This window comes from Streptomyces sp. NPDC001348 (assembly GCF_053597535.1).
On the sequence record NZ_JBSFIK010000006.1, the window covers coordinates 185,658 to 243,328 of the forward strand.

The 57,671-nt window shown below is 71.3% G+C and carries 40 protein-coding genes and 1 pseudogene (1 of these 41 only partly in view); 23 read left to right on the forward strand and 18 right to left on the reverse strand.

Annotated elements, in window-relative coordinates:
- The coding region (locus ACWC21_RS09150; RefSeq protein WP_450879688.1) for a beta strand repeat-containing protein at positions 1 to 4,542 on the reverse strand (4,542 nt) is incomplete at its 3' end.
- Between the two features lie 483 nt (positions 4,543 to 5,025).
- Here ACWC21_RS09150 and ACWC21_RS09155 point away from each other — a divergent pair.
- Both ACWC21_RS09155 and ACWC21_RS09160 read left to right on the forward strand, forming a co-directional pair.
- Complete coding sequence (locus ACWC21_RS09155) at positions 5,026 to 5,664, forward strand: DedA family protein (RefSeq protein WP_450879690.1); 639 nt, start codon at positions 5,026 to 5,028, stop codon at positions 5,662 to 5,664.
- Positions 5,665 to 5,764: 100 nt separating this feature from the next.
- A pseudogene (locus ACWC21_RS09160) lies at positions 5,765 to 6,600 on the forward strand (MBL fold metallo-hydrolase).
- Between the two features lie 50 nt (positions 6,601 to 6,650).
- Here the strand turns inward: ACWC21_RS09160 and ACWC21_RS09165 are convergent.
- On the reverse strand, positions 6,651 to 6,995 hold the full coding sequence (locus tag ACWC21_RS09165; protein ID WP_450879692.1) for a cytochrome C oxidase subunit I: 345 nt from the start codon (positions 6,993 to 6,995) through the stop codon (positions 6,651 to 6,653).
- Between the two features lie 16 nt (positions 6,996 to 7,011).
- Positions 7,012 to 8,703: an aa3-type cytochrome oxidase subunit I gene (ctaD, locus tag ACWC21_RS09170; protein ID WP_450879694.1), complete on the reverse strand. Its 1,692-nt coding sequence runs from the start codon at positions 8,701 to 8,703 to the stop codon at positions 7,012 to 7,014.
- 418 nt (positions 8,704 to 9,121) lie between these two features.
- Here ctaD and ACWC21_RS09175 point away from each other — a divergent pair, with 418 nt between their 5' ends.
- Together ACWC21_RS09175 and ACWC21_RS09180 are read left to right on the forward strand one after the other, a co-directional pair.
- Complete coding sequence (locus tag ACWC21_RS09175) at positions 9,122 to 14,659, forward strand: Ig-like domain repeat protein (RefSeq protein WP_450879696.1); 5,538 nt, start codon at positions 9,122 to 9,124, stop codon at positions 14,657 to 14,659.
- Positions 14,660 to 14,702: 43 nt separating this feature from the next.
- Positions 14,703 to 15,251 (forward strand): YciI family protein, encoded by a 549-nt coding sequence (locus tag ACWC21_RS09180; protein WP_450879698.1) that lies wholly within the window; start codon positions 14,703 to 14,705, stop codon positions 15,249 to 15,251.
- A gap of 28 nt (positions 15,252 to 15,279) precedes the next feature.
- On the opposite strand, the gene ACWC21_RS09185 is transcribed toward ACWC21_RS09180, so the two are convergent.
- Positions 15,280 to 15,867, reverse strand: a complete 588-nt coding sequence (locus tag ACWC21_RS09185) for a TetR/AcrR family transcriptional regulator (RefSeq protein WP_450879700.1) — start codon at positions 15,865 to 15,867, stop codon at positions 15,280 to 15,282.
- A gap of 382 nt (positions 15,868 to 16,249) precedes the next feature.
- On the opposite strand from ACWC21_RS09185, the gene ACWC21_RS09190 reads away from it, so the two are divergent.
- From ACWC21_RS09190 to ACWC21_RS09200, 3 genes are all read left to right on the forward strand, one after another.
- Positions 16,250 to 17,512: an MFS transporter gene (locus tag ACWC21_RS09190; protein ID WP_450879848.1), complete on the forward strand. Its 1,263-nt coding sequence runs from the start codon at positions 16,250 to 16,252 to the stop codon at positions 17,510 to 17,512.
- A gap of 111 nt (positions 17,513 to 17,623) precedes the next feature.
- Positions 17,624 to 18,313: a GAF and ANTAR domain-containing protein gene (locus ACWC21_RS09195; RefSeq protein WP_450879702.1), complete on the forward strand. Its 690-nt coding sequence runs from the start codon at positions 17,624 to 17,626 to the stop codon at positions 18,311 to 18,313.
- Positions 18,314 to 18,530: 217 nt separating this feature from the next.
- Complete coding sequence (locus ACWC21_RS09200) at positions 18,531 to 19,838, forward strand: Ig-like domain repeat protein (protein WP_450879704.1); 1,308 nt, start codon at positions 18,531 to 18,533, stop codon at positions 19,836 to 19,838.
- Between the two features lie 35 nt (positions 19,839 to 19,873).
- Here the strand turns inward: ACWC21_RS09200 and ACWC21_RS09205 are convergent, their stop codons facing one another.
- A complete protein-coding gene (locus ACWC21_RS09205; RefSeq protein ID WP_450879706.1) occupies positions 19,874 to 20,638 on the reverse strand; it encodes a sugar isomerase domain-containing protein in 765 nt (254 codons plus the stop codon).
- 117 nt (positions 20,639 to 20,755) lie between these two features.
- Between ACWC21_RS09205 and ACWC21_RS09210 the strand changes: the two genes are divergently transcribed.
- The 6 genes from ACWC21_RS09210 (at position 20,756) to ACWC21_RS09235 (ending at position 30,095) form a co-directional block, all read left to right on the forward strand.
- Positions 20,756 to 21,640 carry a MurR/RpiR family transcriptional regulator gene (locus tag ACWC21_RS09210; protein ID WP_450879708.1) on the forward strand — a complete coding sequence of 295 codons (885 nt, stop codon included), beginning with the start codon at positions 20,756 to 20,758 and terminating at the stop codon, positions 21,638 to 21,640.
- Positions 21,641 to 21,747: 107 nt separating this feature from the next.
- Positions 21,748 to 26,010, forward strand: coding sequence for a glycoside hydrolase family 38 N-terminal domain-containing protein (locus ACWC21_RS09215; protein WP_450879710.1), 4,263 nt, complete (start codon positions 21,748 to 21,750; stop codon positions 26,008 to 26,010).
- On the forward strand, positions 26,007 to 26,675 hold the full coding sequence (locus ACWC21_RS09220) for a peptidyl-prolyl cis-trans isomerase (RefSeq protein WP_450879712.1): 669 nt from the start codon (positions 26,007 to 26,009) through the stop codon (positions 26,673 to 26,675). Before ACWC21_RS09215 ends, ACWC21_RS09220 begins: the two co-directional genes overlap by 4 nt.
- A 152-nt stretch (positions 26,676 to 26,827) precedes the next feature.
- Positions 26,828 to 28,201 carry an extracellular solute-binding protein gene (locus tag ACWC21_RS09225; protein WP_450879714.1) on the forward strand — a complete coding sequence of 458 codons (1,374 nt, stop codon included), beginning with the start codon at positions 26,828 to 26,830 and terminating at the stop codon, positions 28,199 to 28,201.
- Between the two features lie 17 nt (positions 28,202 to 28,218).
- On the forward strand, positions 28,219 to 29,220 hold the full coding sequence (locus ACWC21_RS09230; RefSeq protein ID WP_450879849.1) for a carbohydrate ABC transporter permease: 1,002 nt from the start codon (positions 28,219 to 28,221) through the stop codon (positions 29,218 to 29,220).
- On the forward strand, positions 29,217 to 30,095 hold the full coding sequence (locus ACWC21_RS09235; RefSeq protein ID WP_450879716.1) for a carbohydrate ABC transporter permease: 879 nt from the start codon (positions 29,217 to 29,219) through the stop codon (positions 30,093 to 30,095). Before ACWC21_RS09230 ends, ACWC21_RS09235 begins: the two co-directional genes overlap by 4 nt.
- Here ACWC21_RS09235 and ACWC21_RS09240 read toward each other — a convergent pair.
- Positions 30,059 to 32,236, reverse strand: coding sequence for a glycoside hydrolase family 3 N-terminal domain-containing protein (locus tag ACWC21_RS09240; RefSeq protein ID WP_450879851.1), 2,178 nt, complete (start codon positions 32,234 to 32,236; stop codon positions 30,059 to 30,061). The two genes, ACWC21_RS09235 and ACWC21_RS09240, sit on opposite strands and share 37 nt — an antisense overlap.
- A gap of 164 nt (positions 32,237 to 32,400) precedes the next feature.
- A complete protein-coding gene (locus ACWC21_RS09245; RefSeq protein ID WP_450879718.1) occupies positions 32,401 to 33,390 on the reverse strand; it encodes an N-acetylglucosamine kinase in 990 nt (329 codons plus the stop codon).
- Positions 33,391 to 33,398: 8 nt separating this feature from the next.
- Between ACWC21_RS09245 and ACWC21_RS09250 the strand changes: the two genes are divergently transcribed.
- Positions 33,399 to 34,721: a glycoside hydrolase 5 family protein gene (locus tag ACWC21_RS09250; RefSeq protein ID WP_450879720.1), complete on the forward strand. Its 1,323-nt coding sequence runs from the start codon at positions 33,399 to 33,401 to the stop codon at positions 34,719 to 34,721.
- Positions 34,722 to 34,734: 13 nt separating this feature from the next.
- On the opposite strand, the gene ACWC21_RS09255 is transcribed toward ACWC21_RS09250, so the two are convergent.
- Positions 34,735 to 36,201 (reverse strand): glycoside hydrolase family 3 protein, encoded by a 1,467-nt coding sequence (locus ACWC21_RS09255; protein WP_450879722.1) that lies wholly within the window; start codon positions 36,199 to 36,201, stop codon positions 34,735 to 34,737.
- 83 nt (positions 36,202 to 36,284) lie between these two features.
- Positions 36,285 to 37,532 carry an SGNH/GDSL hydrolase family protein gene (locus ACWC21_RS09260; protein WP_450879724.1) on the reverse strand — a complete coding sequence of 416 codons (1,248 nt, stop codon included), beginning with the start codon at positions 37,530 to 37,532 and terminating at the stop codon, positions 36,285 to 36,287.
- Between the two features lie 243 nt (positions 37,533 to 37,775).
- Here ACWC21_RS09260 and ACWC21_RS09265 point away from each other — a divergent pair, with 243 nt between their 5' ends.
- Together ACWC21_RS09265 and ACWC21_RS09270 are read left to right on the forward strand one after the other, a co-directional pair.
- On the forward strand, positions 37,776 to 40,097 hold the full coding sequence (locus tag ACWC21_RS09265; RefSeq protein ID WP_450879726.1) for a glycosyl hydrolase family 95 catalytic domain-containing protein: 2,322 nt from the start codon (positions 37,776 to 37,778) through the stop codon (positions 40,095 to 40,097).
- 179 nt (positions 40,098 to 40,276) lie between these two features.
- Positions 40,277 to 41,053, forward strand: a complete 777-nt coding sequence (locus ACWC21_RS09270) for a hypothetical protein (RefSeq protein WP_450879728.1) — start codon at positions 40,277 to 40,279, stop codon at positions 41,051 to 41,053.
- Between the two features lie 81 nt (positions 41,054 to 41,134).
- Here the strand turns inward: ACWC21_RS09270 and ACWC21_RS09275 are convergent, their stop codons facing one another.
- Both ACWC21_RS09275 and ACWC21_RS09280 read right to left on the reverse strand, forming a co-directional pair.
- Positions 41,135 to 42,136: a glycoside hydrolase family 43 protein gene (locus tag ACWC21_RS09275; RefSeq protein WP_450879853.1), complete on the reverse strand. Its 1,002-nt coding sequence runs from the start codon at positions 42,134 to 42,136 to the stop codon at positions 41,135 to 41,137.
- Positions 42,137 to 42,272: 136 nt separating this feature from the next.
- On the reverse strand, positions 42,273 to 44,465 hold the full coding sequence (locus tag ACWC21_RS09280) for an MMPL family transporter (RefSeq protein WP_450879730.1): 2,193 nt from the start codon (positions 44,463 to 44,465) through the stop codon (positions 42,273 to 42,275).
- A gap of 180 nt (positions 44,466 to 44,645) precedes the next feature.
- Between ACWC21_RS09280 and ACWC21_RS09285 the strand changes: the two genes are divergently transcribed.
- On the forward strand, positions 44,646 to 44,933 hold the full coding sequence (locus ACWC21_RS09285) for a DUF1905 domain-containing protein (protein WP_450879732.1): 288 nt from the start codon (positions 44,646 to 44,648) through the stop codon (positions 44,931 to 44,933).
- Between the two features lie 14 nt (positions 44,934 to 44,947).
- On the opposite strand, the gene ACWC21_RS09290 is transcribed toward ACWC21_RS09285, so the two are convergent.
- Complete coding sequence (locus tag ACWC21_RS09290) at positions 44,948 to 45,727, reverse strand: SDR family NAD(P)-dependent oxidoreductase (protein WP_450879734.1); 780 nt, start codon at positions 45,725 to 45,727, stop codon at positions 44,948 to 44,950.
- Between the two features lie 69 nt (positions 45,728 to 45,796).
- Positions 45,797 to 46,609: an SAM-dependent methyltransferase gene (locus tag ACWC21_RS09295; RefSeq protein ID WP_450879736.1), complete on the reverse strand. Its 813-nt coding sequence runs from the start codon at positions 46,607 to 46,609 to the stop codon at positions 45,797 to 45,799.
- Positions 46,610 to 46,880: 271 nt separating this feature from the next.
- Here ACWC21_RS09295 and ACWC21_RS09300 point away from each other — a divergent pair, with 271 nt between their 5' ends.
- The gene (locus tag ACWC21_RS09300) at positions 46,881 to 48,140 is read left to right on the forward strand and encodes a PP2C family protein-serine/threonine phosphatase (protein WP_450879738.1); all 1,260 of its coding nucleotides are present in this window, start codon (positions 46,881 to 46,883) and stop codon (positions 48,138 to 48,140) included.
- Between the two features lie 337 nt (positions 48,141 to 48,477).
- Entirely contained in the window at positions 48,478 to 48,675 is a 198-nt protein-coding gene (locus tag ACWC21_RS09305; RefSeq protein ID WP_450879740.1) for a hypothetical protein, read from the forward strand.
- A gap of 73 nt (positions 48,676 to 48,748) precedes the next feature.
- Here ACWC21_RS09305 and ACWC21_RS09310 read toward each other — a convergent pair whose 3' ends face one another.
- On the reverse strand, positions 48,749 to 51,067 hold the full coding sequence (locus ACWC21_RS09310) for a glycosyl hydrolase family 95 catalytic domain-containing protein (RefSeq protein WP_450879742.1): 2,319 nt from the start codon (positions 51,065 to 51,067) through the stop codon (positions 48,749 to 48,751).
- A gap of 292 nt (positions 51,068 to 51,359) precedes the next feature.
- Between ACWC21_RS09310 and ACWC21_RS09315 the strand changes: the two genes are divergently transcribed.
- Complete coding sequence (locus ACWC21_RS09315) at positions 51,360 to 52,748, forward strand: glycoside hydrolase family 43 protein (protein ID WP_450879744.1); 1,389 nt, start codon at positions 51,360 to 51,362, stop codon at positions 52,746 to 52,748.
- 82 nt (positions 52,749 to 52,830) lie between these two features.
- Complete coding sequence (locus ACWC21_RS09320; protein ID WP_450879746.1) at positions 52,831 to 53,913, forward strand: M23 family metallopeptidase; 1,083 nt, start codon at positions 52,831 to 52,833, stop codon at positions 53,911 to 53,913.
- A 166-nt stretch (positions 53,914 to 54,079) separates the two neighbouring features.
- Here ACWC21_RS09320 and ACWC21_RS09325 read toward each other — a convergent pair whose 3' ends face one another.
- The 4 genes from ACWC21_RS09325 to ACWC21_RS09340 all read right to left on the reverse strand — a co-directional run bounded on the left by ACWC21_RS09325 (position 54,080) and on the right by ACWC21_RS09340 (position 56,715).
- Positions 54,080 to 55,378 carry a lipase gene (locus ACWC21_RS09325; protein ID WP_450879748.1) on the reverse strand — a complete coding sequence of 433 codons (1,299 nt, stop codon included), beginning with the start codon at positions 55,376 to 55,378 and terminating at the stop codon, positions 54,080 to 54,082.
- An 81-nt stretch (positions 55,379 to 55,459) separates the two neighbouring features.
- On the reverse strand, positions 55,460 to 56,212 hold the full coding sequence (locus ACWC21_RS09330; RefSeq protein ID WP_450879750.1) for a YqjF family protein: 753 nt from the start codon (positions 56,210 to 56,212) through the stop codon (positions 55,460 to 55,462).
- Positions 56,213 to 56,243: 31 nt separating this feature from the next.
- Entirely contained in the window at positions 56,244 to 56,471 is a 228-nt protein-coding gene (locus ACWC21_RS09335) for a hypothetical protein (RefSeq protein ID WP_450879752.1), read from the reverse strand.
- Positions 56,458 to 56,715, reverse strand: coding sequence for a DUF6400 family protein (locus tag ACWC21_RS09340; protein ID WP_450879754.1), 258 nt, complete (start codon positions 56,713 to 56,715; stop codon positions 56,458 to 56,460). Before ACWC21_RS09340 ends, ACWC21_RS09335 begins: the two co-directional genes overlap by 14 nt.
- A 180-nt stretch (positions 56,716 to 56,895) precedes the next feature.
- On the opposite strand from ACWC21_RS09340, the gene ACWC21_RS09345 reads away from it, so the two are divergent.
- Together ACWC21_RS09345 and ACWC21_RS09350 are read left to right on the forward strand one after the other, a co-directional pair.
- On the forward strand, positions 56,896 to 57,270 hold the full coding sequence (locus ACWC21_RS09345) for a DUF485 domain-containing protein (RefSeq protein ID WP_450879756.1): 375 nt from the start codon (positions 56,896 to 56,898) through the stop codon (positions 57,268 to 57,270).
- Positions 57,267 to 57,671: the beginning of a sodium/solute symporter gene (locus ACWC21_RS09350; RefSeq protein WP_450879758.1), read on the forward strand. 1,209 nt of this gene lie beyond the right edge of the window; only the first 405 of its 1,614 coding nucleotides appear in the window; its start codon is at positions 57,267 to 57,269; the stop codon falls past the right edge of the window. The genes ACWC21_RS09345 and ACWC21_RS09350 overlap by 4 nt, the downstream gene beginning before the upstream one ends.

The window sequence follows — 57,671 nt, forward strand, 5'->3', positions numbered from 1 at the left end:
CACCGTCCCCGTCGGCGTCCCCGCACCCGGAGCCACCGCTGCCACCGTCACGGTGAACGTCACCGGTTCACCCACCACCGACGGATCGGGCGAGGAGGTCACCGTCGCCGTGGCCGTGGCCTGGTTCACCGTCTGCGTGTCCGTACCCGTGGCACCGGCGAAATCGGTGTCCCCGCCGTAGGCGGCGGTGACCGTGTACGGGCTGCCCGCCACGTCCGTGTAGGCGTGGGTGACCGTCGCCGTTCCTCCGGCGAGGGTCGCGGTGGCGGCCGCCGACCCACCGAAGTCGAGGGTCACCGTCCCCGTCGGCGTCCCCGCACCCGGAGCCACCGCTGCCACCGTCACGGTGAACGTCACCGGTTCACCCACCACCGACGGATCGGGCGAGGACGTCACCGTCGCCGTGGCCGTGGCCTGGTTCACCGTCTGCGTGTCCGTACCCGTGGCACCGGCGAAATCGGTGTCCCCGCCGTAGGCGGCGGTGACGGTGTACGGGCTGCCCGCGGTGGTGGCGTACGCATGCGTGACCGTGGCCACGCCGCCCACCAAGGTCCCCGTCGCGGCCGCCGACCCGTCACCGAAGTCGAAGGTCACCGTCCCCGTCGGCGTCCCCGCACCCGGAGCGGTCGCGGACACCATCGCAGTGACGGTCACCGGCTCGCCCACCACCGACGGATCGGGAGAGGACGTCACCGTCGCCGTGACCGCTGCCTGGCTCACCGTCTGTGTGTCGGTTCCCGTCGACGGGTTGAAGTCGCCGTTCCCGCCGTAGGTGGCGGTGACCGTGTACGGGCTGCCCGCGGTGGTGGCGTACGCATGCGTGACCGTGGCCACGCCCCCCACCAAGGTCCCCGTCGCGGCCGCCGACCCGTCACCGAAGTCGAAGGTCACCGTCCCCGTCGGCGTCCCCACACCCGGAGCGGTCGCGGACACCGTCGCAGTGACGGCCACCGGCTCGCCCACCACCGACGGATCCGGCGAGGACGTCACCGCGGTGGTGGTGTCCGCCACGTCGACCGTGTGGGGGTCGGTGCCCGAGGAGCCGGCGAAGCCGGGGTCTCCGCCGTAGACGGCCGTGATGGTGAACGGGCTGCCGGTCGCCGTGCTGTAGGTGTGGGTGGCCGTGGCCGTGCCGCCCACGACGACTCCCGGGACCGGTGTGGAGCCGTCCCCGAAGTCGAAGGTGACGGTCCCGGACGGCGTTCCCGCGCCCGGAGCCGTCGCTGTCACCGTCGCCGTGGCCGTCACCTGCTCGCCCACCACCGACGGGTCGGGGGATGACGTCACCTGGGTCGTCGTGGCCGACTGGTTCACCGTGTGGGTGTCGGTGCCGACCGACGGGCCGAAGTTGCCGTTGCCGGTGTAGATGGCGGTGATGACGTGTGCGCCGACCGTCAGGGCGGTGGTGGTGACGGTGGCGGTGCCGCCGGTGACGGGCGCGGTGAGGACCGGGCCACCGCTGATGACGAAGAACATCGTCCCGCCGGGCGTACCGGCTCCGGGGGCGTTGGGCGTCACGGTGGCGGTGATCGTCACCTGCTGGCCGAAGACGGACGGGTCGGGGGTCGAGGTGACCGTGGTGGTCGTCTGGGCCGCGATCACGGTCTGGGTGTCGGTGCCCGTGGATGCGGTGAAGTCGGCGTTCCCGCCGTAGGTGGCGGTGACCGTGTACGGGCTGCCGGATGTGGAGGTGTAGGTGTGGGTGACCGTCGCCGTGCCGCCGACCAGCGGCACGGTGTCGGCCGGTGACCCGTCCCCGTAGGTGACGGTCACGTTGCCGGTCGGTGTTCCGGCGCCGGGTGCCGCGGCGGCCACCGTCACGGTGATTCCGACCGGTTGGCCGACCATCGAGGGGTCGGGGCCAGTGGCGACGGTGGTGGTGGTTCCCGTCGCTTCCACCGTCTGGGTGCCGGTGCCCGTCGAGGCGGTGAAGTCGGCGTTCCCGCCGTAGGTGGCGGTGACCGTGTACGGGCTGCCCGACGTGGAGGCGTAGGTGTGGGTGGCGGTGGCCGTACCACCCGTGACGGCCGCGGTCTGGGTGGGGCTGCCGTCACCGAAGTCGAAGGTGACCGTGCCCGTGGGCGACCCGGCACCCGGAACAACGGCCGCGACGGTGGCGGTGAACGTCACCGGCTGCCCCACCACCGACGGATCCGGGCTCGACGACACGGTGGTCGTGGTCCCGGCCGCGGTCACCGTCTGGGTGTCCGTGCCGGTCGAGGCGGCGAAGTCGCTGTCGCCTCCGTACGTCGCCGACACCGGGTACGGGCTGCCCGCGGTGCTGGTGTAGGTGTGGGCGGCCGTGGCCGTGCCGCCGACGACCGGCACCGTCACCGTCGGACTGCCGTCACCGAAGTCGAAGGTGACCGCGCCCGTCGGGGACCCGGCCCCCGGAGGGGTGGGGGCGACCGTGGCGGTGAACGTCACCGGCTGCCCCACCACCGACGGATCCGGGCTCGACGACACGGTGGTCGTGGTCCCGGCCGCGGTCACCGTCTGGGTGTCCGTGCCGGCGGCGGGCAGGAAGGAGGCGTCACCGTTGTAGACGGCGACGACGGTGTACGGGCTGGCCACTGCGGTGGTGTACGCGTGGGTGGCCGTGGCGGTGCCCCCGGCGACCGGCACCGTCACCGGCGCGCTGCCGTCACCGAAGTCGAAGGTGACCGTGCCCGTCGGCGACCCGGCCCCCGGAGGGGTAGGGGCGACCGTGGCGGTGAACGTCACCGGCTGCCCCACCACCGACGGATCCGGGCTCGAGGTGACGGTGACCTGCGTGCCGGCCGCGGTCACCGTCTGAATGTCGGTGCCCGTCGAGGCGGCGAAGTCGCTGTCCCCGCCGTAGGAGGCGGTGATCGTGTACGGGCTGCCGGACGTGGAAGCGTAGGTGTGGGTGACCGTCGCCGTGCCGCCCGTCAGGGTCACCGTCTGGGCCGGGCTGCCGTCGCCGAAGTTGATCGTGACGTTCCCCGTGGGCGTGCCGGTCGCCGGTGCGACCGGTGCCACCGCGGTGGTGATGGTCACCGGCTGGCCGGCCGTCGACGGGTCCGGCGCGGACGTCACCGTGGTGGTCGTGGCCGCGGGGTTGACGGTCTGGGTGTCGGTGCCCGAGGAGCCTGCGAAGTTGCCGCTCCCGCCGTAGGTGGCGGTGATGGTGTACGGGCTGCCGGACGTGGAGGTGTAGGTGTGGGTGACCGTCGCCGTGCCGCCCACCAGCGTGCCGCTCTGGGTCGGTGACCCGTCGCCGAAGTCGAAGGTGACCGTGCCCGTCGGTGTCCCCGCACCCGGCGCCAACGGCGTCACGGTCGCGGTGATGGTCACCGGCTGCCCCACCGTGGACGGATCCGGTGCGGAGGTCACCGTCGTCGTGGTGGCCGCGAGGTTGACGGTCTGGGTGTCCGTGCCCGAGGACGGGACGAAGTTCACGCTGCCGCCGTAGGTGGCCGTCACCGTGAACGGGCTGCCCGCGGTGGTGGTGTAGGCGTGCGTGGTCGTGGCTGTGCCACCGACCAGCGGCACCGTCACCGGCGGCGCCCCGTCCCCGAAGGTGAAGGTGACCGTCCCCGTCGGTGTCCCCGCACCCGGAGCCGTCGGCGTCACGGTCGCGGTGAGGGTCACCGGCTGCCCCACCACCGACGGGTCCGGGCTGGAGGACACCGTCGTGGTCGTGGCTGCCGGCAGTACGGTCTGGGTGTCGGTGCCCGTGGACGGGTTGAAGGCCGCGTTCCCACTGTAGGTGGCGGTGACCGTGTACGGGCTTCCGGCGGTGCTGGTGTAGGTGTGGTTGACCGTGGCCACACCTCCGACGAGGGGGACCGTCAGCGACGACGCGTCGCCGAAGGTGAAGGTCACCGTGCCCGTGGGCGTGCCGGTCCCCGGGGGCACCGGCGCCACGGTGGCCGTGAAGCTCACCTGCTGTCCCACCACGGACGGGTCCGGCGAGGAGGTCACCGTCGTGGTCGTGGCCGCCTTGCCCTGGACGGTCTGGGTGTCCGTCCCGGACGACGGCAGGTAGTTGGCGTCCCCGTTGTAGAGCGCGGTGATCGTGTGGGAGCCGGGGTTCAGCGTGCTCGTGGTGACCGTCGCCTTTCCTCCCACCAGCGGCGCGGTCAGCGTCGGCCCTCCGCTGATGAAGAAGGTGACGGTTCCGGTCGGTGTTCCCGTGCCCGGTGAGACCGGCTGCACCGTCGCCGTGATCGTCACCGGCTGGCCGGAGGCCGACGGATCCGGTGTGGATGTGACCGTCGTCGTGGTGGTCGCCTGGATGACGGCCTGGACCGTGGAACCCGTCGAGGAGGTGAAGTTGGTGTCACCGTGGTAGGTGGCGGTGACCGTGTGGTTTCCGACGGTCAGGTTGGTGACCGTCGCCGTGGCGGTACCGCCCACGACGGGCGCCGTCACGGTCGGCCCGCCGCTGACGGTGAAGGTGACCGTTCCCGTCGGAGTCCCCGCGCCGAGCGGGATGACGGTCGCGGTCAGCGTCACCGGCTGACCGACGACCGATGGATCCGGCGATGTGCTGACCAAGGTTACGGTTGCAGGCATGAACGCGGCCCTCCGATGAGATCGAGGCTGTCGGGGCCGTCTCTCGTCCTCTCACTGCCGGGGGCCGCTGCCGACGGTGACGGATGCAGGGCACCACAGACCGCCGTCCCCCGACAGGGAGATGGGCGGCTCCGTCGGTTCCACCAGTACGCGCCCGGGCGGTTTCGACACGCCAGAGCCATGACCCCCAATCCCCCGAACTGCCGAGCGTGCGGGCCGCGCGAGCCGCGCGCAGACGGCCCACGACACCGGCGCGCAACTGGCGACACGCGCCGGGTGGTTGCACCGCGGTGCGGGCGCGGAAGGCGCGGCGGCGGGCCTGCGAGGTACGCCGTCCGTATGCTCCGGCGTCAGGGGACGACGGCGGTCGCCGCTCGGCCCCGCCGTACGATCCTCCGTTCACGGACGCGGATCCGGGTACCTGAGTGGTGCCCAAGGGACACTTGGGGCAGTGACCGACGAGCGTACCGGGAGGCGAGGGCTGTGATCGCCGTCAACCCGACGGACAGTGCGTCGCTGCTCGCTGCCTTCGGCGCGCTGGGTGTCCTGGCGGTGGTGTTCGCCGAGTCGGGCCTGCTGGTCGTCGGTTTCTTCCTGCCGGGTGACACGCTGCTCCTCCCCGCCGGGGTGCTGTGCGCGGCGAGCGGTGACCAGTCGCCGCGGCTGGAGCTGTGGCAGGTGCTGGTGTGCGCGGGCGTCGGCGCCGTGGCGGGCGGCCAGGTGGGCTATCTGCTCGGCCGCCACGGTGGGCGGCCTCTGCTGGCCCGTACTTCGAAGCGGCGGGTGAAGGAGGGGGCGGCACGGGCCGAGCGGCTGCTGGCCCGCTACGGATACGGCAAGGCGCTCGTGATCGGCCGCTTCGTTCCGATGGTGCGCACGGTGCTGCACCCGGCGGCCGGGGCGCTGGGGGTGCCCGCGCGGACGTTCACCGTCTGGCAGACCGTCGGCGGACTGCTCTGGTCGCAGAGTCTCGTACTGGCCGGATACCTCCTGGGTTCGGCGGTGTCGCACGTCGACGACTATCTGCTGCTGTTCGTCGCCGTGATCGCCGTCCTCTCAATGCTGCCGCTGCTGGCGGAGGCCCGCCGATCACGGCGGGACCGTTCCCGCTCGACGGGGTGACCCGACGTCCGGTACGCATGCGGGTTTCGGGGTACTCCGTTCCCGACGAACCAGCTCCGGGCGACTACGGACGGGCCCGTTCCGTCGGGTGAGGACAGTCATGGCTGCCTTCGAGGACGCGGTCGATCTCCACTTCATAGGCGATGCGACGGTCCTGCTGCTACGGCGAGCTGACCCTGCTGACCGACCCCAACTTCCTCCACCGCGGCGAGCGGGCACACCTGGGGTACGGCCTGGTCAGCCGCCGGCTGACCGAGCCGGCCGTCGACGTGCGGGAACTGCCCCGGATCGACGGCGCCGTCCTGTCCCATCTGCATGGTGATCACTGGGACCGCCGGGCCCGACGGCACCTGGACCGGTCGGTGCCGATCGTCACGACTCCGCACGCCGCACGGCATCTGCACACCTGGCAGGGGTTTCGCCGGGCATGCGGGCTGCGTACATGGGAGAGCTGCACCCTGCGGCAGGGCGGCGCGCAGGTCCGCGTGACCTCCCTGCCCGGACGGCATGCCCCTGCACCCCGTGCTGCGCCGCCTGCTGCCCCCCGTGATGGGCAGCATGCTGGAGTTCGGCCCCCTGAACGGGCCGGTCCGTCTACGGTTGTACATCTCCGGCGACACGCTCGTCTTCGACGGGCTGGAGGAGATCGGACAGCGCTTCCCCACCGCCGATCTGGCCGTGCTCCACCTGGGAGGCACCACGCTTCCCGGTGGTTTCGTCGTCACCATGGACGGTGCCCAGGGCGCCGAACTCGCGCGGCGCCTCGACTGCCGGCGCGTCCTGCCCGTGCACTACGACGACTACACCCGCTTCCGCTCCCCCCTCGACGACTTCCTGGCGAAGGCACGAGAACTCGGGCTCGACGAGCGGCTCGTACACTGCCCTCGGGGACAGCACACCCGGGTACTGCGGGGTGAGCGACCCGCTGTGCGCTGAGGCACCGCCAGGGTCCGACGCAGAGTGGTCGACGGGCAATCGTGTCCGCCTCAGAAGAGCAACCACAGGGCGGCCGCCGCGGTGAAGCCGGCGCAGACAGCCAGGGTCAGACCCACACAGCGCCGTCGCAGCATCCGATAGCGGCTCTCGTACTCGGCACGCAGGGACAGGCACCGGGCCGCGATGCGTTCGAGGTCCTTCCGAGCGCGCTGAAGGGTGTCGGCGACGTAACGCTGCTCGATCTCCGCGCGCTGTGACGTGGTCAGCCATTCCACGGGTCCGGCGAACTCCCGCGCCCGCTGCTCCGCCTCCGCGATCCTGGCGTGCCACAGCAGGTATCCCTCCACCTCGTTGCCCAGGTCGCTGTCGGTTCCCAGCCTCGGCAGTTCGTTCACGTGCGTCCTCGGCCGGTCACTGCCGGGCTCCGTGGGCCTCGGCCTCGGCCAGCGCGATGTCGGGGTGGTGCAGGTCGAACGCCGGGGATTCGCTGCGGATCCGCGGCAGGGTGAGGAAGTTGTGCCGCGGCGGCGGGCAGGAGGTCGCCCACTCCAGTGAACGGCCGTAGCCCCACGGGTCGTCCACGCCGACCGGCTCGCCGTACTTGGCCGTCTTCCACACGTTGTAGAGGAACGGCAGGATCGACAGGCCGAGCACGAAAGAGCCGATCGTCGACACCGTGTTCAGAGTCGTGAAGCCGTCCGCGGCCAGGTAGTCCGCGTAGCGGCGCGGCATACCCTCGGCACCCAGCCAGTGCTGGACCAGGAACGTGGTGTGGAAACCGGTGAACAGCGTCCAGAAGGTGACCTTGCCGAGGCGCTCGTCCAGCATCTTGCCGGTGAACTTCGGCCACCAGAAGTGGAATCCCGCGAACATCGCGAACACGACGGTGCCGAAGACGACGTAGTGGAAGTGCGCCACCACGAAGTACGAGTCCGAGACCTCGAAGTCCAACGGCGGCGAGGCCAGGATGATGCCCGTCAGACCGCCGAAGAGGAACGTGACGAGGAAGCCCGCCGCCCAGAGCATCGGCGTCTCGAAGGACAGCGATCCCTGCCACATGGTGCCGATCCAGTTGAAGAACTTCACACCGGTCGGGACGGCGATCAGGAAGGTCATGAAGGAGAAGAAGGGCAGGAGGACGGCGCCGGTGACGAACATGTGGTGCGCCCACACCGTCGCGGACAGCCCGGCGATCGAGATGGTGGCGGCGACCAGGCCCGCGTAGCCGAAGATCGGCTTGCGGGAGAAGACCGGAATGACCTCGGTGATGATGCCGAAGAACGGCAACGCGATGATGTACACCTCCGGGTGGCCGAAGAACCAGAAGAGGTGTTGCCACAGCAGGGGGCCGCCGTTCGCGGCGTCGTACACGTGGGCGCCGAACTTGCGGTCGGCCTCCAGGGCGAAGAGGGCGGCCGCCAGGACCGGGAAGGCCAGCAGGACCAGGACACCGGTCAGCAGCACGTTCCAGGTGAAGATCGGCATCCGGAACATGGTCATGCCCGGGGCGCGCATGCAGATGATCGTGGTGATGAAGTTGACCGCACCGAGGATCGTGCCGAAGCCGGAGAAGGCCAGGCCCATGATCCACATGTCGGCGCCGATGCCCGGTGTGCGGATGGCGTCGGAGAGCGGGGTGTAGGCGAACCAGCCGAAGTCGGCGGCGCCCTGCGGGGTGAGGAAGCCACCGACGGCGATGAGGGAGCCGAACAGGTAGAACCAGTAGGCGAGCATGTTCAGCCGGGGGAAGGCCACGTCCGGAGCGCCGATCTGCAGCGGCATGATCCAGTTGGTGAAGCCGGCGAACAGCGGCGTCGCGAACATCAGCAGCATGATCGTGCCGTGCATCGTGAACGCCTGGTTGAACTGCTCCTTGGAAATGATCTGCAGGCCCGGGCGGGCCAGTTCGGCACGCATGAGCAGTGCCATCACGCCGCCGATCAGGAAGAAACCGAACGACGTCGACAGATACAGGGTGCCGATCGTCTTGTGATCGGTGGTCGTCATCCACTTGACCACGACGCTGCCGGGCCGCCTGCGCCTGACCGGCAACTCACTGTCGTAGGTCGCGGTCGGATCTTTTGCGTCGTCGAGAATGCTCACAGGTCTTCCGTCTCCCGATGCTCGCGGTTCGCCCACGGCGGTCACCGGTCATCCTGGCGTCACGGAGCACCGGTTGGCGCCCTGAGCGGTCGGGACTGCGCCGATCGCGTGACGGTGACACACGACTGGAGTAATCGGGTTTCCCCGGCAGGAGAACTCCGGGGCGCACAACCCTGCCCATGTGCGCGCGGATTGTGCTCCTTGCGCGCTTACCCGAACAGGCTAATGAGGTCTTGCCGATGCGGCCAGTCGGGTGAGTTAGTGAAGGAGTCCTACCGGTGGGCTGCCCATCCTCTCCGGGAGAGCGGCTCCGTTGTGCGCCTACTTCCGTGGTCGGCAACAACACGGTGGGCTTTCCGGGAGCGGGCGGTCGCCAGCACAGCGTGCGGAGATTCCTCCGCAAGGCGAGGTGATTGTCGTGCCGACCGCCCCCGACATCGATGCCCCCGACGTGTGGGCCCTTTCCGCTCCGTCCCGTATCTCCCCCGATCAGGGCCCTGCCGGTGGTGGAACGCGGGTGACCATCACCGGCTCGCACCTCAGCGGCGCCACGACTGTGCGCTTCGGTTCCCGCAGCGCCCAGGTCTTCACCGTGGTGAACGACGCGACCATCATCGCGGTGAGCCCTGCGGGAAGCGGGGCGGTCGCCGTCACGGTCACCACGCCTGGGGGTACCACCACACTCGGGGAGTTCGTCTACGAACCGCCGCCCGGCCTCCAGTCGGTGCGTCCCGGCGGCGGACCACTGTCGGGCGGCAACACGGTCGTACTGAAGGGGGAGAACCTGCTCACGGCGAGTTCGGTGCGGTTCGGCGCCGGCGTCGCCGTGCCGACGGTGGTGTCGGATCAGCAGCTGACCGTGGTGGTCCCGCCGGCTGCGGCTCCGGGCACCGTGCCGGTGACGGTGAGCACCGCCGGCGGCGTGAGCAACCCGGTACCGTACGTCTACAGTCCCACGCCGACGATCTCCGGGGTCTTCCCTGCCTCCGGAAGCACGGCCGGCGGGAGCGTGGTGGTCATCACCGGTTCCGGGCTCTCCCAGGTCACCGGTGTCACCTTCGGCGGTCTGCCGGCCACGTCGTTCCGCGCCAACTCCGACACCCTGATCATCGCGGTGGTCCCGGCTAGGGTGCCGGGACCGGCGGACGTCACGGTGATCACGCCGGGCGGCAGCACCACCGCGACCGGGGCGTACTCGTACGACATCCCCACGTCCACGACGGTGGGCTCCTCTCCGGATCCCTCGGTGACCGGCCAGCAGGTGACGGTCACCGCGACCGTCGCGGCGGGCACCCAGGAGGCCGGCACCCCGACCGGGACGGTCACGTTCGACTTCGGCGACGGAACCGCCCCCGTGTCCGCCCCGATCAGCGCCGGCACCGCCACCGCCACCCATACCTACGCGTCCGCCTCGGGCAGCCCCTACGGGATCACCGCCACGTACAGCGGGGACACCTCCTTCCTCCCGTCCTCCGGCAGCACGGCGCACACCGTTCACCGCGCCGTCACCGTGACCAGCACGACCTCGACGCCCGCTCCTTCGGCCGTCGGCCAGGCGGTCACCCTCATCGCCCGCGTCGTGGTCGCACCACCCGGAACCGGCAATCCCACCGGCACCGTCACCTTCACCTTCGGCGACGGCAGCCCCCCGGCGACCGCCGCCGTGGTCAACCACGTCGCCACCCTCACCCACACCTACAGCGACACCGCCGGCAGCCCTTACACCCTCACCGCCACCTACGACGGCGACAGCGACTACGCGCCCTCCACCTCCCCTGACGACAACCACGTCGTCACCGCCACGGTGGCGGCGACGACCACCACCCTCACCTCCTCCCCCAATCCTTCGGTCGCCGGACAGCGGGTCACCTTCACCGCCACCGTCGCCCCGGTCCCCCCGGCCACCGGCACCCCCACCGGCACCGTCACCTTCTCCTTCCGGGAGAACGACTCCACCACCGTCCCCCTCAACCCCGACGGCACCGCGACCACCAGCCGCGTCTACCCCACGACCACCGGCAGCCCCTACGCCCCGCTCGCCGTCTACAACGGGGACACCCGGTTCAGCTCCTCCAGCGACGTCATCCTCCAGACCGTCGGTCCCGCCGCCACCGCCACGACCGTCACCACCGACGCCAACCCCTCGGTCACCGGCCAACCCGTCACGGTGACCGCCACCGTCGCCCCCCTGCCTCCCGGAACCGGCACTCCCACCGGCACCGTCACCTTCACCTTCGGCGACGGCAGCCCCGCGGTGACCGCGCCGGTCACCGCAGGCACCGCCCGCACCACCCACACCTGGACCGCGGTGACAGGCAGCCCTTACACCGTCACCGCGACCTACAACAGCGACGTCAACTTCGCGACGTCCAGCGGAACCACCAGCCAGACAGTCACCCGGGCCGACACCACCACGAGCGTCACCACCAGCACCAATCCCTCGGTGGCCGGCCAGCCGATCACCGTTTCCGCCGCCGTCGTACCCGTCACCGGGCCCGACAGCCCCGCCGGCAACGTCGTCTTCACGTTCGGCGACGGCAGCGACGACGTCACGGCCCCCGTCATCGCCGGGGTGGCCACCACGGCCCACACCTACCTGCACACCTCCGGCAGCCCCTACACCATCACGGCCACCTACAGCGGCGACGCGAATTTCACCGGGTCCAGTGGCACCACCGGTCAGACCGTCGGCACAAGCGCCACCGTCACAGCGGTCACCACCGCGCCGAGGCCCTCCGCGGCCGGCCAGCCGGTGACCCTCACCGTCACCGTCGGAGCATCTTCCCCGGGCTCGGGGGCGCCGTCCGGGACCGTGAGCGTCGACTTCGGTGACGGCACACCGCCGGTGGAGGCTTCGTTGACCGGGGCGGCGGCGGTCCTGATCCACACCTACGCCGGCACGATCGGCAGCCCGTACGTCATCACCGCGGCCTACGCCGGCGACAGCGACTTCGCTCCGTCCAGCGGCACCGGCACCCAGACGGTGAGCCGGGCCTCGACCGTCGTGACGGTGGCCGGGGCTCCCGACCCGTCACTGGCCGGCCAACCGGTGACGTTCACCGCGACCGTCGGTCCGTCCGCCGGCACCGGCGCCCCGTCCGGAACCGTGCGGTTCGACTTCGGCGACGGCACGTCGCCCGCCGTGGTTTCCCTCGTCGGGAGTGTGGCCACGGTCCAGCACGCCTACGGCTCGGCCTCCGGCGGGCCGTACACCGTGACCGCCGCCTACTCGGGCGACACCGACTTCACGGCGGCGAGCGGCGTCACCACGCAGACCGTCGCCCCGGCCCTCACCACCACAGCGGTGAGCACCTCGCCGGACCCGTCGACGACCGGCGGACAGGTGACCGTCACCGCAACCGTGACCGCCGTCCCGCCCGGCGCCGGCAGCCCGACGGGAACGGTGACGTTCGACTTCGGCGACGGCACCACCCCCGTCTCCGCCCCGGTCACCTCCGGCACCGCCACCACCACCCACGCCTACGCGTCCACCTCCGGCAGTCCTTTCGCCGTCATCGCCACGTACAGCGGTGACGGTGACTTCACCGGCTCGACCGGCAGCACCATCCAGACGGTGAACAAAGGGGGCTCCACCACGACGGTGAGCGCTTCACCGGACCCGTCGGTGACCGGTCAGCAGGTGACGGTCACCGCGACCGTCACAGCGAACAGCCAGCAGGCCGGTCCCCCGACGGGAACGGTGACGTTCGACTTCGGCGACGGCACCACCCCCGTCTCCGCCCCGGTCACCTCCGGCACCGCCACCACCACCCACGCCTACTCCGACACCGTCAGCAGTCCCTACACCGTCACCGCCGCCTACAACGGGGACAACGCCCTGCTGTCCTCCTCGGGCACCACGACGCACACTGTGCAACGGACCGCCACGGTGACGACCGTGTCCTCGACGCCGGACCCGTCCCCGGTCGGCCAGTCGGTCACCCTGATCGCCCGCGTCGTGGTCGCTCCGCCGGGAACGGGCAACCCCTCGGGCACGGTGACCTTCAGCTTCGGCGACGGCAGTCCCCCGGCCACCGCGACCCTGGTCAACCATGTCGCCAGCGTCACCCACACCTACGCCGACACCGCCGGCAGCCCCTACTCCGTCACCGCCGCCTACAACGGCGACTCCCAGTACGCTCCTTCCACTTCCCCGGTCGGCAGCCACACGGTCTCCGTCACCGCGGCAGCGACCTCGACCAGACTCACCTCCTCTCCCAACCCCTCGGTCACCGGACAGCGGGTCACCTTCACCGCCACCGTCGCCCCGACCCCCCCGGCCACCGGCACCCCCACCGGAACCGTCACCTTCTCCTTCCGCGACAACGACGCGACGACCGTCCCCCTCAACCCCGACGGAACCGCGAGCACCAGCCGCGTCTACCCCACGACCACCGGCAGCCCCTACGCCCCGCTGGCCACGTACAGCGGTGACAGCCGCTTCAGCTCGTCCAGCGACGTCACGGTCCAGACCGTCAACCGGGCAGGGACCACCACGACCGTCTCCACGAACGCCGGCCCCGCCGTCACCGGCCAACCCGTCACCATCACGGCCACCGTCGCCCCCCTCCCGCCCGGAGCCGGGGCTCCCACCGGCACCGTGACCTTCACCTTCGGCGACGGCACGCCGTCCGTCACCGCCCCCGTCAGCGGCGGAACCGCGACCACCACCCACACCTGGACCGCGGTCGCGGGCAGCCCCTACACCATCACCGCCACCTACAGCAGTGACGCCGACTTCGCCACCTCCAGCGGCACCACCAGCCAGACGGTGAACCGGGCAGCCACGACCACCACGGTCACCACCTCGCCCCGCCCGTCCGTGACCGGCCAGCCCGTGACAGTGACCGCGGCCGTCACCGCGAACCCGCCCGGCACGGGCACTCCGACCGGTACCGTCACCTTCTCCTTCGGTGACGGCAGCCAATCCGTGACCGTCCCCGTCAGTGCCGGAACCGCGACCACCAACCACACCTGGACCGGGGCCGCCGGCAGCCCCTACACCGTGACCGCCTCCTACAGCGGTGACAGCGACAGGAGCCCGTCGTCCGGGACCACCGCGCACACGGTGAGCCCGGCTGTCACCAGTACGTCGGTCGCCCTCTCCCCCAACCCCTCGCGGACCGGCCAGACCGTTACCGCGACCGCGACGGTCTCCGCCGTCTCCCCCGGCGCCGGCACGCCGTCCGGCACCGTCACCTTCACTTTCGGTGACGGCTCCAGCGTCACCTCGGCGCTCGGCGCCGGCAGCGCCACCGCCACCCATGCCTACGCCACCCGGGCCGGCAGTCCGTTCACCGTGAAGGCGGCCTACAACGCAAGCTCCGACTTCGCCGCCTCCAGCGGGACGGCCACCCAGACGGTCAACCAGGCCGCTACGACCACCGCTCTCACCACCGGCCCCAATCCCGCGGTGACCGGACAGCCGGTGACCTTCACCGCCACCGTCGCCGTCGTCTCCCCCGGTACCGGCAGCCCCACCGGCACGGTCACCTTCAGCTTCGGCGACGGTACACCCGCGGTCACCGCCCCCGTCTCCTCCAGGACGGCCACCACCACCCATGCCTACACCAGGACCACAGGCAGCCCCTTCACGGTCACCGCCGCCTACAACGGCGACACCGGCTACTCCCCGTCGACCACCAGCAGAACGCAGACGGTCAATCCCGCGGCCACCACGACCGCGATCTCCGTCTCGCCCAGCCCGGCCACCCACACCCAGCCGATCACCGTCACCGTCACCGTGGCACCCGTCTCCCCCGGCGCTGGCACCCCCACCGGAACCGTCACCGTGGCGGTCAGCGGCGAGAAGACCCAGACCGTCCCGCTGGTCTCCGGCACCGCGTCCGTCGGGTACCCACGCCTGACCAAGGGAGTGCACACGGTCGACGTCAGCTACAGCGGCGACACCAACTACAGCTCCTCCACCGCCGGCACCACGGAAACCGTCACCTGAACCCGCTGGCGCCGGTCGCCTCCTTCAAGTGATCCTGGGGCGCATGGAGTTCCTCTGCCATCACCGCGACCGGCCCGGCTCCGTGACGTTGCGCCACGAGTTGGTGGAAGAGCACTGGTCCTACATGGACCGGTACACGAAGGAGATGATCGCCCGAGGTCCGACCCTGGCGGACGACGGGGAAACACCGACCGGAAGCGTGCACATCATCGACCTGCCCGATCCCGCCGCCGCCCGCGCGTTCGCCTTCGACGAGCCGAACTACCAGGCCGGCGTCTACCGGGACGTGCTGCTGCGACGGTGGCGCAACATGCTCGGACGCACCATGTGGGACTTCCCCGGCGGCCGGACCGGCGGCAGCCGGTACCTGGTGATCGGCCTCGGCACCGGGCCGGCCGCCGACCTCGTGCCACCGTCCGACCGGGACGAGCTGATCGCCTACGGGCCCCTGCTGTCGGACGACGGCACCGCCTGGCTCGGTACGGCGGCACTGCTTCGGGCACCGGACCGGCAGACGGCATGCGCCGTCCTGACTCCGGACCGGTACGCCGACATCGAGGTGCACAACTGGCAGTTCGGGGGGCGGTCATGACCTGAAGACACGGGAGCCCGACTCCCGGTCAGTGCGGTGCGCGCAGCCCTGCGACGAGGAGCTCGACCATGCGGCGTGCGTCATAGCGGGGATCATGGTCGGCGCCGATGCAGAGGTTCCCGACGCCGCGCATGAGCGCGTACGCGTCCACGTCGGAGCGGATCTCGCCGGCGGCGGCCGCGGCGTCCAGCAGCTGGGTGCACACGGGCACGAGGCGGTCGAGGAAGTAGGCGTGCAGCGTTTCGAAGCCGGCGTTGTCGGACTGCAGCACGGCGGCGAGTCCGTGCTTGGTGACCAGGAAGCCGACGAACCGGTCGATCCACAGCCCCAGCGCGGCGTGCGGGGTCGGGCTCGTCGCCAGCAGGGCGGGCCCGGCCTCGGCGCACGCCTCGACCTGATGCCGGTAGACGGCGATGATGAGATCCGCGCGGGTGGGGAAGTGACGGTAGATCGTCCCCATCCCGACACCGGCCTTGGCCGCGATGTCCCGCACCGGCGCCTCGACCCCCGACGTGACGAAGACCGCGGCGGCGGCGTCGAGCAGGGTCTCCTTGTTACGCCGGGCGTCCGCCCGCTCGGCCCGCGCTCGCCCCGCGCCCTCGTGGCTGCCGTTCACCGCGACGCTCCCTCCTCCACCGAGCCCGCACTGCTCGGGACATTCTCCCACGGCCGGCTGACCGGATCCTCGTTCCGCATGGTTGCGGAACAACGACGCCGGCTTCCGGCACCTGCGACGTCATCTCCGCGGCCTGGCCTCCGCCGGTGCCCGGCACATCACCGGCCGGACCATCCACGTCGACGGAGGGGCCTGCACGACACGGTGAGCGATCAGTCAGGCCCGGTAACCCGGCGTTCCACGGGCCCGCTGCCCGATCATCGGCCTAACATGCCGGAATGCAGCCACACTTCACCGGTACTCGTCCGGTCACCGACGAGGCTCCGGCCTCAGCCGCCTTCCACGCCGAAGCCCCCGCGCCCCGGGACCAAGGGTGACCCGCATGCCGAGGCCTTCCCGGCTCGGGCTCTTACGCGACCCGGACTTCGGGCGTCTGTTCGCCGCGACCGCCCTCGGCCAGCTCGGTGATCGCATCATCTTTCTGGCGTTGCCTCTGGTCGCCATCGTCGCCTTGCGGGCCGACGAGTTCCAGGTCGGGCTGCTCACCGCGATGACCACGGCGGGCTCGCTCCTGGTCGGGTTACCGGCAGGCGCATGGGTGGACCGTATGCGCAAGAGATCGGTGATGATCAGCACCGATCTCGCGCGGGCGCTGGTCCTGGCGACGATCCCGGTGGCATGGTGGGCGGGCGCTCTGACGATCTGGTGGCTCTACGCGGTCGCGTTGGTCCATGGGGTGCTGACCGTTTTCTTCGACGTCGCGTACGTCAGTTATCTGCCGCACCTGGTGGGCCGCAGCAATCTCGTCGAGGGGAATGCGAAGCTCTCGGCCATCCGATCGGTCACCAGTATCAGTGGGCCGGGGATGGCAGGACCGCTGGTCGGCCTGGTCGGAGCCCCCGCAACACTTCTGGTGAGTTCCGCCGGGATGACCATGTCCGGGCTTCTCGCCCTCGGCATCCGCACACGCGAACAGAAGCCGGAGCCGAGTGAGCACCCCCGCCTCGTGCGGGACATCAGAGAGGGACTGAAATTCGTTCTGAAGCATCCCTCGCTGCGCGCCGTCATAGTGGCGGATGCGATATTCAACCTCTTTCTGGTCGTATACCAGACCATGTTACTGGTGTTCCTGGACAGGGAAATGGGCCTCGAGGCCTTCGGTATCGGCCTCATTCTGTCCGGGATGGGATGCGGCGCCCTGCTGGGCGCACTCCTGGCGACCAGGATCTCGAGACGGGTCGGGCAGGGCCGGGTCATCTGGCTGGCACCGCTCGTCACCTGCCCCTTGACCGTCCTGATGCCGCTGGCACATCCGGGTCCGGGCGTGTACGCGGCCGCGCTCGGACTCGCTTGCCTTTCCCTGGGCGGAGTCGTCCGCGTCGTGGCTCAGTCGAGTTTCCAGCAGGCCCTCACACCGGATCGGCTCCTGGGCCGGATGAGCGCGACGGCCCGGTTCGTGTCCTGGGGCGGCATTCCGCTGGGCGGCCTTCTGGGCGGAGCTTCGGGCTCGGCGTTCGGAGCATCGGCCACATTGTGGATCGGGGCGGCCGGCATGACACTGAGTGTGCTCCCGAACTTCCTGTCACCGCTTCGCGGCATGCGCGAACTACCTGAAACAAAAAATCCCGAGCCGGCCACTCTCTGACAATGCCGGTGCGCCCCACCTGTTTGCGCAATCGTGCAGAGGGACATGGTCCGCGTGCGGCGGGAAAGGCGCAGACGTGGACGGGAGTGAGCTCTGGCAGGGAGGGCCGGGATGGATTGGCGTACGTTCGCGCAGCAGATGGCCTCGATGGCGCGCCTCCTGCTGGCGGAGGAGTCGGTCGCTGCCACACTGGCGCGGATCACTTCCTCGGCCGTCGAACTCGTCGAGGGCTGTGACGCGGCTGGAATCCTCCTCCTGCACAGCAGGCAAGTGGAGACGCTCGCCCCGACGGAGAAGCTGGTCATCGACAGCGACCAGCTCCAGGCGCGGCTCGGTGAGGGGCCGTGTTTCGACGTGGCCTCCCGCTCGGAGGGAGAGCGGGTCTACCGCATCGCCGATCTCACCGAGGCGCAGCCTCGCTGGCCCGCGTACGCTCAGGGCGCCCGGGAGCTGGGGGTGGGCAGCATGATGGGCTTCTTGCTGTTCACCGAGGACGAGGACCTGGGCGCGCTCAACGTGTACTCCCGTAAGCCGGGCGCGTTCACCGAGGCCGGCGAGACCGCGGGCTGGCTGCTGGCATCCCATGCATCGGTCGCCTTCTCGAGCGCCCGCACCCACGCGCAGATGGAGCAGGCCGTCGCCACCCGCCATGTCATCGGCGAGGCGATGGGCATCCTGATGGGCAGCCACCGCCTCACCGAGGACGAGGCGTTCGACGTGCTGCGCCGTTACTCCCAGGAGAACAACGTCAAGCTCCGGGAGGTCGCCGGGCAGGTCTGCGAGAAGGGCGGCCTTCTGTGACGGTCGCGCCCGGTACGACCGGCCCGACGGCCAGGATCCTCGCCGCACGCGATCGCCTCGTCGTCCGACGCGTTCCGGGCGCGGGCGCCGCACCGGTGTTCGCGGACCGGAGCACCGGGCAGCCGGGCAGCTGACGAACCGCTCGGCAGAGGGAGCCCTGCTTCCTCCATGACCGCGGTGTCGCCGTCCGCGGACCCCTCGGTGGGCCGGCCGGCCGGTGACATTCACCGCCGCCGTGACCGCGGAGCCGCCGGGTGCGGGGACCCCGTCGGGGACGGTCACCTTCGACTTCGGTGACGGCACCGCCCCGGTGACGGCCCCGCTGTCCGGTGGGACGGCCGCCGTCTCGCATCCCTACACCGGCACGTCCGGCGCCCCGTACGTCGTCACCGCCGCCTACGACGGTGACGCCGACTTCTCCTCGTCCACCGGCACCGGTACCCACCTGGTCGGCCGCACCGCGACCACCATGACCGTGGCGACGTCACCGGATCCGTCGGTGACCGGTCAGCCGGTGACCGTCACCGCCACGGTCACGCCCGTGGCTCCGGGCGCCGGCAGCCCGACCGGGACGGGGACCCTCGACTTCGGTGACGGCACCGCGCCGACGGCGCTGCCGTTGACCGGCGGCGTGGCCACGGGCACGCACACCTACGCCGCGGCGGGCAGTCCGTACAACACCGTCATCGCCACCTACGGCGGCTCGGCCGACTTCACGGATTCCGCCGGGACCGACTCCCAGACCGTGCTTCCGGCCTCGACCAGCACCACCCCGACCACGTCGCCGGATCCCTCGGTGGCCGGTCAGCCCGTGACCCTCACCGCCACCGTCGCCCCTCTCGATCCCGGCGCCGGCAGCGCCTTCCCCATCACCGCGACCTACAACGGAGACACGAACTTCACCACCTCCACCGGCACCGACACCCAAACCGTCAACCCGGCCGCCACCACCACAACGGTGACTTCATCGCCCGACCCCTCAGCAACCGCCCAGTCGGTCACCATCACCGCAACGGTGGCACCGGTGGCACCCGGTGCGGGCACGCCGACCGGCACGGTCACCTTCACCTTCGGGGACGGCTCACCGTCCGTCACAGCCCCGGTGAGCGGCGGTGGCGCCACCATCACCCACACCTACGCCACGACGCTCGGCAGCCCCTTCACCATCACCGCCGCCTACAGCGGCGACACCGCCTTCACCACGTCCACCGGCACCGACACCCAAACCGTCAACAAGGCTGCCACCACCACGACGATCGTTTCCTCACCCAACCCCTCGTCCCCCGGCGGCAAGGTCACGGTCACCGCGACGGTGACCCCGGTCGCACCCTCGACAGGTACGCCGACCGGGACCGTCACCCTCGTCCTCGGCGACCGCAACCCACAGGTCATCAGCCTCGTCAACGGTGTGGCCACCACGACCTTCAACCCCATCAACCGAGGTTCCTACAGCATGAGCGCCTCCTACAGCGGCGACACCCACTACGCGTCCTCCACCGCGACCGCCACCCACACGGTGACCTGACCCGGAAGGTTCAGGTCAGCCCGCCGCAACCGGCCCTAACTCGCCGTACGGCGGATGCGGCCCTCATACCGCTTCTCCAGCTCCAAGTTGCTCTCGAACCCGCCGGGCACGTTCGCCGACACGTACACCGGCGGGCGTTCCCCGGCGGCGAGGAGGAGCGAGGTCGCCTCGGCCACCGCCAGCTGGACCAGCATCACGCCGGTCAGGGTGGACAGGGCGCAGACGGCGCCGCCTTCGGGGAGGTCGAGGAGGGCGTCGCCGCGCGGGGCCCCGTTGTCCAGGACGACGTCGGCGATGTCGGCGAGCTTCTTGCCGCTGGGATGACCGGCGGGGACCGCCCGGGTGTGCGTGACCGAGGTGATGGCCAGTACGCGGTGGCCGTGCTCCTTGGCGTGCAGGGCCATCTCGACGATCACGTTGTTGACGCCGGAGTTGGAGATCACGACGAAGAGGTCCTGGGGCCGCGGGGCGGCCAGGTCGTAGATCCGGGCGGCCACCCCGGCCTCCCGCTCCAGCAGCGGGTCGTCGAGGCTGCTCGGTGCGGCGCCGCCGTACAGGACGAGGTCGGCCATGCTCAGCCGGTTGGTGGGGACGAACCCGCCCGCGCGCCCCGCGAGTTCGAGGACCACGGCCTGCGAGTGGCCCGTGCCGAAGGCCTGGACGACGCCGTCGGAACGCACGCAGTCGGCGATGAGCCGGGCGGCTCGGGTCACGTCGTCGCGGGAGGATTCGGTGATGTGCTGGAGGATGACCAGACTCTCGGTGGCGAACCGCTGGGCGCTCACGGGATCGACGGACACTCGGACTCCCCACTGATGGATTGAACCACCCTGTATGCGACACTCGATGAATCAATAAATCACAGCCGGTCCTGGTATTCAATCCGTGTCGTCAACGGTGACTGGTACCTTCTCCCCATGCCTCCGACCGATGTCACCGCACTGATCCGCACCGAACTCCCCCGCCTGGCCGGTTCACTGCGGAAGGTCGGCGAGTTGATCCTGGAGGATCCGGCCGCCGTCACCCACTGCTCGGCCGCCGAACTGGGCCGGCGAACCGGTACCTCCCAGGCGACGGTGACCCGCTTCTGCCGCGCCATCGGTCTCGACTCCTACCAGCACCTGCTGATAGAGCTGGCCCAGGAGCGCGGCCGCGGCGAGGTCTCCGACTGGGGCAGCGCCGAGATCGGACCCGAGATCTCCCCCGACGACGGGCTGGAACGGGTCGTACAGGTGGTGGGCAGCGCGGATCTGCGCGCGGTCCAGCAGACCATCGACCGCATCGACCTCGACGCGATCGAGCGCGCCGCCCAGGCCGCCGCCCGCGCACGCCGCATCGACGTGTACGGGGTCGGCGGCAGCGGGGCCGTGGCCCAGGAGACCGAGACCCGTTTGTTCCGCATCGGCTGCGCGGTACGCGGCTGGACCGAGGTGCACGGCGCCGTCACCTCGGCCGCCCTGCTCACCCCGGCCGACGTCGCCATCGGCATCTCCCATTCCGGGGCGACCCGCGAGACGCTCGAACCGTTCGAACTCGCCAAGGAGCGAGGTGCCACCACCGTCGCGATCACCGCCGACCCACGCTCCCCGCTCGCCCGTGCCGCCGACGTACGGCTCGTCTCCTCTTCCTCGGAGACCAGCTTCCGCACCGGCAGCATCGGTGCCCGTCACTCGGTCCTGGTCCTCATCGACTGCCTCTACGTCCGGGTGGCGCAGCTGTCCTACCAGCGGGCGAGCGCCTCCCTGGCCCTGACGGACCACATCGCCGGACAGCACGCGGTCAAGGCGCGCCGCTCACGCTGACCATGGCCGGGACTGCATGAATGAACCACCAAAAAGTAAACACCATGGTTGTTTGAATCATCTCCTCGGTGTCAGGATGGGGCTCCCCCTGAGCACGTAGGAGCCCCATGCGTGTCACCTCTGTCGAGTCGACCGAGCTCTTCGTCGGTCCCGTCGAGCAGCCGCGCCAGGTGGTGGCCGTCGGAATCGGGCACGAACCCGGCCGCACGGTGCGCCTCACCGTCGAGGGCACCGGTGTCCGCGGCACCTGCGCGGCCGTCCCGGGCGCCGACGGAACGCTGCGCGCAGAGGTACCGGTCAGGTCCGATCTCCGCCCCGGCGACAGCACACAGGTGCGGATCACGGCCGAGGACGCGGAAGACCCGGCGCGCACGGCCGGGCACACCGCGACCTTCACCGCCGCCGAACCCGGCTGGACCATGTTCATGGTCAGCCACTTCCACTACGACCCCGTCTGGTGGAACACCCAGGCCGCCTACACCGAGACCTGGGACACCGCCGACGACCCGGCCGCCACGGGCCTGCCCGCCCGGACCTTCGACTCACGCGGGCAGTCCGGGATGAGCCTGGTGCGGGCCCACTGCGACCTGGCACGGCGCGACCCGGCGTACACCTTCGTCCTCGCGGAGGTCGACTACCTCAAGCCGTACTGGGACGCCTTCCCCGAGGAACGCGCCTTCCTGCGCCAGCTCATCCGCACCGGCCGCGTGGAGATCATGGGCGGCACCTACAACGAGCCCAACACCAACCTCACGGGCGCCGAGGCGACCGTACGCAACGCCCTGTACGGCGACGGCTTCCAGCGTGGGATCATCGGCGCGTCCCCGCAGACCGCCTGGCAGCTGGACGCGTTCGGACACGACCCGCAGTTCCCCGGCCTGATGGCGGACGCGGGGATCAGCTCCAGCTCCTGGGCGCGCGGGCCGTTCCACCAGTGGGGGCCCACGCTGTCGGTGTTCGGCGAGGAACCACGTGACCCCGAACGGATGCAGTTCCCCTCGGAGTTCGAGTGGATCGCCCCCTCGGGGCGCGGGCTGCTGACGGCCTACATGGTCAACCACTACGGCGCGGGCTGGGCGATCGACAACGCGCCCACCCTGCCCGAGGCCGAGGCCGCGGCGTACCGGCTGTTCAAAGGGCTCAAGCAGGTCGCGCTCACCCGCAACGTGCTGCTTCCCGTCGGCGGTGACTACGCGCCGCCCTGCCGCTGGGTGATGGACATCCACCGCGACTGGAACACCCGCTACGTCTGGCCCCGCTTCGTCAGCGGCATCCCGCGCCACTTCTTCGCCGCCGTACGGGCGCAACTGGAGGAGGAAGGCCGCACGGCCTCTCCCCAGACACGGGACATGAACCCGGTCTACACCGGCAAGGACGTCTCGTACATCGACACCAAGCAGGCCCAGCGGTACGGCGAGACGCTGCTCGCCGACGCCGAGGCCTGGGCGACGCTGGCCTCGCTGGTCGCCGGGCACCCGTATCCGGACGCGGCCCTCGACAAGGCCTGGCGGCAGCTGGTCTACGGCGCCCACCACGACGCCATCACCGGCTCCGAGTCCGACCAGGTGTACATCGACCTGCTGACGGGCTGGCGCGAACTGTACGACCTGGCCGAGGCGGTCCACGCGGACGCCACCCAGGCCATGGCCGACCGGGTCGCCCCGGACCGCTCGCCCGACCTCGTCGTCTTCAACTCCGCGACCTGGGAGCGCCGGGACGTGCTCACGGTGACGGACCCGGGCCTCGTCCCGGTGGACGACACCGGCGAGCCGCTGTCCGCCGTACGCGAGGACGGGCGGCTCCACGTCGTCGTACCGGGGGTGCCCGGCATGGGTTTCAGGGCCCTGCCGCTCGCCGAGGGCACCGCGGCCGGCTGGGTGCCCGGCGAGGGCTCCGCGATCCGCAACGAGTTCTACGAGGTGACGGTCGACCCCGCGCGCGGCGGCGGCGTCAGCAGCCTGCGCGCCCTCACCGAGGGCGGCCGCGAACTGTTGCGGGCCGGCGACATCGGCAACGAGCTCGTCGTACAGGAGGAGTACCCGCGGCACCCGCGCTTCGGCGAGGGGCCCTGGCATCTCACGCCCACCGGCACCACGGCGGCCCGCAGCCGCGACGTGCCGGCTTCCGTGACCGTGGAGCACTCCCCCGCCGGCTCCCGCGTCACGGTCACCGCCGATCTCGGAGTCTTCCGCTACACCCAGCGGCTGACCCTGTGGAGGGGCGTCGACCGCCTGGACGTCACCACGGGCGTCGACGGCTACGACGGCGCCGACCGGCTGATCCGGGTGCGCTGGCCCTCCAACGTGCGGGGCGGGCTGCCCGTGCACGAGGTCGCGGACGCGGTGGTCGGGCGCGGCTTCGGTTTCGTCGAAGTGGACAGCGAGCGGTTCCCGTGGACGCTGGACAACCCGGCGAACACCTGGTTCGGGCTGGGGTCCACCGCACGGGTCGCGGTCCGGGACGGCACCGGGACCCTGGTCGGGCACCGGTCCATCGGGGTCGCCGAGCTGGTGTTCCCCGGCTGGGACCAGGCCGGCGAACTCGGCACCCCCCTGGCGGCCGCGCTCGTCCGCGCGGGTGTCACCGCGACCTCGACCGTCGCCGGCGGCCCGCGCTACGGCGACCTGGAGGTCGATTCCAACCTCCCCGACGTCCGTATCGCCGTCGGCGGCCCGGACCGCAACGTGGTGGTCGGTGAAGCGCTCGGCTGGGATCCGGCCGCCTCGCGCGAGCTGCGCCGACAACTCGCCGCGGACGGGGTCGCGGCCGTGTGGGTCGCGCCCCGCGCCTCACTGCGGGAGGAATGGGTGCCCGGCGCCGACCTGCGCGATCTGGAGCGGCTGCCGCTGCTCGTGGTGGCCGGTGCCCGCCCCGAGGACGACGCCAAGGCGGTCGACGCGCTGATCGCCGACCTCGACGGAACGGCGACGCTGCGGGCCACCGCCGCGGGCGGGGGCGAGGCGCTGCCGCCGGGCGACGCCTGGGACGGGCGCGGCTTCGCGGTCCTCAACCGGGGCACGCCCGGCTGCGTGGTCACCGCCTCCGGTGACCTCTACATGTCGCTGATGCGTTCCTGCACGGGCTGGCCGTCCGGCATCTGGGTCGATCCGCCGCGCCGCACGGCCCCCGACGGGTCCGCGTTCCAGCTCCAGCGCTGGTCCCACACCTTCGAGTACGCCGTCGTGGCCGGTGCGGGCGACTGGCGCGAGCAGCGGCTGCCGCAGGCGGGGCACGCCTTCAACCATCCGCTCACCGCACGGCTCAGACGGTCGTCGGAGGTCGCCGACCTGCCGCGGACGGCGACTCTGCTGGGTCTGGAGCCCGCGGGCGACGTGCTGCTCGACGCGCTGAAGCCGGCCGGCTCGCCGCTCGCCCGGGGCAGCGTGGCCACGGCGGATCCCGGGCGCGGGCTCGCGCTGCGGATGCACGAGGTGAACGGGCGGCCGGTGCGGGCGCGGGTGCGTGGGCCACGGTCGTGGACGGAGGGCGCCCGGGCGGACGTCCTGGAGACGCCCGGGGAACCGCTCGCACCGGACGGACAGGGGGACCTGCGCGTCGGGCTGACCGGGTTCGAGGTGGCCACGGTCCTGGCCTCGCCGGCCCACGGTCCGGAGCGGTCCCGTGATCCGGGCATCGCCGCCCACGAGCCCGCACAGCCCGTCTCCACCCGCTACTGGCTCCACAACTGCGGCCCGGCGCCCCGCGGCAACCTGCCGGTCGCGGTGTACCTCTCGCCGGCGGCGCTCACCGTCTCCGGCCCGGTCACCGCCACCGTCCGGGTCGCCTCGGAGCTGACCGACGCGCCCGTGTCCGGCACCGTGAGCCTGCAGGCACCACCCGGATGGTCGGCCGAGCCCGCCGAACTGCCGTACGCCCTGGGCCCCGGTGGCTTCACGCTCGCCGAGGTGACGGTGACCCCGCCGCCGGACGCCGTGCCGGGCAGGCACTGGCTCGCCGCGCGGCTGTCGTACGGCGGACAGCGATTCGAGGACGTCGTCGCCCTCGATGTGCCGGGCGAGGTCCCCCGCGGCGGGCCGGACGGGCGTACGGGCCCGACTCTCCTGGCCCGGCTGGGCGTCGAGCGGATCGCGGTACGCCGGGGCGAGCGAGTCCGCGTCCCGGTGATCCTGCGCAACACCACCCGCGGGCCGGTCGGCGGCACCCTGTGGGCGGTGTCGTCCTGGGGCACCTGGGCGGGGATCGGTCCGGGCTGCCAGGGCTTCGGCGTGGCCCCGGGGGCGCGGCTGGAGTGCGGGATCGAGGTGGACGGGGCGGCGGTGCCGCCGGGGTCGTACTGGCTGATGGCGAAGGCCGCCTGGCACGGGTGCGTGGCCTACACGGCGGCCGTGGTGCTGGAGGTGACGCCGTGAGCGGGCCCGCGCACGGGCCCGGGGAGCACCTTTGCCCGCCGGAAGGCGCCGCGGCGCTGGTGTGCGGCGAGACCGTCGGCAAGGACCGTGTGGAGGTGCTGCTGGCGTCCGTACCGCCCCGCGGACGCGACGCTCGCCCCGAGTCGCTCGCCCGGGCCGAGCGGCAGCGGCGCCGGTGGGCCACCCAGGTGGTGGTCGTGGACGAACTCGCCCGCCGGGCCTGCGCGGAGCGCGGCTCGCCGCCGCCCCAGGAGGTGCCGCCGGCCCGGCTGCCGGCCGTCCCGGAGAGCGACGTCGCCGACCTCGGCAGCATCGTCGCCACGGCGCTCGCCCGGTCCCCGGCCGCACGGGCCCTGCTCGCCGAACTGGAGGCCGAGCAGGAGGTTCCCGAGGCAGTGGTGCGGGAGTACTACGACAACAACCCGGACCGCTTCCTCACCAGCGGTGCGCTGCGGCGCGGTGTCGAGCCCTTCGGAGGGGCGACGCCGGAGGACTTCCTGCCGTACGAGCGCGCCCGCGAGGGTATCGAACGCGAGCTGCGCCGGGCTGCGGGCCGACGCGCGTTCCTCGACTGGCTCGACCTCGGCCGCTCCGGGGTGGTCTACGCCGAGGGGCACGAGCACCCCGGCGACCCGACGCAACCGGACCACGATCACCGGCACTGATCCGCCTCCGGACGGCGGGCGATGCGTCCCGGAACCCAAAAGCAACACGGCAACCCATTGACCTCCGATGAATTCTGGTCCACCTTTTCATCAATCAACCTCCAAGTTGGTGATTTGAACCAGCTATCCCGCTCCGCCGCAGGAGGGCACCCATGCGCGCAAGCAGACTTCCCGGATCCCTGGCATGTCTCGTTGTCCTGTCGTTGACGGCCGCCGGCTGCGGCCTGTCCGGCGGCTCCGGCAGCGGGGATGCCACCGCCGGCGGCTGCAAGGTCGACAAGGCCAACGTCGGGTCCGGCAAGCTCTCCGGCGACGTCAAAGGCGGGATCACCTTCCAGACCACCAACCTGAAGAAAGACTTCGGTGACTTCTTCAACGGGGTGATCAAGGCCTTCCAGGCGGCCCACCCCGGTACCTCGGTCAAGTGGATCGACGACCCCGGCGACAACACCTTCACCCAGCGCACGGTCGCCGACGCCCAGGCCTGCACGTTGCCGGACGTCATCAACATCAACGCCCCGACCGCGACCGCCCTCACCAAGGCCGGCTACCTGCTCGACCTGGGCGTGAAGGACCCGGACGCCGCGAAGCCGTTCGTCCCGTCGTTCTGGAAGTCCGCCACCTTCAAGGACGCCTCCGGGAAGGCGATCCACACCACGCTCCCCTGGTACACCGGCGGTGTACTGCTGACGTACAACAAGGACCTGCTGAACAAGGCCGGGGTCGATCCGGCCAAGCCCCCGAAGACCCTCTTCGGGCTGTTCGCCGACTACGAGAAGATCGCCAAGGCGGCCGACGGCAAGTTCTACGCGACGATGGCCAACCCGATCTGGCGCATCCCGGCCGACTTCGACCAGATGAACATCAAGGTCCTTTCCGCGGACGGCAAGTCGGCCGTGTTCGCCGACGACCCGCGCACCACCCGGTGGGTCGCCTGGATGGCGAAGCTGTACAAGGAAGGCGCGATGCCGAAGGACTCGCTGTCCTCCAGCAACGACCCCTCCACGCTCTACAGTCAGGGCAAGGTCGCCTACGGCTCGACGAACCCGAGCTTCGTGCGGTTCGTGAAGCAGAACAGCCCGTCGGTCTACGCCAAGACGGCCGTCGGCCAGCAGCCCTACGACGCGCTCGGCCGCGCCTCCGCCGGTGCACCGCAGTTCATCTCGGTCGCCGCGACCAGCAAGCACGCGCCGGTGGCGCTGGCGTTCGCCGAGTTCCTCACCAACGCCGAGAACCAGACGGCCTGGTGCAAGGACCCCAACGTGGTGATCTTCCCGACCACCTCGGCCTCGCTGGACGACCCGTTCTTCCAGCACGTGACCGGTGACGACCCCTTCTCGCAGGCCCGCAAGCTCGTCGCCGACCAGCTCAAGACGGCCGACACCAACCAGACCAACCTCTCCCCGGCGGTGCAGAACGCCATCGTGAGCCAGGTGCAGCTGGCCATGCAGGGCAAGAAGAGCCCGGAGCAGGCCGTCAAGGATGCCCAGGCGAAGGCCGACGAGCTGTTGAAGCAGGGCAGCTGACCGTGACGACGCAGACCGTGAAGCCGGTGCCCGTGCCCGGTGCGGAGTCCGCCTCCGTGCCGGGCACGGCCCCGTCCCGCCTCCGCCGGCTGGCCCGGGCCGTCCGGCCCGGCCCCGCTCCCGGCGCCAACGGCGCGGCACTGTACCGCCGCTGGTGGCTGCCCTGGCTGTGGACCGCCCCCGCGCTCGTCTGTGCGGCGGTCTTCGGCGTGTTCCCGTTCCTCAACACCGTCCTGCTGTCGTTCACCGACGCCAAGCCGCTCGGAGGCGCCGCGAGCTTCGTCGGGCTGTCCAACTACACCCGGATGCTGGGCGACTCCGACTTCTGGCTGGCGACCCGCAACAGCCTGCTGTACGCGCTGATCGTGGTTCCGCTGATGGTGCTGCTGCCGCTGATGCTGGCCGTCCTGGTGGAGAAGAAGCTGCCCGGCATCGGGTTCTTCCGGTCGGCCTTCTACACCCCGGTGCTCGCCTCCAGCGTGGTCGTGGGGCTGAGCTGGCAGTGGCTGCTGGCCGACGACGGGCTGATCAACACCTGGTTGCAGAAGGCACATCTGATCAAGCAGGCCATTCCCTTCCTGTCCGACTCGTGGCTGATCCTGCTCTGCGCGATGGGCCTGACGCTGTGGAAGGGGCTCGGCTGGTACATGGTCTTCTACCTGGCCGCCCTCGGGAACGTGTCCCCGGAGCTGCACGAGGCGGCGTCCATGGACGGTGCCGGTGCGATCCGGCGCTTCTGGCACATCACCGTGCCGGGCGTGCGGCAGGCCATGATGCTGGTCGGCACGCTCACCGGCATCGGCTCGCTACGGGTGTTCACCGAGATCTTCATGCTCGGCAGCTACACCGGCGGCCCCGGCGGCGCCGACCGCACCCTGCCCTTCTACATCCGCGACGTCGGCCTGGACCCGATCACCGGCAACGCCGGTTACGGGTCGGCGGTCAGTGTGGCGCTGTTCCTGCTGACGCTGGGGCTGACCCTGCTGGCGCAGCGCCTGACGAAGGAGGACGAGTCATGACGACCGCTGTGGCCAGGCGCCGGCGCCTGGCGCCCCGCTGGAGGGACTACGGTCGCCCCGGTGAACTCGTCGTCCGCTATCTGCTGCTGCTGTTCGTACTGGCCATCACCGTCGGGCCGCTGCTGTGGCAGCTCCTGGCGTCGCTGAAGAGCACCAGCGAGGACGTCTTCGGGGCGAACGCCACCCTGCTGCCGCGCCATCCGACCCTGCGGGCCTACGAGGCGATCTTCGAGCAGGTGCCGGTGGCCACGTACATCAGGAACAGCCTGATCGTGGTGGTCCTGTCCGTCACCAGCCAGCTGGTGTTCTCCACCACGGCCGGCTACATGCTCTCCAAGCCGGGCTGGAAGGGCCGCAAGGCGGTCTGGATCGTGCTGGCGGCCTCCATGATGTTCCCGTTCGAGTCGATCATGGTGTCGCTGTTCCTGAGCATCCGTGACCTGGGGCTGGTGGACAACCTGGTGGGCGTGTGGCTGCCCGGGTTCGTGGGCGCCATCAACGTCCTGCTGATGCGCGGTGCGTTCCTGGCCGTGCCGCGCGAGATCGAGGACTCGGCGATGCTCGACGGCGCGAGCGAGTGGCAGCGCTTCCGGTACCTGTACCTGCCGTCCGCGTGGGGCGCGATCATGGTGGTCGTCATCAACACCTTCATCAGCGCCTGGGACGACTTCCTGTGGCCGCTGATCGTGCTGCGCTCGGAGAACCACATGACGCTGACGCTGGGTCTGTCACGTCTGCAGAGTTCGTCGTTCGGCTACGACCAGCGGATGGTGATGGCCGGCTCGGTGATCTCGATCGTCCCGGTGCTGCTGCTGTTCGTGATCACTCAGCGGTGGTTCTACAAGGGCGTGTCGGCGGGGGCCGTGAAGTTCTGACCACCGGCCGGCCGGACCACCACCGGTACGGCGGTCAGCGCGGCCCGCGCCGACTGGGCCACCCGGATCTCGGCGGCGGCGCAGTCGGGCTCGGCTCCCAGGGTCATCGTGACCGTACGGCGCTCACCGGGCGCGAGGGCGACACCCTCGAACGCACACAGTTCGAGGGTGCGCGGCCACACCGGCGTGATCAGGCGCCGCAGATAGACCTGCACGACCGTACGCCCGTACCGGTCCCCGCGGTTGGTGACGTCGACCGCGACCTCGGGCCCCGACACGCGCGGTGCGCCGAGCTCGAAGCTCGTGTACGACAGCCCGTGTCCGAAGGAGTGGAGCGGCTCGGCGCTCTCGTCCACGTATCCGCCGTACTCCGTGTCCTTGTGGTTGTAGTGGACGGGGAGCTGGGCCACCGAGCGCGGCACGGAGACGGGCAGCCGCCCGGCCGGTTCGGCGAGCCCGAGCAGCACCTCGGCGATCGCCTCGCCGCCCCACGGGCCGGGGTACCAGGCGGTGAGCACCGCGGCCGCGGTGTCGGGTACGACGTGCGGGCGGCCCTGGATCAGCACGACCGCGGTCGGCGTGCCGGTCGCGACGACGGCATCGAGCAGCGCGTACTGGGCGGCACCGAGCCCCAGTCCCGCCAGGTCGGCGCCCTCCCCGCAGGTCAGTTCGCGCACATCGGTCAGGGCCGCGCCGTTGGCGGCGAAGCCGGTGTCCGGTGTGCGGGCGCTGCTGCCCCCGAGGACGACCACGGCCAGGTCGCACGCGGCGGCCGCGGCGGCCGCCTCCGGGATGCCGGAGCGGTCGTCGCCGGTGAGGGCGCAGCCACGGGCGTGCCGGATGCCGACGCCGGGCGGGGCGAGCCGGTGCAGCGCGTCGAGCACGCTGCTGCCCGTGCCGGGGCGTTGCGGGGCTGTGTAGTCGCCCGACTGGTGGGCGGTGGTGTCCGCTTGGGGGCCCAGTACGGCGATACGGGAGACATCGGCCCGGACGGGCAGCGTGCGGCCGTCGTTGCGCAGGAGCGTGACCGCGGCCCGGGCGAGGGCGGTGCTCAGCTCCCTGCCTCCGGCCGGCGCGGACGGCGTCGGACCCTGCCGGTCGAACAGTCCGAGGCGGAACTTGAGGCGCAGGACGCGGGCGACGGCGGCATCGAGGGCCTTCTCGCCGACCAGCCCCCGCTCGACCGCCTCCTGAAGATGTGTGAAGCCCTCGTCCCAAAGACTCAGGTCCACCCCGGCATTGAGCGCGAGGGCACCCGCGGAGACCTTGTCACCGGTGATCCGGGCCAGCCGGTCCACCGCGAGTCCGTCCGCCATCACCAGGCCCTCGAACCCCCAGTCCTGCCTGAGGAGTCCGGTGAGCAGGGCCCGGTTGCCGGAGCAGGGCAGCCCGTCGACCTCGTTGTACGCGGCCATGACGGCGGCGGCTCCGGCGCGGACGCCGGCCCGGGCGGCGGGGAGGTGGATCTCGTGCAGTTCCCGCCACCCGAGCTCGGACTCGGCGGAGTTGCGTCCGCCGACGGTGGCGCCCTGGCCGGCGAAGTGCTTGAGAACGACGGGGGCCTTGTCTTCGGCGAAACGGTCGCCCGGAGCGCCCTGCATACCCCGTACGAGGGCCTGCGTCAGCCGGGCCGCCAGGTAGGGGTCCTCGCCGAAGCACTCCTCGGTACGGCCCCAGCGCGGGTCGCGGGCGATGTCCAGCGCGGAGACGAGGGCCAGGTGGCCGCCGCGGGAGCGTAGTTCGGCGGCGGCGTGGGCCGCGGCGCGCTCGTACAGCTCCGGGTCCCAGGTGGCGCCGACGGCCAGGTTGACCGGGAGGACCGTGCCGTCGAGCGCCAGGTGGCCGTGCGGGACCTCCTCGACGAACAGCGCGGGTATGCCGAGGCGGCTGCGCCCGAGGACGTGCCGCTGCACCATGTCGGCGAGGTCCGCGCCGTGCTCCGCCCCGGCACCGGTGGTGTGGTCGACGCCGGACCAGGCGTCGGCGCGCAGCAGGCCGTAGAGGGCCCCGAGGCCGGCGAAGCGCTCGGTCTCGGCGTGCAGGGCGTCGGTGAGTTCGAAGTCGCCGCCGGGGGTGCGGCGATAGGCGTGCCAGCCGTACATCCGCTGGTTGAGCTGCCCGACCTTCTCCCGCAGGGTCATGCGGGAGAGCAGGTCCTGGACGCGGGCGTCCTCGGGAGCCGCCGGGTCCCGGTACCGGGGGCGGCCGTCGTGGTCCGGGAAGCGGTCGGAGGTGCCGTGCTGGTCGGCGGCCGACGCGGCCGTGTCTTTCGGGGTCGGCATACGGCCGTTCCTTCCGTGGCTCGTCAGATGGCCCGTCGTGCCAGCTCGACAGCGCCCCGCGAACCGTCGGCCACCCAGTCGAGGGTCAGACCGAGGGTGCGCAGGCGGGTGGTGAGGGGCGCGGTCAGCGGGCCGTCCGGGCCGAGCAGGCCGCCGGTGGCGACGGTCCGCTCGCCCGGGCGGGGGTCGAGGGCCCGGAGGGAGGCGGCGAGATGGTCGGCGGCCTCCTCGAGCAGCCCCACGGCGGCCGCGTCCCCGTCCCGGGCGGCCTCGGTCACCAACGGTGCGAACCGGGCGAGGTGAACGGGCGGCGGGGCCATGACCGCGGGGAGCAGGTGTCTGCGGTACGCCTCGCGATCGGTGCGGCTCCACACCCCGGCCCCGGGCCGCGGCAGCACCTCCCCCGGCAGCCCCAGTGCCCGCCCCACCGACCCGGCCAGGGCCGTCGGACCGCCCCTGCCGTCGGCCATCCGCAGTGCCGCGCGCACCGCGGCCCGCCCGAGCCAGAACCCGCTGCCGTCGTCGCCGAGCAGCCAGCCGTCGCCGCCGGCGGTCGCGGTGCACAGGCGCCGCGAGATCCGGGCCGCGACCGCTCCGGTGCCGGCGACGAGCGCGATGCCGTCGGCGGGGCTGCCGGGTGCGGCGGCGAAGGCGGCCTCGATGTCGCTGAAGACCTCGACCGACGCGGCCGCGATGCCCAGCCGTTCCAGCGCCGCCGTCAGGGCGGACCGCGCCCTGGCCCGGCCCGGCTCGTCCGCGGCGCCCCGGGACGCGCCCGCGAATCCGCCGGCCACGGCCACCACCCGGCCGCGCCTCGGTTCCAGGACGGCCCGGCCGACCGCCTCGGCGAGGTGCTCGGTCAGCCGGGGCACCGGCACGGTCAGGGCGTTGCCCGGTCCCGCGGTGCCCTCGCCCAGTGGACGGCCGTCGTCCGCGGCCGCGAGGACGGCGCGCGTGCGGGTGCCGCCGGCGTCCAGGCCGACCACGAAATCCTGGTTCAAATCACTATTCATTGACGCCCATGGTGGTTGATACATTCGCGGCAGACAAGGCCCGGCAAGTGCCTCGTGTCCGCGCGTCGCCGCGCACACCCCGAGGAGGACCCATCAGCACTCCCCCCGCGCTCCCGCCGCTCCGGTTCGGTGTCAACTACACGCCGAGACGCGGCTGGTTCCACTCCTGGTACGACTTCGACGCCGGGCACGCGCGCGAGGACCTGGCGCAGATCGCCGGACTGGGCCTCGACCACGTCCGGGTGTTCCACCTCTGGCCGCTCCTCCAGCCCAACCGCGCGCTGGTCCGCACCGCCGCCGTGGACCAGCTGGCCCGCCTGGTCGATCTGGCGGCCGAGGCCGGGCTCGACGTCCTCGTGGACGGCGTGCAGGGCCATCTGTCGAGCTTCGACTTCTACCCGGAGTGGACCCGGGGCGGGCACCACCGCAACGTGTTCACCGACCCGGACGCGATCGAGGCGCAGGCCGTGCTCCTGCGCACGCTCGGCCGCGCCCTCACCGGCCGGCCGAACCTCATCGGGCTGCAACTCGGCAACGAGCTCAACAACATGGTCGACGGCAACCCGGTCACCACGGCCGAGGTCGACCACTACCTCGACACGCTGCTGGCCGCGGCCAGGGCCGGGCTCGGCGTGTCCGGCGGTCTGGTCACGCACTCCGCGTACGACGCCGCATGGTACGGCGACGACCATCCCTTCACGCCCGAGGCCTCGGCGCGCAAGGGGGACCTGACCACCGTGCACCCGTGGGTGTTCTCGGCGAACTGCGCCCGGCGCTACGGCCCCCGCTCCCCGCAGGTGCACCATCTCGCCGAGTACGGCACCGAGCTCGCGACCGCGTACGCCGAGGACCCCGCCCGCCCGGTCTGGGTCCAGGAGACGGGTGCCCCCGAACCGCACGTCCTCGCGGCCGACGCCCCGGAGTTCGCGCGCGCGACACTGCTGAACGCGGCCGGCTGCCCGAACCTCTGGGGCGTGACCTGGTGGTGCTCCCACGACGTGGACCGCGCCCTCGCCGACTACCCGGAACTCGAGTACACCCTGGGCCTGTTCGACTCGGCGGGCCGCGCGAAGCCGATCGCCGTGGAGCTCGCCGGCACCGTCGCGGAGCTGCGCTCCGGGCCGGGGTCCGCACCGCCCCGGGGGACCGCCCTGGTCCTGGACTGCACACCCGGCACGCGCTCCGTCTCCGGACCGGGCGGCGCCTACTTCGAGGCGTGGATGCGGCTGCGCGCCGAGGGGGCGCGCCCGGCGGTGGTCCTGGCCGGCCGGGCGGACGACGCGGCGTACCTCGCGCGGCGGGGCATCACGGAGCTGGTCCGACTGCCGTGACGGGGCGCCCGGATCAGCCGGCGCCCGCCAGGGCCTGCGCCGTCGCGCGCAAGTTGACCCGGCCGCGGCCGTACGAGCACACGGCCCCGTCACCCGGCTCCGGCAGCCCGGTCGCAACCCGCACGGCGTCGGGCCGTCCGGCCAGCAGCAGGTCGCGCAGCCGCGTCTGCCAGGGGTGCAGCCGGGCGTCGCACACCGCGACGACCAGCGGGCGCCCCTCAGCGAGGCGGAGCAGCCCCTCGGCGAAGCCCTCGGGGTCCGCGGGCTCCCCGGTGACCGCCGTGCCCGTGGCGGTCGGATCGACGGCCCGCAGCTCGGCCGGCAGGTCCTCCCCGCCCCAGTTGAGCGCGGGGTGCGGCGGCGGGAACAGGTCGACGACATGGGCGCCCCGTACCGGCCGCGGCAGTGGTTGTGCGTGTACGGCTCGGCGCGCGGCCTCGCGGCCCGCCCCGTCGTCCCAGTCGCGGACGGCGGCCGCCGGGGCCGCGTACCGCTCGGCGAGCCGGCGTACCCGCTCGGCGGCCTCCGTCACCCGCCGCCGCGCCGGCGGGCCGGTCCGTATCGCGTCGAGCACGGAGTCCCGGCAGGCGAGGGTGGTCTCCAGATCGGGAACGGCGACGATGACCTGGTCCGCTCCGGCGGCGAGGGCGAGCCGGGCGCCGGCCGCCTCGCCGTAGCGCGCGGATATCGCCTTCATCTCCAGGGCGTCGCTGACCAGGACGCCGTCGAAGCCGAGTTCGTCGCGGAGCAGCCCGGTCAGGATGCGCGGGCTGAGGGTGGCGGGGCGGCCGGGGTCGAGTGCCGGGAAGACGACGTGGGCGCTCATGAGCATCGGCACTCCGGCGTCGACGGCGGCGCGGAAGGGAGCGAGGTCGAGTTCCCGCCGCGGTCGCGGGTCCACCGCCGTGTCGTGGTGGCTGTCGGTGCGGGTGCCGCCGTGGCCGGGGAAGTGCTTGGCGCAGGACGCGATGCCGCGCGCTTCGGTGGCGGCGATCCACGCCCGCAGATGACGGGCGACCAGTTCCGGGTCGGGGCCGAACGAGCGGGTGCGCACGATCGGGTTGTCCGGCCGGCGCTGGACGTCGGCGACGGGGGCGTAGGAGACGCTGATGCCGAGGCCGGCCAGGTGCCCGGCCAGGGCGTCGGCGCACCGGCCGGTGAGCTCCGGGTCGTCGGTGACGCCGAGCGCCCAGTTGCCGGGCACCTCGGGGGCGCCGGCCCGCCCCAGGTGGCCGATGCCGCCGCCCTCGTTGTCGATGGCCACCAGCAGATCGGGGCGCAACGCGCGCAGCGTGTCGGTGAGTTCACGGACCTGGGCGGCGTCCCGCACGTTGCGGGTGAACAGGATGACGCCGCCCAGCCCGCGGTCGATCAGCCGCTTGAGGGTGTCGGGAACGGTGGTGGTGCCGTCGAATCCCGCGACGAGGCAGCGGTGGGCCGCCTCGTCCAGCTCGGCGGACCGGGGCTCGGAGTGGGTCACCCCTGAGATCCTGTGGCTCATTCAGCCAGATGTCAACAGAGCGATGGTTCAACGATTCAGAACCACGGAGGGCTCACTCTCGTTCAGCGCGCGCCTTTGCCGGTGAGCGAGTCGAGGTCGATCACGTCGGCCATCGCCTGAAGACCGGCGTCGCCGAAGTGGAGATGGTCGCCGGAGTCGTAGGCGGGCAGGATCCGGTCCGGGGCGTCGGGGTCCCGGACGGTGGCGTCGAAGTCGGCCACCGCGTCGAAGATGCCGCCGTGCCGGACCATGTCGTTGACGGACTGCCGCACGGCCTCACGGGCCGCGGTCCAGCCGCCGTTGCCGCCGTACGGGGTGATCGTGCCGCCGACGACCCGGATGCCGCGGACGTGGGCGCGGGCCACGATCTGCCGGTACGCGGCCGCGAAGGCGGCGGGATCGGTCTGGTTGGGGTTGCCCTTGATGTCGTTGATGCCCTCCATGACGATCAGGGCGCGGACGCCGCTGCGGGAGAGGACGTCGGCGTCCAGTCGGGACAGGGCGCTGGGGCCGGTGCCGTCCAGCAGCACCCGGTTGCCCGCGATCCCGGCGTTCAGCACGCCGAGGCGTCGGCGCGGCGGCAGTGCGCGCAGACGGGCGGCGAGCCGGTCGGGCCAGCGGTGGTTGGCGCTCGAGGTCGACCCGGAGCCGTCGGTGATCGAGTCACCGAGGGCGACGACACTTCCCGCGGCCCGTGCGCCGAGCACGTCGACGCCGGTCAGGTAGTACCAGGAACCGGTGGTCGCGGTGTACGCGGCGCCGCCCTCGTCCGTCGTATGGTCGCCGTCCGGGGCGAGGAACGACGTCTGCAGGGCGGAGCGGTGGTACGTCGCCGGGCCCGAGTCGTCGGGTGTGTACAGGCTGACCAGAAGGTTGGCGCCCGAGGACACCCGGAGTGGGACCGGATCGCTCACCGCGTCCTCGCCGGCCGGGACCTCGGCGGAGGCGGCGCCGCCGAAGGTGACCCGGCGCACCGTCCCGGCAACCGCGTCAGGGGTCTTCGGGGCGCCGGCCTTCTGCACGGCGACCGTCACGGAGCCGAGTCGGAGCGGTGCCGTGCCGAACCGGTTGGACACCCGGATCCGGGCCGCGCGGCCCCCGACGCTGGTGTGGACGACGTTGCGCACCGACTGGCCCGGGATCTGGTTGGTGGTGGCGGACGCGGCGGCCTCCCAGGTGCCGGTCCAGCCGGACCGGCCGGCTCCGTGACGGTGACTCGACGTGGCCGCGTTCGCGGGCGGCGACAGAAGCGCCAGGGCCAGTGCGGCCGCGAGAGCCGTCAGTAAGTACGGGATGGCGCCTCTGCGCATGGGATGCCGTCCTTCCGGTGGGGAGCCACAAGCGGCTCAGGAGTGGGGACGCGAGCGCAGGCAACCTCAATACATCCGATGAGTCAAGTAGTTGAGTCGGAGTTGTTGATGTGAACGCTCAGCTCAGACGACCAACGGTGGCGTACATCAGACGTGTTCTTCTTGTTGACAGGTTCACGAAGGGTCCTTAGTTTCGCCGATACACCCGATGTATCGACGACACGTCAGGCCTGGAGGACGACGATGACCTCGCAGCAGGAGAGCCGCTCACCGGTCCCCCGCAGAGCCGTGCTCGGCACCGCCCTCGGCGGAGCGGCGGCCGCGGCCCTGCCCGGAACGGCCCACGCCGGACAGCCCACGGCGGTGGTGGGGCCGAACGGCGCACGGGCCGGGCACCCTTGGAAACTCCGCGACTCGATGACCACCGACGGCGCCTGGGACCGGTTCCTGCGCGCACAGGACCTGCTGTGGACCCGGCTGCCCGCCCTCTGGCACGAGGGCCCCTTCCTCGGCGACGGGCTGCTCGGCAGCATGGTCTACCAGGAGCCGGGCGCCGACCGGATCCGCTTCACCGTCCAGCACGGCCGGGTCCAGGACCACCGGCCGGAGTTCGGCAGCGGCTGGGGCACGTGCCGTCTGCCCGTCGGGCACCTCACGCTGGAACCGGCCGGCACCATCACCGCCGTCGACTGGCGCCTGAGCCTGTGGAACGCCGAGCTCACCGGCACCGTCACCACCACCGCGGGCACCCTCACCCTCTCCTCCCTCATCCACGACGAGGTGTTCGCCGCCCGAGTGACGGCCGCCGGCGGCGAGCGGGTCACCTGGACGTTCCACCCGGAGGAGGCCGTCAGCCCCCGGCACATCAGCGAGGCCCCGCCCGCCGGCTACACCGCCAACCCGCCCTGGACCAACCGGACCGCGGACGACGGCACCGAGCAGGTGCTCCAGCCGCTCACCGGCGGCGGACAGACCGCCACGGCGTACCGGCGTACCGGCCACGATCTGCTGCTCAGCGTCGGACACAGCTCGCCCTCCGGCACCGCGGCCGAGACCGACTCACTGCGCAACCTCCGGCGGGCGACCTCGTACGGCGCTCTCAGGCGACGGCACACCCGATGGTGGCACGAGTTCTACCGGAAGAGCTTCGTGTCGTTCCCCGACCAGCGGCTGCAGAGTTTCCACTGGATCCAGCTCTACAAGGCCGCCTCCGCCAGCCGCGCCGGCGGCCCCGTCATGGCCACCTCGGGTCCATGGCTGGAGCCCACGCCCTGGCCCGCGGTGTGGTGGAACCTCAACGTCCAGCTGGAGTACTGGCTCATCCATGGCTTCAACCACCCGGAACTCGACTCGCTCGCCACCACCCTGCGGCAGAACCAGGAACAGCTCGTCGCCAACGTGCCCGCCGCCTACCGCGCGGACAGCTCCGGCATCGGCCGGAGTTCCGACATGTTCGCCGACCGCGAGGTGGGCCGGCCGGGTACCGGCGCCGAGACCGGCGACCTCACCTGGGCGCTGCACAACGTGTGGCTGTCCTACCGGCACTCCATGGACAAGTCCCTGCTGCGGGACACGATCTACCCGGTGCTGCGCCGTGCCATCAACTACTACCTGCACTTCCTCACCCCGGGCAGCGACGGCAGGCTCCACCTGCCGAGCACACTCTCACCCGAGTACCCGGTCGTGCCGCCGCAGGACACCAACTACGACCTGGCCCTGATCCGCTGGGGCTGCGGCACACTCCTCGAGTCCGCCGAACTGCTCGGTATCGACGACGAGTTGAAGCCACGCTGGCAGGAGGTACTCGCCAGGCTCACACCGTATCCGGTCGACGACAACGGCTTCATGATCGGTGGGGGCACCCCCTACGCGCAGTCCCACCGGCACTACTCGCACCTGCTGATGGTGTACCCGCTGTACCTCGTCAACTGGGACCAGCCCGAGAGCCGCGACCTGATCTCGAGGTCGGTGGCCCACTGGCACGCGCTGACCGGCGCCCACCGGGGCTACAGCTACACCGGGGCCGCCTCGATGTACGCGATGACGGGCGACGGCGACACCGCGCTCAGCTACCTGCGGAAGTTCTTCGACCCCACCACCCGCTATCCCTGCCGCGCCAACACCCACTACACCGAGGCCGGTCCGGTCATCGAGACACCGCTGTCCGCGTCGCAGTCCCTGCACGACATGTTCTGCCAGAGCTGGGGTGGCGTGATCCGCGTCTTCCCGGCCGTCCCGTCCGCCTGGGCGGACGTCACCCTGCACGACTTCCGCGCCCAGGGCGCCTTCCTGGTCAGCGCCGTCCGCAAGGCGGGGACGACCCGCTTCATCCGGATCCGAAGCCTGGCGGGCGAGCCGCTCAAGCTCCGGCACGGCCTCGGCGGGGCCCTCACCGTGCTGCTGGACGACGGCTCTCCGGCCCACACCCGGGATCTGGGCGACGGCACCCTCGCCATCGACCTGCCCAAGGGCCGGGAAGTGCTCGTCCATTCCGGTTCCCGGCCCGACCTCGTCATCGCACCGGTCGCCGTCAGCCAACCGGGGCCGGCCTGGGGCCTGCCGTAGCCTGCTCGAACAGGTGCGACCAGGAAGGCACCGCGCGCGTGTCGATTATCGATTGAACGCTTCGGCACTCACCCGAAATCGACCCAACAGAGGGGCAGTAGTCCAAGACACCAGCTTCGTGGCGTAAGTCGTGGGTACCATCCGGCTCAACACAACACCGAAAAGGAAGGTGAGCCGCCATGGATGGTGAGAGCGCCAACACCCCGATCCGGAGCAGGTACGCACAACAGGTCTCCGCCGATCTGGAGAAGAACCGCGCGGCACAGCAGGAACTCGACGGGCAGATCACGGATCTCCAGCAGCGGCTGGAGCAGCTCCGGGCGGACGAGAAGTGGCTCAGCGGCATCAAGGAGTCCCTGCCCGCCACCGACGAGCAGGACGCTGCGTCGGTCTCCGCCGCGACGGAGGAGGCGGTGGAGGAGGCAGCCGTCCCCAAGCCGAGGAAGGAACAGCCCCAAGGCTCGACTCCGGCGAGGAAGAAGTCCGCCCAGCCACGCGGTAAGGCCGCCAAGAAGGCAGCGCCCGCGAAGCCCGCCGCCAAGGCTCCGGCCAAGGCGGCGGAGAAGAAGGCGCCCGCCAGGAAGACCGCCGTCAAGAAGTCCGCCGCCAAGAAGTCCGCTGCCGCCAAGACCGCCGCGAAGCCGGCCGGAGAGCCCGTCCTGGGCGATCTCCTCAAGGACATCCTGGACCGCCACGCCGGTCAGCCGCGCACGGCCGGTGAGGTCCGTGACGAGCTGGAGGAGCGGCACCCCGACCGCGCCCGGGACGTCAACGTCGTGCGCAACACCCTCGAACGCCTCGTCGCCAAGAGCGTCATCGAACGGGCACGGCAGAAGCGCACCGTGCTCTACACCAGCGCCGGGAAGGCAGCACCGGCCGCCGGGAAAACGGACGCCCAGGCACCGGCCGCCGAGCCGGACGACGCCACGGCCGACAAGGCGACCGCGTCGGCGTAGCACACCGCTGGTCCCGCGGGGATGTGTGCGGTGTCAAGGGCGATGCCCTCGCCGCACGCACCCGGGCCCGGACGGGCGACCTCATCCACCGCCATCGAGGTCGGTGCGCTGCCGCAGCACCCGTAGTCCGTCGCCGAGGAACTGCATCTCGTACAGCTTGCCCCGCGCGTTGTCGAACGGACGGTGCACGATCATCATCAGCCGGCCGTCGAAGGTGTGGAACAGCATGCCGTGACCGCTGTCGTCGCGGACCAGTGGCCGACGCTGCCGCCATGGCCCGGTGAGATCGCCCGACTCGGAGACGGCGTAGGTCTGCACATAGCCACCACCGACGGTACCGTCCTGGCCGGCGACGTTCTTCTCGTACGTCGACCACAGCAGGAGCAGCGAGCCGTCAGGGGTGCGGTACAGCTGCGGGCCGTCGGTGACATAGGGCGGGAGCTGATGCGGTACGCCGCCGGGTATCTCCTCGGCGAGCCAGGACGCGTCCGAGGCCTTGAAGAGGAAAACCGGTTCTCCGACGGTCCGGGACAGGTCCGGAGCCAGCCGGATCGCCTCCATGGTTCCGTCGACGGTCTGCAGCCATTCGTGCGCGTACACCATCCAGGGCTGCCCGGACGGGTCGACGTAGAGCGTGCCGTCGAGGGTCATGAGGTGCTGGGGCGGGGTGGGGCGGGACGGGTCGACGACGGTGAAGGGCCCCAGCAGCGAGTCGGACACGGCCGTGATGGTGCCGCGCATGTGGTTCGCGACCTGGAACGGCGTCCCCCAACGGCCGGGCGGGGGTACCGGCAGTGGCCGGTCCTGGTTGTGCAGGGTGGTGAACAGGTAGTACCTGCCGTTCCATTCGTGCACTTCCGGTGCCCACCCGCCGTCGGTGCCCCACATCTCTTCCTGCTCGGCGGACAGGAAGACCACGCGAGGGCGTGTCCAGTCACGCAGGTCATGGCTGCGGTAGACCATCGTGCCGATGCCGTCCACACCTGAAACGGACGGGTCGTTGGACGTGTAGAGGTGGTAGGTGCGGGTCCGGTCGTCGGCGACGACGAAGGGATCGTGCAGCGGCATGTCGGGAAGCCGCATCGGTTCGGTCTCGGTTTCGGCCACGGTCGAGAGCATAGGGGGACGCGCGTTGCCGCTGACCGGGTGGCAACGGCAACGACGACGTCGTACGGCTCATGACGGTGGTGCCCGTGCGTCCGCGCCCGGACGGAACCGCCTAGCCTCGGCGGACCGACGGGTCGTCTGCGGTGCTGTCCCGGTCCGCGCCGGGAAGCCGCCCTGCACCGGTGGATGCGGCCGCCGTTCCGGGTGCCGTTTCCTCGACCCGGTCGCCGTGTCCCGGCCACCAGGCCGCGTGGCCGACGAGTGCGGTGAGGCTCGGGGTGAAGAACATCGCCATGACGAACGCGGCGACCGCGATGCCCGAGGAGACGGCGAAGCCCATTTCCGTGAGGAGCGAGTTGCCCGCCAGCATCATCGTGGCGAAGGTCGCCGCCAGGATGAAGCCCGCCGCGGCCACGGTCGGCCCGGCGTGCCGGAGCGCCATGCCGGCCGCCTCCCGCGGTTCACGGCCCTCGCGGGCCTCCTCGCGAAGCCGGGCGATCATCAGGATGTTGTAGTCGGTGCCGATGGCGACCACGAACAGATACATGATCACCGGGAGCATGAACATCAGACCCGAGTGGCCCTGTCCCTCCTGGAAGATCCACACCGTCGCGCCGAGGGTGGCGCCGAAACCGAGGCCCACCGAGGCCATCAGATACCAGGGGGCGACCACGCTGCGGAGCAGCAGTCCCAGGATGACCATGATCAGGACGGCCGCGACGGGGAAGACCGTCCGGTAGTCGTGGTTGACCGCGGCGTTGATGTCCTTGTAGATCGAGGACATGCCGCCGACGAGTGCCTCGGTGCCGTCGGGGGCGTCGGAGTGCGCGACGTCGCGCACCCTGCCCACGGCGTCGATCGCCTTGTCCGTGGACGCCTCGTACTTGAGCGTGACGGTGAAGTCCGCGGTGGTGCCCGCCTTGTTCACCTGGGTCACGCGGGCGTTGGCCACGCCGTCCACGGCGCCGAGTTTCCTCGCGTAGGCGTCGAAGGCGGACTTGTCCAGCGGCCTGCCGTCGGTGCTGGACAGATAGACGTCGGTGGGAGCGGCGGCGCCCGCCGAGTACACCTTCTGCATCTCGTCCTGGACGACCATGGACTCCTTGGTCTTGGGCATGGAGCCCGACGCCAGGTCGAAGGTCGCCTTGTAGCCGAACGTGCCCAGCGACAGCACGACCAGGACGAGGCCGGACACCACGGCGGTCAGCGCCGGGCGGCGCTGCACACCACGGCCGAGGGCGGCGAAACGGGCGCCGTCCGGCTCGCGTTGCCAGGACTTGGAGGGCCAGAACACCTTGGGCCCGATGAGCGAGACGACGGCCGGGATCAGGGTCAGGCCCGCGACCAGGGTGGCCGCGACCGCGATGGCGAGTGCCGGGCCCATCTGCTTGAGGAAGCCCAGCGTCGACAGCACCAGCGCGAGGAAGGCGATGATGACCGCTCCGGCGGCCGAGGCGATGGCCTCGCCGACCCGTCCCACCGCGTTGACCATGGCCTGCTTGGGCTCGTCGCCGGCACGCAGCCGTTCGCGGTAACGGAACATCAGGAAGAGGAAGTAGTCCGTACCGACACCGAAGAGCACGACGATCAGGATCGACGAGATCGAACTGTTGGCCTGGAGATCGAACAGCTTCGTGGCGTATGCGATCAGTCCGTTGGCGATGGCGGACACCAGGCCGATCAGTATCAGGGGAAGCACGGCCAGGATCGGCGCCCGGAAGATGATCAGCAGGGTGACCAGGATGATCACGAAGGTGCCGATGCCGATCAGTGCCTGGCCGCGCTTGGAGGAGTCCTGCTGGTCGAGGGCCTGTGCGGCGGAGCCGCCGAGTTTGACGTCCAGACGGGTGCCCTTGGCCAGTTCCTTGACGTCATCACGTAACACCTTGGCGGCGTCGGCCTGTTTGGGCTGGCCGGCGTTCCTGCTGTCCATCTGGACCAGGGTCAGGGCGTACCTGCCGTCCTTGGACGGCTGGCCGGGGACGACCTTCTGCACCTGGTCGATGTGTTTCTTGCCCAGTTCGGAGGTGATCCGGGCGACGTCCTTCCGGTCGGCGGCGGTCAGTTCGGCGCCGTCGGTGCGGTGGTACAGCGCGATCGCGGACGGGGTGAAGGCGCTGGGGAACGCCTTCTCCTGGAGTTGCGCCGCTTTGATCGACTCGTAGCTCTTGGGCAGGAAACTGCTCTCGTCGCTGTTCGAGGGAAGGCTCGGCGCGGTGGCGACGATCGCCACCGCCGCGACCAGCCATGCCACGATCGTCCAGACGGGATGTCGGACGACTGCGTTCCCTATGCTTCGGAACATGCGGGGGGTCCTCCTGGGTAGGAAGATCACCGCAGCCCGGGGAGCGGACCCCGGCATCGGCGACCCCGACCGGCCCCCAACTCGGCGGGCGGGTCGAATGGTTGTCTTGAGCTCTGATCGTACCGGCGTCGCGTGTACCCTGAACGCGATTTTGATCGCGGCGGAGTTGGGGCTGATCTGGTGGAACTCTTCTTCACCGGCCGGGTCGTCGAATGGCGTGGGCCGTCGCCGTACTACTTCGTCACCGTGCCGGACGAGCAGTCCGCCGACATCCGCGAGGTGGCCGTGATGGCCACCTACGGCTGGGGCGTGATTCCCGTCGAGGCCCGGATCGGCGGAAGCGTGTTCACCACCTCGCTCTTCCCCGGGGACGGGCGCTACCTGCTGCCGCTGAAGACCGCCGTCCGCAGACCGCAGGGCCTGTCGGCGGGCGATGCCGTCACGGTGGAGATGACCGTCCGTCTCTGACGCGGTCGCGGACCTCAGTGCACGGAGAAGCCGCCGTCGACGAAGATCGACTGGCCGGTGACATAGGCGGAGGCACGGCCGGCCAGGAACACCGCGGCGCCGGCGAAGTCCTCGGCCAGGCCGTTGCGTCCGACCAGGGTGCGTGCCGCCAGCGCCGTCACCGTCTCGGGGTCGGACGACAGACGGGTGTTCAGCGGCGTCATGACGAAGCCCGGCACGAGGGTGTTGCAGGTGACGCCGTACGGAGACCAGGCCTCGGCCTGGGAGCGGGCCAGCGACTCCAACGCGCCCTTGGAGACACCGTAGGCACCGCTTCGGACGAAGGCCCGATGCGCCTGCTGGGAGGTGATGTGGATGATCCGTCCGAAGCCCCGTTCGGCCATGCCGGGGCCGAACCGCTGTCCCAGCAGGAAGGGTGCCTCCAGGTTCACCGCCATCGTGGCGTCCCACACCCCCTCCCCCAGCTCGCCCATCGGGGGCCGCAGATTGATGCCGGCGGAGTTGACGAGGATGTCCGGCTCCCCGAACGCCGCGGTCATCTCCTCGGCGGCCGCGCGCACGCCGTCGCGGGTGCTCAGATCGGCGCGGACCCAGGCAGCCCGGCAGCCGTCCGCCGTCAGCTCGTCCGCCGTGGCGGCCAGTTCCGCCTCCTTGCGCGCCACGACCACCACGCTCGCCCCGGCGTGCGCGAGCGCGCCGGCGATGGCCCGGCCGATGCCGGAGCTGCCACCGGTCACCGCGGCGACCAGCCCGTCGAGCGAGAACAGTTGGGAGAGGTAGGTCTGCGACGTCATCACCGCACCCTAGACGACGCGCCGCCGGTGCGAGTCAGGCCCTGTCGTGCGGATCGGGCCGGCCGCAGGTCACGGCGTCTTGCGGCCGACTCCCGCGTACACCCAGTACTCGGACGGGTCCTCCGGGACGTGGTCCTCCGGGTCCGGGCGCCACAGGGGTACGTGGACCAGGCCCGGCTCGACGAGCCGGAAGCCGTCGAAGAAGCCGAGGATCTCGTCACGGGACCGGGCCGTCACCGGAGAGCTGGCCCGGGAGCGGTACAGCCGGCCCACGGCCGCCGCCGTCCGGGGGCGGTCCTGGTTCGTGGCATGGGTCATCGCCAGCCAGCCCTCACCGGGCAGTGCGTCGCGGAAGGCGGCCACGATGCCGGCCGGGTCCTCCTCGGGCGAGACGAAGTGCAGGATCGTGATCATCAGCACGGCCACGGGCTGATCGAAGTCGATGAGCCCCCGTACCTGCGGAGCGGACAGTATGTCGGCAGGCCTGCGGATGTCGGCGTTGACGATGTCGGCGTCCGGGTTGTCGGCGAGCAGCGACGCGCTGTGTGCGACGGCCACGGGGTCGTTGTCGACGTAGACGACCCGTGCCCCGGGGCTGACCGCCTGTGCCACCTCATGGACGTTGCCCTGGGTGGGTATGCCGGAGCCCAGGTCTATGAACTGGCGTACCCCGGCCTCGAGGAGAAAGCGGACGGCCCGGCCCAGGAAGGCGCGGTTGGCCCGCGCGAGCGTCCGGACCTGGGGGTCGATGGCCGTGAACGCGGCAAGCGCCTCCCGGTCTATGGCGAAGTTGTGCTGTCCGCCCAGCATGGCGTCGTACATGCGGGCGACACTCGCCTTGTCCGGATCGATGCCCTCCGGGAGATCCTCAACAGCGGACACAGCAACTCCCCTGCATGTCAGCGATCTTGACTGTCCATCATATAGTGGACCATGACGTGGCGAGGAGCCTGTCCCCTGCCACGCGCGACGCGGCCCCGTCCGGAAAGGCACGACCCTGCGGAACGAAGCGCGTGGGCACCCCCACGAGATACCCTCGGCGGTATCCACCGACGCGTCCCCGGCACGACCCTCCCCCTGGTGGTCCCGCTTCTCCTCGGCGGCCGAGGACATCGGCTCCGAGCTCGATCTGCGGCTGACCGGCAGTCATGTCGTGCAGGCGCTGACGCCGGGGTTCTGCGACGCTGCGTCGGTCTACCTGCTGGAGCGATGGCTGCAGGGCGAGAACAGTTCCGCGTCCGCGGACCCTCCGCAGTTCGAGGCCCGTCGCCTCGCGATACGGGTGGGTTCGGACACCGCCGACGACTGGGAGCCTCTGCTGCCGCTCGGGGAAGTGATCGTCTTCCCCCGCGAGACCCCGTACGCACACGCTCTCGTCACCCGGCGCACCCAGCTGCTCGACGCCGTCGACACGCACACCTCGGAGCGGCTCGGCTCGCTCGCGGACGACGAGGGCCGCATCGAGGACCTGCTGAACACGGTCTCCTTCCTGGTCGTTCCCCTGCATCTGACGGACGTCGCCGTGGGCTTCATCGCCTGCACCCGGGGGCCGTCGCGGGCTCCGTTCGCGGCCGGGGACACCGTGGCCGCGGAACGGCTGGCGGCGCGCGCCTGCGTGGCGCTGGACAACGCACGCCGCTACGAGCGGGAGCGCCGCACGGCGCTGGCCATCCGCGGCAGCCTGCTGCCCGCCTCCGCACCGGAACTCCCGGGCTGCCGTATCGCCCACGGCTATCTGCCGGCCGGAGACGGCGACATCATCGGCGGTGACTGGTTCGACGTCCTGCCCCGGCCGGGAGGGCGGATCAGCCTCATCGTCGGGGACGCGATGGGCCACGGCCCGGAGGCGGCCGTCGCCATGATCCAGCTGCGCACCGCCGTCCGCGCCCTGGTGGGGCTCGACATGCCACCGGTGGATCTCATGCGCCGGCTCGACGCGCTTGCCTGTGACACCCCGGGGGCGTCCTTCGCGACGTGTGTCTACGCAGAATGGGACGCGCAGCGGCACCTGTGCACCCTTGTCGGCGCCGGACACCCTCCCCCGCTGATCCGTGGCCCGGACGGGCGCTCCACCCCCGTCACGCTCACCAGCGCCGGCCTGCCTCTGGGACTCGGGGCGGGTACCTACGAGGCCACCGTGCTGGACGTGCCGGAACCCGCACTGCTCGTTCTCTACAGCGACGGCCTGGTCGAGTCCCGTCAGACGGACATCGACCAGGGCATCGCCCGGCTCGCGCTCGCCCTGGACTCGGCCACGACCACCACCGCGCACAGCCAGGAGTCGCTGCAGGCGCTGTGCCGGCGTCTGCTGCACACCCCGAGCACCCCCGCGGGGAGGGACGACCGGACGCTGCTGCTGGCCGCGTTGCAGCCGGTTTCAGAACATCCGGCAAACCTGCACACCGCTCCCTGACCGGCCGCAGCACGCCTGAACAGCCCTCAGGACCGCGCCGGTGGACGGCGGTTTTGCGCGGGAGTGTCCCCTCCCGGGAGCCGACGGCCACGGCCGTACATGCACCCCTGCCGCAGGCAGTGTGAAGGAGTGGGCGGGTACGGTCACCTCCCCGTCACGCCGGTGAAGGCGGAACTCGCCGCGCGTGCCGCGCGCGCCCCGCGCGGCTCGCCGTCCCCCGGTGGGCGTGCTTTGATCCTTCGCGTGGCGCAGGTCATAGAAGCCGGATCCCGGTAGCGGGGTCCGACCAGTGGACTGCGGCACGGAAGAAGCGCCTATGCGAAGGGAACAGCACCTCATGAACCTCGCCCCCCGGGTGGAGACGGCCGAGATCTCCGACGCCGAGCTGGACAACGTCTCCGGTGGTATGGCGGCGGGCGGCTCCGGTGGTCTCCACGTCGAGACGCCGATTGCCGACCTCTGCGCCGATGTTCTGGCCGTTGCCTCGCCCGAGGGTGTCGCTGCCGGCGGGTTCCTCAACGCCACCGCTCACTGACGGCGACGTCTCGCCTCCGCAGGTCCCGGATCATCCGATCCGGGACCTGCCCGGTTTCACGGGGTGGCCGCGGTCAGGTGAGGGGCAGGCCCCAGCGGGGCGCGTCCCTGTTCGGGCTCACGGGTGCGACGGTCAGGTCGGGCCGGTCGCCTTTCGCGGTGATCAGCGCCGACTCCCCCTTGCGCAGGGCGATCCGGACGGCGCCGTCGCCCGCGTCCGCACAGCGCAGGGGACGGCCCCGCCCGTCCCGTACGACGACCGGCCCCGCGATACCGTGCCGTACGACGCAGGGCGCTCCCGCCTCGCTGACCAGTCGCACCCAGCGAGTCGTGCCGCCCCGGCGGACCGCGCTCAGCAGGAAGGCACCCTGGGTACGGAACCGATGGACGGTCAGGTCGGCCCAGGCGGTGGGCAGCGCCGGGAAGACCCTGATGATCCCGCCCCAGGACTGGCAGATCATGTCGTGCAGGGACTGGGCCGCCGACAGCGGGGTCTCGATGACCGGGCCCGACTCCTGGTACATGGTGTTCGGCTGGATGAAGCGGGTCATCAGCTCACCGAGGTACTTCAGCGCGTCCTCTCCCTTGCCCAGCAGCGCCGACATCGAGGCGGCTCCGGTGAAGGTGTGGCCCTGCAGGGCGCCCTCGAAGCCCACCCAGTGCGCCAGTGACCTCTCGATCAGGGCGCGTTCGTCGGGGGTGCGGCCGGTCACCTCGTACAGCGGGTAGACCGCGAGCAGATGCGAGTAGTGCCGGTGGGACTTGGCGAACGGGATGTCCGCGCCGATCATGAAGCCGTTCTCGTCCGTCGGATAGGGCACCCGTCTGGCCAGCACCTCACGCCAGCGGGGGGCCAGCGGGTCGTCGACGCCGAGGAGTTCGGCGGATTCGAGGAGTGTTCGACAGCCCCAGGTCAGGAGCATGAGGTCGTAGTTGCAGTCGCGCGAGTCGCCGCCGTACTCCGGGGAGAAGGTGGCGGGCAGGTGCAGTCTGCGGTCCGGGCCGGGCTCGAGGAAGTGCAGGTAGTAGTTGACCGCCTTGCGCAGCAGGGGGAAGAGGACGTCCCGGAGGATCGACTCGTCCATGGTGTGGCGGTAGCTGAGCCAGACGTTGTGCAACGCCCAGGTCAGGTTGCCGACTTCGGGGACCGGCGGGTCCTGGCCGGGGATGCCGACGCCGTAGCCCGTGAGCGGGCCGACCGCGCCGTTGACCAGCTGGGCGTCGGTGGTACGCGGGATGCCGAGCGAGTCGGCGCGGTAGGGCTGCGCCACCTCCTTGGCGAGGTTGTCCCTGAACTCACCGAGCGCCCGGGTGATCGCGTCGAGTTCGAGGTGGTTGGAGCCGTGCACGAGCCAGTACTCCAGCTGGGCGTTGAGGTTCCACCAGGTGTTGGGCCACGGGGTGGGTTCCAGCCAGGGGCCGCTCGTCGCCATCACGGGGGCGTCACGGCGGGCGGCCGAGGCGGCCTTGTAGAGCTGGATCCAGTAGAAGCGCTGGATCCGGGCGTCGGGCACGGACAGGAAGCTCTTGCGGTAGTAGGAGTGCCACCAGGCGCGATGGGTCACCGCCAGGGCCGAGTAGGGGAGTCGGGCGGTGGTGCGGATCTCCTTCAGGGCCCGTCCCAGGGCCGTGGTCCGCGGGTAGGAGTGCGCGACGTGCGCGTACAGCGTCCGCGTCCGACCGCTGGTCCGCTCCCGCCACGCGGTGACGTGCTGCCCGCCCGCCAGCAGCGGTTGCACGGCAGCGGTCACACCGGCGTGGTCGGCGACCTCGGCGGGCGGGTTGCCCCGGTAGCCGTCCGGCAGCGGCTTGAAGGCGGCCCGCGGGCTGATGGCGTCCGCGGGGTGGAACACCCAACGGAAGGCCCTCTCGCCCTCGCTGGGGGTGACCTCCACGGCGAGTACCGAGCGGTCGTTGTGCACCAGGGCGCGAAGGGCCAGAGTGCCCTTGTCGGTGGTGATGGTGCCGGTCAGCTCGGCGTCGTGCAGCGCGAGCCGCCAGTCGAGGCCGGTGATCGCGCCCACCGGTTCCAGGGTGAAGTACCCGACCGGCAGCCGGGCCAGACCGAAGAGGGAGCCGAACTCCGGTCGGTGGTCCTGGACTTCTGAGTGCTGGATGTTGAAGCGTACGGCCTTCGACGCGGCGCCCGGCTCGGCATAGATCCCCGAGCCGAGGAAGCCGTTGCCGAGGAACGGGCCCTCGTACCAGGTGGCCGGCATCCGTTCCCAGACCAGATCGGCGTCGTCGAGGACGGTGCGCCAGGGGTCGTCGGGGTGCGCGGCGGTCTCCACGCGGTCGGCCGCCGTCGCCGGCGTGGGCAGGCCTGAGGCGAGCAGCGCGCCGCCCACGGCGGAACCGGTGGTGAGGACGGTACGTCTGGACGGGCTGGGCACGCTGCCTCCCGACAGTTCGGAGATTCATCGGAGCTGTCCCGGGATGCAACCTAGAGAGGCCCGCGAAGCGCGTCAATACAGCGATATAGCTCGGATGTATTCACCGATGCACCTGCCCGCTCACGCCGGGTCGCCCCCCGAAACGGCCACTGCCGCACACGACGGCTCGACGTCCCACCCGCCCCACAGGAATCACAAAATCCGGACGGAGTGATTGACGCGAACATGGCCACCCCCTACTTTCTGATCGATTCACCGAACTTCGTTCGGAATATCGACCATTGGAGCCCGCATGACCCCCCGCCCCCACCCCACCCGCCGACACGTCCTGGGCATGGCCGCCGCCGCTCCCCTGGCCGTGACCGGCGCACTGACCCTGGGCGCCGGCGCCGCTCACGCCGCCGACTCGGCGTACGTGATGTGCTACTTCACGGAGTCGACCTCCCTGGGCGAGGGCACCGACTACGGCCTCCATCTGGCCGTCAGCACCGACTCGCTCGACTGGACACCGCTGAACCAGAACAACCCCGTGGTCACCCCGACCGACGGCTCGCTCGGGCTGCGCGATCCGTTCATCCTGCGCAAGCAGGACGGCACCTTCGTCGTCCTGGCCACCGACCTCAAGGGCACCGACTGGAGCTACGTCAGCCAGTACATCCACGTCTGGTTCTCCACCGACCTGCGCACCTTCACCGGCTACCACCGGCTGAAGCTGCACGACATGAACACCCACTGCTGGGCCCCGGAGGCGTTCTGGGACGCGGGCCGCGGTCAGTACGCGGTCATCTACTCAGCCGTCGACGACAGCGGTCACAACGTCATCATGGTCAACTACACCACCGACTTCGTCACGGCGTCGGCCCCGCAGGTCTTCTTCGATCCCGGCTACGACGTGATCGACGGAGACATGGCCGTAGGCGTTAACGGCGTCAACTATCTGTACTTCAAGAAGAACCAGACACTCGTCGGCGCCCGGTCGACCTCGCTGAACCCGGGCAGCTTCACCGAGTTCACCACCGGTGTCGCTCATGGCGGCACCGAGGCCCCGACCCTGGTCAAGTCGCCGAACTCCAGCACCTGGTACCTGTGGGGCGACACCTACACGCCCAACGGCGTCTTCTACGCCTGGCAGACCGCGGACCTCGCCTCCGGCACCTGGACCGCCCTCGACCAGAAGACCTACACCCAGCCGCTTAACTCGAAGCACTGCGGCATCACCACCATCAGCACGGCGCAGTACGACAACCTCATCGCCAAGTGGGGCGCCCCCACCTGGAACCGACTCAAGTCGTACAACTACCCGGCGCGTTACGTCCGCCACTCCGACTTCGTGGGCCGCATCGACGAGTACCCCGTCGACCCGCCGACCGACTCCCAGTGGAAGCTCGTCCCCGGCCTGGCCGACAGCAGCGGAGTCTCCTTCCAGTCGGTCAACTACCCGAACCGCTATCTGCGGCACTACGACTACCAGCTGCGACTCGACGTGAACGACGGCACGTCGACGTTCGCGGCGGACGCCACGTTCCACCGCACGGCGGGCCTGGCCGACGCGAGCTGGTCGTCCTTCCGCTCCTACAACAACCCGACCCGCTACATCCGCCACTACGACTACGCCCTGCGCATCGACCCGGTCTCGACGGCCACCGAGAAGCAGGACGCGACCTTCCGCGTCGGATACTGACACCCCGGGTGTGCCCCTTCGGGCAGTCGACTCTGCCTCCCTGCCCGATGACGGTCCCGCTGCGGCGGGTTAGCGTCCGCCTGTGAGCAACACGTCCCGACCGCAGCCGCCTTCGGAGGGCCCGCCACGCCCGCGCCGTCGTGGGCCCGGCCCGTTCACCCTGATGGTGCTGCCAGGGTTGGTCGCGGCCTCGGGTGTGGCCGGTTTCCTCGTCCTGACGGGTGGTCTCGCCCCGGCGTGGACGCAGGGCGCCACGGCGCCGCCGACCGACGCGAGTGGTGTGAACTCGTCCTACGGCCCCTGGCTGCGCAAGGCCGCCGGAGCCTGCGCGGTGCTCACCCCGTCCGTACTCGCCGCCCAGATCGACCAGCTCTCCGGCTGGCACAACGACGCCAAGGAGCAGGGGAAATCGGGCATCGCCGACTTCACGGACACCGGTTGGCAGCGGTGGGGCAAGGACGAGGACGGCAATGGGCGCTCCTCTCCCCTGGACCGGCCCGACGCCATCATGGCGCTCGGCAGGCAGGACTGTTCCCTCGCCGCGAGGGTCACCGAGTTGCGCACCGAGGGCACCGTCTCCGGAGACCTCGTCGACCTGACCCTGGCCGCCTACGCGGTCGGGGAGGACGAGGTGGCGGCAGCCGGACGGGTGCCCGCGGGAGCACGGACCTACCTCGGTGAGGTGAAGGCCCGCTCGGCACGCTACACAGGGTTCGACCAGGAGGACACGGGCGACGGCGCCGAGCAGCCTGCGGGCACCCTCCTCGACGCGCCCGTGAGCACCCGGACCGTCACCTCGCCCTTCGGCTCCCGCAAGCACCCCCTCACCGGGGTGACCAAACTCCACACCGGCGTGGACTTCGGCGCGTCGCAGGGTGCCGAGGTCTCCGCCGCACGGGAGGGGCGGGTCGTGTTCGCCGCCCCGACCAAGGCCTACGGCAACCGCATAGTCATCGACCACGGCACCATCGACGGCAAACGCCTCGAGACCACCTACAGCCACCTCTCGGCCCTGCAGGTCGGCGCGGGCCGGACCGTGCGGGCCGGCACCGTGATCGGCCGGGTGGGCTCCACGGGTCTGTCCACCGGCCCGCACCTGCACTTCGAGGTCATCTACGGGGGTTACTACACCGACCCGATGCCCTGGCTCGCCTCCGGCGGCTGAGGGGCGGTTCCCACCGCGGCATGGGGGCCGGGCGCCCAGGCCCGGAACCCGTGCGGCGGATACCGGCGCATCAGCTGAACGGCCGCCGCCGGCAGCTCGCGGCGCCTGCCCTTCGCGGGCATCGGCGACGGCCCGACCGGCCGTGGAGCACGGGCGACGGACGCGGTCACCGCCGGCGCGGCCCGGCGAACCAGCGGACGATCGCCGACGTGGCCGCGACATTTGATCCCAGGTGACGGGAGCCGTGGTAGTCGGCGTCGCCGACGTCCACGACCGGCGCCGCCACGCCGTTCCGGAGCAGAGCGGCCCGGCAGTGCCGGGTGTTGGAGGTGACGGCCTGCTCGTCCCCGGACGCCATGTACAGCCGGACCGGGACACGGGGAGCCCAGTCGGTGCACACGGCGTCGGTGGTGCGCAGCGCCGCCGCCAGCGCTCCCGTCGGATGCGCGAGCAGGTGCCGGCCGTTCCTGGTGAGCAGCGCGTGCAGGGTGTCCGGTGTGCCCTGCATCAGCTGCTGCCCTGTGTGGGCGCCGTCGAAGAGGCCCTCGATCGTGCTGTCGTAGGGGGCTCGGAAGACGTCGCCGGGGCTGTCGTAGATGTGATGGAGGCGGTTGAACGCGACCAGGGTGTACGCGGCGTACAGCACGCTGGACTTGGGCTCCAGCTCGCCGTGCAGCAGCGCGGGCAGCTCGGCGCCGCCGAAGTCGTACGCGCCGCTGACCGGTGCCAGCGCGCCCAGCCGGAACCAGCCGTCGGCACCGGCCTGCAGCGCCCGGCCGAGGCCCAGCGCCGCCGAGGCGCCCTGCGAGAAGCCGGTGACCATGACCTCGGGCTCCAGCTCGTGGCCGGCGCGGGGCGCGAAGGCACGGGCCGCCCGCAGCATGTCGAGGGATGCGGTGGTCTCGGAGCCGATGTCCATCCAGGGGTGCAGGCCGGGTCCGGTGCCCATTCCCAGATAGTCCGGGGCGACCGCCGCGGAACCGGCCGCGGCGTGCGCGACGACCGGCGCGGACACGAACGCGGCGCGCTGCATGGACGGGGAGTCGTTCTTGTGGCTGCCGGTGCCGTGCGTGAAGGAAACCACCCGCAGGTGTCTGTCGCCGTCGAGCGGCAGCACGAACAGTCCGCTCGCCGTGGTGGGCCGTCCGTACGGGTCGACGGTCCGGTAGACCAGCCGGTACGCGACCACGCCGTGCCGGACGGAGTCGTCGTCGAACCCGGCCGCGGTCAGCTCGGCGGACACGGCACGCGGGGTGGCGAGTGTGTACAGCCGCTCGGCGGACACCAGCGTCCCCCGGTCGCCCTCCTGGTGCCGCGCCTGCTGGTGGGCGGCGGGTGCGGCGGCAGCGGTGGCGGCGGCCGGCGCGCTCAGCAGCAGCCCGCAGCAGACGGCTACGGCCCGGGCCCGCAGTCCACGCCGGTACCGGCTTGCGCTGCGCGGCGAAACAGCGGCGGCATCACCCATGACGTCCTCCAAGTGCGGCTTGTTCAAGGCATGTTCAGCCTCGCGCCCGGAGGACCTCGGCGCACTGGTGCCACCCCCCGCTCAAGGGGTGGGGATACCCGCCGGGCGGAGCGGGCCGCCCAGACGGACCGGGACGCCCGGCGAGTACAGAACGCTGACCGGCGCCTCACGGGGCGTGGGCAGGCCCGCGGCCGCGAGCAGGTTCTCCTCGCAGGCGATCAGCTCGGCGCGGTACAGGGGCCAGCGGGGGTGGTCGTTGGGCAGATAGGACGCTCCGCCGAAGAACGAGTTGTGCATGCCCCACCGGGCGGTGAGGAAGTGCTCCAGCTCCGTGGGCCGCGCGATGCGTTCGCCCCTGCGCACGGTGATACGGCTGTGCGCGCCGCGCGGGCCGGGCCACCGGCGCGAGCTCGTGTAGGTCACGGTGTCACCGGCGGTGCGTATCCTCATCCGGGACCAGAGATAGGGCAGCCGGAAGCCGAACCGCCCCATCACCACGGGGATGAGCCGTGAGGCGTCCATCGACCGGAAGACGACACCGCGCCGGCCGTGCGCGTCGACCGAGTACAGGCGCACGTTGGTCTCCGGGAAGGATCCGAGGTACGGCACGCCGGGCAACCCCAGCCATCCGACCCTGTGCATCCGGAAGGCGACGAGTCCGACGTACGTGGCCCCGTCGCGGACGTCGGGAACGGTTCCGCCGGGCAGGAGCCCGGCCACGGCCTCCGGGGCGACGGCCCAGTGGACGAAGCACAGGTCGAGCCACTGCTGGGTGAGGAGCGGGGCGCCCACGGCGGCCGGGGCGTCCGGGGTGATGGGGGTCGGCGGCTGCACGGTGCCAGGATGGCAGAGGCGGCGGCGACGGCTACCCGTCGGAGCGGGTGGCGCCGAAGTAGGTCTCGTGCGACCAGATGTGGGTGCACGACGGGCACTGCAGATGGAGCAGGCTGCCGGTGTTCGACAGCAGGTAGCGCCAGTGCGTGGAGCAGGTGCGTCCCTGCTCGCACGCGGCGCACCCGCGCCAGTCGTCGCAGTTCGGACAGTCCACCCAGGCCCGCCGCCCGATGTCGGCCTGCGGGTCAAGCGGCAGCATGGCCGCCCCCTCGCGCCGGGAGCACACCGGCCGCCACCAGCTCGTCGTACAGGCGCTGCTGCTCCTCGCCGAGGCCGGAGTACAGCAGCTCGTACGCCTCCTCCTCGCCGCGCAGGGCCGCCGCGGGATCCCAGTCGGTGCCGAGAGCGGACATGACATGGGTGCGCCGGAGCATCTCGTGCACGCTCAGGTCGACGGTGAATTCGACCGGTGCGGGGGTGCCGGGTCGGTCAGCGGAGGGCATACGACCGAACGTAGGAAGGCTTCCCGGCCCCGGGCAAGAGCAGGTGGGAGAAGTCACAGTCGCCCCTCAGGGCACGAATGACTCCCAGGACACAAGGGAAACAAGGGGAATCCTGTCGTACACGCCTTCTACCAGGCACTTCCGGAAAAACACTCCTCGTCGTACGCAGGGACGAATAGCGTGCGAGGAGCCGAGCCGCTCCCCCACCTGGAGTTCCGGATGCCCCACGCCGACGCCCATGCCCAGCCGCACCACGGCGACCTCCGGCGGCTGCGACGCAGGTATCGATTACAGCGCCGGGTGACCACACTGCTGGCACTCGGTTACTTCACGGCCTTCCTGGTCCTCTCCGCCGGCTACCCCGCCCTCATGGCCCGCCCGCTGCTCGGCGGCCTGCCGACCGGCCTCGTCCTGGCCCTCTCCCACGTTCCCGTCACCTGGCTCGCCGTGCTGCTGTACGAACGCACCGCGCGGCGCTATGTGGACCCCATGGCCCTCCGGGTCACCCGGCACGCCCCGTGGGCCGCCGGGGCCGGGCGGGAACAGCTGCCGTGACCGCCTTCGGCAGGACCGCCGAGGCATGGTCGCTGGTCGCCTTCTGCGCCGCCGTCACCGTGACACTGCTGCTGTGCGTGCTCACCGGCCCGGACCAGGACGACCTGGACGAGTTCTACACCGGCTACCGGTCCCTGTCCCCCGTGCGCAACGGGCTCGCGATCGCGGGCGACTACATCTCCGCGGCGACCGTGCTGACCATCGGCGGGGTCATCGCGCTGTGCGGGTACGACGGCGTCGTGCTCGCCGTCAGCACGCTGCTGTCGCTTCTGGTCCTGATGTTCCTGCTGGCCGAACCACTGCGCAACACGGGCCGGTTCACCATGGGGGACGCGCTGGCGCGGCGCATGCCCGGACGGCCGGTGCGGGTCGTCGCCTGTCTCGTCACCATCGCCTCACTG

Coding starts and splice junctions, on each gene's coding strand:
- ACWC21_RS09180 (WP_450879698.1), top strand. CDS start 14,703: ATGGAGTTCCTCTGCCATCACCGCGACCGGCCCGGCTCCGTGACGTTG.
- ACWC21_RS09190 (WP_450879848.1), top strand. CDS start 16,250: ATGCCGAGGCCTTCCCGGCTCGGGCTCTTACGCGACCCGGACTTCGGG.
- ACWC21_RS09195 (WP_450879702.1), top strand. CDS start 17,624: ATGGATTGGCGTACGTTCGCGCAGCAGATGGCCTCGATGGCGCGCCTC.
- ACWC21_RS09210 (WP_450879708.1), top strand. CDS start 20,756: ATGCCTCCGACCGATGTCACCGCACTGATCCGCACCGAACTCCCCCGC.
- ACWC21_RS09215 (WP_450879710.1), top strand. CDS start 21,748: ATGCGTGTCACCTCTGTCGAGTCGACCGAGCTCTTCGTCGGTCCCGTC.
- ACWC21_RS09225 (WP_450879714.1), top strand. CDS start 26,828: ATGCGCGCAAGCAGACTTCCCGGATCCCTGGCATGTCTCGTTGTCCTG.
- ACWC21_RS09235 (WP_450879716.1), top strand. CDS start 29,217: ATGACGACCGCTGTGGCCAGGCGCCGGCGCCTGGCGCCCCGCTGGAGG.
- ACWC21_RS09240 (WP_450879851.1), bottom strand. CDS start 32,236: ATGACCCTGCGGGAGAAGGTCGGGCAGCTCAACCAGCGGATGTACGGC.
- ACWC21_RS09245 (WP_450879718.1), bottom strand. CDS start 33,390: ATGAATAGTGATTTGAACCAGGATTTCGTGGTCGGCCTGGACGCCGGC.
- ACWC21_RS09250 (WP_450879720.1), top strand. CDS start 33,399: ATGGTGGTTGATACATTCGCGGCAGACAAGGCCCGGCAAGTGCCTCGT.
- ACWC21_RS09260 (WP_450879724.1), bottom strand. CDS start 37,532: ATGCGCAGAGGCGCCATCCCGTACTTACTGACGGCTCTCGCGGCCGCA.
- ACWC21_RS09265 (WP_450879726.1), top strand. CDS start 37,776: ATGACCTCGCAGCAGGAGAGCCGCTCACCGGTCCCCCGCAGAGCCGTG.
- ACWC21_RS09270 (WP_450879728.1), top strand. CDS start 40,277: ATGGATGGTGAGAGCGCCAACACCCCGATCCGGAGCAGGTACGCACAA.
- ACWC21_RS09275 (WP_450879853.1), bottom strand. CDS start 42,136: ATGCGGCTTCCCGACATGCCGCTGCACGATCCCTTCGTCGTCGCCGAC.
- ACWC21_RS09280 (WP_450879730.1), bottom strand. CDS start 44,465: ATGTTCCGAAGCATAGGGAACGCAGTCGTCCGACATCCCGTCTGGACG.
- ACWC21_RS09290 (WP_450879734.1), bottom strand. CDS start 45,727: ATGACGTCGCAGACCTACCTCTCCCAACTGTTCTCGCTCGACGGGCTG.
- ACWC21_RS09305 (WP_450879740.1), top strand. CDS start 48,478: ATGAACCTCGCCCCCCGGGTGGAGACGGCCGAGATCTCCGACGCCGAG.
- ACWC21_RS09315 (WP_450879744.1), top strand. CDS start 51,360: ATGACCCCCCGCCCCCACCCCACCCGCCGACACGTCCTGGGCATGGCC.
- ACWC21_RS09325 (WP_450879748.1), bottom strand. CDS start 55,378: ATGGGTGATGCCGCCGCTGTTTCGCCGCGCAGCGCAAGCCGGTACCGG.
- ACWC21_RS09335 (WP_450879752.1), bottom strand. CDS start 56,471: ATGCTGCCGCTTGACCCGCAGGCCGACATCGGGCGGCGGGCCTGGGTG.
- ACWC21_RS09340 (WP_450879754.1), bottom strand. CDS start 56,715: ATGCCCTCCGCTGACCGACCCGGCACCCCCGCACCGGTCGAATTCACC.